The sequence below is a fragment of the Erwinia sp. TECH1 genome (assembly GCF_054057575.1).
In genome coordinates this window covers 1,883,595-1,941,265 of record NZ_JBSRZK010000001.1, presented here as the reverse complement: position 1 = coordinate 1,941,265, position 57,671 = coordinate 1,883,595, and the positions used below count along the sequence as shown (strand labels likewise).

49 protein-coding genes and 1 pseudogene (2 of these 50 cut by a window edge) are annotated in these 57,671 nt (G+C 55.7%); 7 read left to right on the top strand and 43 right to left on the bottom strand.

The annotated features are described in order from the left end of the window. The 11 genes and pseudogenes from ACVWZ0_RS09135 to ACVWZ0_RS09085 all read right to left on the bottom strand — a co-directional run. Positions 1–335: the 5' portion of a VENN motif pre-toxin domain-containing protein gene (locus tag ACVWZ0_RS09135; protein WP_301289718.1), read on the bottom strand. 16 nt of this gene lie to the left of the window's left edge; the window shows 335 of its 351 coding nt (coding positions 1–335); it begins with the start codon at positions 333–335; its stop codon lies beyond the left edge, outside the window. 63 nt (positions 336–398) lie between these two features. Then, entirely contained in the window at positions 399–662 is a 264-nt protein-coding gene (locus tag ACVWZ0_RS09130) for a hypothetical protein (RefSeq protein ID WP_253454566.1), read from the bottom strand. Next, positions 646–852 carry a hypothetical protein gene (locus tag ACVWZ0_RS09125; RefSeq protein WP_253454567.1) on the bottom strand — a complete coding sequence of 69 codons (207 nt, stop codon included), beginning with the start codon at positions 850–852 and terminating at the stop codon, positions 646–648. The genes ACVWZ0_RS09130 and ACVWZ0_RS09125 overlap by 17 nt, the downstream gene beginning before the upstream one ends. An 84-nt stretch (positions 853–936) precedes the next feature. Beyond that, positions 937–1,383 (bottom strand): VENN motif pre-toxin domain-containing protein, encoded by a 447-nt coding sequence (locus ACVWZ0_RS09120; RefSeq protein ID WP_253454568.1) that lies wholly within the window; start codon positions 1,381–1,383, stop codon positions 937–939. Positions 1,384–1,414: 31 nt separating this feature from the next. Next, the gene (locus tag ACVWZ0_RS09115; RefSeq protein ID WP_253454569.1) at positions 1,415–1,852 is read right to left on the bottom strand and encodes a hypothetical protein; all 438 of its coding nucleotides are present in this window, start codon (positions 1,850–1,852) and stop codon (positions 1,415–1,417) included. A 150-nt stretch (positions 1,853–2,002) separates the two neighbouring features. Next, complete coding sequence (locus ACVWZ0_RS09110; RefSeq protein ID WP_253454570.1) at positions 2,003–2,296, bottom strand: hypothetical protein; 294 nt, start codon at positions 2,294–2,296, stop codon at positions 2,003–2,005. Continuing rightward, the gene (locus ACVWZ0_RS09105; protein WP_253454571.1) at positions 2,275–2,742 is read right to left on the bottom strand and encodes a VENN motif pre-toxin domain-containing protein; all 468 of its coding nucleotides are present in this window, start codon (positions 2,740–2,742) and stop codon (positions 2,275–2,277) included. The genes ACVWZ0_RS09110 and ACVWZ0_RS09105 overlap by 22 nt, the downstream gene beginning before the upstream one ends. Positions 2,743–2,964: 222 nt before the next feature. Further along, entirely contained in the window at positions 2,965–3,213 is a 249-nt protein-coding gene (locus ACVWZ0_RS09100; protein WP_125289627.1) for a hypothetical protein, read from the bottom strand. A gap of 663 nt (positions 3,214–3,876) precedes the next feature. Then, a pseudogene (locus ACVWZ0_RS09095) lies at positions 3,877–4,224 on the bottom strand (VENN motif pre-toxin domain-containing protein); the annotation flags it as partial. Between the two features lie 384 nt (positions 4,225–4,608). Continuing rightward, positions 4,609–5,046: a hypothetical protein gene (locus ACVWZ0_RS09090; protein ID WP_253454573.1), complete on the bottom strand. Its 438-nt coding sequence runs from the start codon at positions 5,044–5,046 to the stop codon at positions 4,609–4,611. A gap of 3 nt (positions 5,047–5,049) precedes the next feature. After that, on the bottom strand, positions 5,050–6,531 hold the full coding sequence (locus tag ACVWZ0_RS09085; protein WP_253454574.1) for a VENN motif pre-toxin domain-containing protein: 1,482 nt from the start codon (positions 6,529–6,531) through the stop codon (positions 5,050–5,052). An 861-nt stretch (positions 6,532–7,392) separates the two neighbouring features. Between ACVWZ0_RS09085 and ACVWZ0_RS09080 the strand changes: the two genes are divergently transcribed. Further along, positions 7,393–7,596: a SymE family type I addiction module toxin gene (locus ACVWZ0_RS09080; protein WP_253454575.1), complete on the top strand. Its 204-nt coding sequence runs from the start codon at positions 7,393–7,395 to the stop codon at positions 7,594–7,596. A 50-nt stretch (positions 7,597–7,646) separates the two neighbouring features. Here ACVWZ0_RS09080 and ACVWZ0_RS09075 read toward each other — a convergent pair whose 3' ends face one another. The 5 genes from ACVWZ0_RS09075 to ACVWZ0_RS09055 form a co-directional block, all read right to left on the bottom strand. Next, positions 7,647–7,985, bottom strand: a complete 339-nt coding sequence (locus ACVWZ0_RS09075) for a hypothetical protein (protein ID WP_253454576.1) — start codon at positions 7,983–7,985, stop codon at positions 7,647–7,649. Then, complete coding sequence (locus ACVWZ0_RS09070; protein ID WP_253454577.1) at positions 7,982–18,454, bottom strand: hemagglutinin repeat-containing protein; 10,473 nt, start codon at positions 18,452–18,454, stop codon at positions 7,982–7,984. Before ACVWZ0_RS09070 ends, ACVWZ0_RS09075 begins: the two co-directional genes overlap by 4 nt. A 36-nt stretch (positions 18,455–18,490) precedes the next feature. After that, the gene (locus tag ACVWZ0_RS09065; protein ID WP_456783940.1) at positions 18,491–20,194 is read right to left on the bottom strand and encodes a ShlB/FhaC/HecB family hemolysin secretion/activation protein; all 1,704 of its coding nucleotides are present in this window, start codon (positions 20,192–20,194) and stop codon (positions 18,491–18,493) included. A gap of 734 nt (positions 20,195–20,928) precedes the next feature. Continuing rightward, complete coding sequence (locus ACVWZ0_RS09060) at positions 20,929–21,474, bottom strand: glycine zipper 2TM domain-containing protein (protein WP_125290754.1); 546 nt, start codon at positions 21,472–21,474, stop codon at positions 20,929–20,931. A gap of 255 nt (positions 21,475–21,729) precedes the next feature. Then, entirely contained in the window at positions 21,730–23,034 is a 1,305-nt protein-coding gene (locus ACVWZ0_RS09055) for an NAD(P)/FAD-dependent oxidoreductase (protein ID WP_253454579.1), read from the bottom strand. Between the two features lie 532 nt (positions 23,035–23,566). On the opposite strand from ACVWZ0_RS09055, the gene ACVWZ0_RS09050 reads away from it, so the two are divergent. Further along, the gene (locus ACVWZ0_RS09050; protein WP_253454580.1) at positions 23,567–24,169 is read left to right on the top strand and encodes a carbonic anhydrase; all 603 of its coding nucleotides are present in this window, start codon (positions 23,567–23,569) and stop codon (positions 24,167–24,169) included. 259 nt (positions 24,170–24,428) lie between these two features. Here the strand turns inward: ACVWZ0_RS09050 and ycfP are convergent, their stop codons facing one another. The 6 genes from ycfP to hinT are packed head-to-tail and all read right to left on the bottom strand — an operon-like array spanning position 24,429 to position 28,194. Next, entirely contained in the window at positions 24,429–24,971 is a 543-nt protein-coding gene (ycfP, locus tag ACVWZ0_RS09045; RefSeq protein WP_253454581.1) for an alpha/beta hydrolase YcfP, read from the bottom strand. Between the two features lie 24 nt (positions 24,972–24,995). Continuing rightward, complete coding sequence (nagZ, locus tag ACVWZ0_RS09040) at positions 24,996–26,015, bottom strand: beta-N-acetylhexosaminidase (RefSeq protein WP_253454582.1); 1,020 nt, start codon at positions 26,013–26,015, stop codon at positions 24,996–24,998. A 10-nt stretch (positions 26,016–26,025) separates the two neighbouring features. Continuing rightward, positions 26,026–26,868: a thiamine kinase gene (thiK, locus tag ACVWZ0_RS09035; protein ID WP_253454583.1), complete on the bottom strand. Its 843-nt coding sequence runs from the start codon at positions 26,866–26,868 to the stop codon at positions 26,026–26,028. Then, on the bottom strand, positions 26,852–27,415 hold the full coding sequence (gene lpoB, locus ACVWZ0_RS09030) for a penicillin-binding protein activator LpoB (protein ID WP_301289722.1): 564 nt from the start codon (positions 27,413–27,415) through the stop codon (positions 26,852–26,854). The genes thiK and lpoB overlap by 17 nt, the downstream gene beginning before the upstream one ends. Before the next feature lie 44 nt (positions 27,416–27,459). Further along, positions 27,460–27,825 carry a YcfL family protein gene (locus ACVWZ0_RS09025; RefSeq protein ID WP_253461015.1) on the bottom strand — a complete coding sequence of 122 codons (366 nt, stop codon included), beginning with the start codon at positions 27,823–27,825 and terminating at the stop codon, positions 27,460–27,462. Between the two features lie 18 nt (positions 27,826–27,843). After that, positions 27,844–28,194 carry a purine nucleoside phosphoramidase gene (gene hinT / locus ACVWZ0_RS09020; protein WP_253454585.1) on the bottom strand — a complete coding sequence of 117 codons (351 nt, stop codon included), beginning with the start codon at positions 28,192–28,194 and terminating at the stop codon, positions 27,844–27,846. 628 nt (positions 28,195–28,822) lie between these two features. On the opposite strand from hinT, the gene ACVWZ0_RS09015 reads away from it, so the two are divergent. Together ACVWZ0_RS09015 and ACVWZ0_RS09010 are read left to right on the top strand one after the other, a co-directional pair. Then, a complete protein-coding gene (locus tag ACVWZ0_RS09015) occupies positions 28,823–30,445 on the top strand; it encodes an AI-2E family transporter (protein WP_253454586.1) in 1,623 nt (540 codons plus the stop codon). Between the two features lie 245 nt (positions 30,446–30,690). Continuing rightward, the gene (locus ACVWZ0_RS09010) at positions 30,691–31,356 is read left to right on the top strand and encodes a hypothetical protein (RefSeq protein WP_253454587.1); all 666 of its coding nucleotides are present in this window, start codon (positions 30,691–30,693) and stop codon (positions 31,354–31,356) included. 65 nt (positions 31,357–31,421) lie between these two features. Here the strand turns inward: ACVWZ0_RS09010 and ptsG are convergent, their stop codons facing one another. The 14 genes from ptsG to yceD all read right to left on the bottom strand — a co-directional run bounded on the left by ptsG (position 31,422) and on the right by yceD (position 43,659). Beyond that, on the bottom strand, positions 31,422–32,855 hold the full coding sequence (gene ptsG / locus ACVWZ0_RS09005) for a PTS glucose transporter subunit IIBC (protein WP_253454588.1): 1,434 nt from the start codon (positions 32,853–32,855) through the stop codon (positions 31,422–31,424). A gap of 291 nt (positions 32,856–33,146) precedes the next feature. Then, positions 33,147–33,938 (bottom strand): metal-dependent hydrolase, encoded by a 792-nt coding sequence (locus tag ACVWZ0_RS09000; RefSeq protein WP_253454589.1) that lies wholly within the window; start codon positions 33,936–33,938, stop codon positions 33,147–33,149. 17 nt (positions 33,939–33,955) lie between these two features. Further along, complete coding sequence (gene holB / locus ACVWZ0_RS08995; RefSeq protein WP_253454590.1) at positions 33,956–34,942, bottom strand: DNA polymerase III subunit delta'; 987 nt, start codon at positions 34,940–34,942, stop codon at positions 33,956–33,958. Then, positions 34,939–35,571 carry a dTMP kinase gene (gene tmk / locus ACVWZ0_RS08990; RefSeq protein ID WP_253454591.1) on the bottom strand — a complete coding sequence of 211 codons (633 nt, stop codon included), beginning with the start codon at positions 35,569–35,571 and terminating at the stop codon, positions 34,939–34,941. The genes holB and tmk overlap by 4 nt, the downstream gene beginning before the upstream one ends. Further along, positions 35,561–36,580: an endolytic transglycosylase MltG gene (mltG, locus tag ACVWZ0_RS08985; protein ID WP_253454592.1), complete on the bottom strand. Its 1,020-nt coding sequence runs from the start codon at positions 36,578–36,580 to the stop codon at positions 35,561–35,563. Before mltG ends, tmk begins: the two co-directional genes overlap by 11 nt. Continuing rightward, complete coding sequence (pabC, locus tag ACVWZ0_RS08980) at positions 36,577–37,389, bottom strand: aminodeoxychorismate lyase (protein WP_253454593.1); 813 nt, start codon at positions 37,387–37,389, stop codon at positions 36,577–36,579. The genes mltG and pabC overlap by 4 nt, the downstream gene beginning before the upstream one ends. 133 nt (positions 37,390–37,522) lie before the next feature. Next, positions 37,523–38,764: a beta-ketoacyl-ACP synthase II gene (fabF, locus tag ACVWZ0_RS08975; RefSeq protein ID WP_125290770.1), complete on the bottom strand. Its 1,242-nt coding sequence runs from the start codon at positions 38,762–38,764 to the stop codon at positions 37,523–37,525. Positions 38,765–38,852: 88 nt separating this feature from the next. Then, positions 38,853–39,089 (bottom strand): acyl carrier protein, encoded by a 237-nt coding sequence (acpP, locus tag ACVWZ0_RS08970; protein WP_004157115.1) that lies wholly within the window; start codon positions 39,087–39,089, stop codon positions 38,853–38,855. A 154-nt stretch (positions 39,090–39,243) separates the two neighbouring features. Beyond that, positions 39,244–39,978 (bottom strand): 3-oxoacyl-ACP reductase FabG, encoded by a 735-nt coding sequence (gene fabG, locus ACVWZ0_RS08965; RefSeq protein ID WP_125290771.1) that lies wholly within the window; start codon positions 39,976–39,978, stop codon positions 39,244–39,246. 13 nt (positions 39,979–39,991) lie between these two features. Further along, entirely contained in the window at positions 39,992–40,921 is a 930-nt protein-coding gene (gene fabD / locus ACVWZ0_RS08960) for an ACP S-malonyltransferase (RefSeq protein ID WP_253454594.1), read from the bottom strand. 16 nt (positions 40,922–40,937) lie between these two features. Next, positions 40,938–41,891, bottom strand: coding sequence for a beta-ketoacyl-ACP synthase III (locus ACVWZ0_RS08955; protein ID WP_125290773.1), 954 nt, complete (start codon positions 41,889–41,891; stop codon positions 40,938–40,940). 6 nt (positions 41,892–41,897) lie between these two features. Continuing rightward, on the bottom strand, positions 41,898–42,929 hold the full coding sequence (plsX, locus tag ACVWZ0_RS08950; RefSeq protein WP_253454595.1) for a phosphate acyltransferase PlsX: 1,032 nt from the start codon (positions 42,927–42,929) through the stop codon (positions 41,898–41,900). 23 nt (positions 42,930–42,952) lie between these two features. Beyond that, complete coding sequence (gene rpmF / locus ACVWZ0_RS08945) at positions 42,953–43,123, bottom strand: 50S ribosomal protein L32 (RefSeq protein ID WP_013025362.1); 171 nt, start codon at positions 43,121–43,123, stop codon at positions 42,953–42,955. A 14-nt stretch (positions 43,124–43,137) separates the two neighbouring features. Then, positions 43,138–43,659, bottom strand: coding sequence for a 23S rRNA accumulation protein YceD (yceD, locus tag ACVWZ0_RS08940; protein WP_253454596.1), 522 nt, complete (start codon positions 43,657–43,659; stop codon positions 43,138–43,140). Between the two features lie 142 nt (positions 43,660–43,801). On the opposite strand from yceD, the gene ACVWZ0_RS08935 reads away from it, so the two are divergent. Continuing rightward, positions 43,802–44,386 carry a Maf family protein gene (locus tag ACVWZ0_RS08935; protein WP_253454597.1) on the top strand — a complete coding sequence of 195 codons (585 nt, stop codon included), beginning with the start codon at positions 43,802–43,804 and terminating at the stop codon, positions 44,384–44,386. A 430-nt stretch (positions 44,387–44,816) separates the two neighbouring features. On the opposite strand, the gene rluC is transcribed toward ACVWZ0_RS08935, so the two are convergent. Continuing rightward, on the bottom strand, positions 44,817–45,779 hold the full coding sequence (gene rluC, locus ACVWZ0_RS08930; RefSeq protein WP_253461018.1) for a 23S rRNA pseudouridine(955/2504/2580) synthase RluC: 963 nt from the start codon (positions 45,777–45,779) through the stop codon (positions 44,817–44,819). A 569-nt stretch (positions 45,780–46,348) separates the two neighbouring features. Between rluC and rne the strand changes: the two genes are divergently transcribed. Both rne and ACVWZ0_RS08920 read left to right on the top strand, forming a co-directional pair. Next, positions 46,349–50,122 (top strand): ribonuclease E, encoded by a 3,774-nt coding sequence (rne, locus tag ACVWZ0_RS08925; RefSeq protein ID WP_253454598.1) that lies wholly within the window; start codon positions 46,349–46,351, stop codon positions 50,120–50,122. A 535-nt stretch (positions 50,123–50,657) separates the two neighbouring features. Further along, a complete protein-coding gene (locus ACVWZ0_RS08920; protein ID WP_253454599.1) occupies positions 50,658–51,230 on the top strand; it encodes a flavin reductase family protein in 573 nt (190 codons plus the stop codon). Between the two features lie 98 nt (positions 51,231–51,328). On the opposite strand, the gene flgL is transcribed toward ACVWZ0_RS08920, so the two are convergent. The 6 genes from flgL to flgG all read right to left on the bottom strand — a co-directional run. Beyond that, the gene (gene flgL / locus ACVWZ0_RS08915) at positions 51,329–52,294 is read right to left on the bottom strand and encodes a flagellar hook-associated protein FlgL (RefSeq protein WP_253454600.1); all 966 of its coding nucleotides are present in this window, start codon (positions 52,292–52,294) and stop codon (positions 51,329–51,331) included. Positions 52,295–52,314: 20 nt separating this feature from the next. Further along, entirely contained in the window at positions 52,315–53,967 is a 1,653-nt protein-coding gene (gene flgK, locus ACVWZ0_RS08910; protein WP_253454601.1) for a flagellar hook-associated protein FlgK, read from the bottom strand. Positions 53,968–54,083: 116 nt separating this feature from the next. Continuing rightward, positions 54,084–55,043 (bottom strand): flagellar assembly peptidoglycan hydrolase FlgJ, encoded by a 960-nt coding sequence (gene flgJ / locus ACVWZ0_RS08905; RefSeq protein ID WP_253454602.1) that lies wholly within the window; start codon positions 55,041–55,043, stop codon positions 54,084–54,086. Further along, positions 55,043–56,140, bottom strand: coding sequence for a flagellar basal body P-ring protein FlgI (locus ACVWZ0_RS08900; protein WP_301252711.1), 1,098 nt, complete (start codon positions 56,138–56,140; stop codon positions 55,043–55,045). The genes flgJ and ACVWZ0_RS08900 overlap by 1 nt, the downstream gene beginning before the upstream one ends. A 9-nt stretch (positions 56,141–56,149) precedes the next feature. Next, positions 56,150–56,851: a flagellar basal body L-ring protein FlgH gene (locus tag ACVWZ0_RS08895; protein ID WP_253454603.1), complete on the bottom strand. Its 702-nt coding sequence runs from the start codon at positions 56,849–56,851 to the stop codon at positions 56,150–56,152. A gap of 66 nt (positions 56,852–56,917) precedes the next feature. Further along, positions 56,918–57,671, bottom strand: partial view of a flagellar basal-body rod protein FlgG gene (gene flgG / locus ACVWZ0_RS08890; protein WP_125290784.1) — the 3' portion only. Its footprint extends 29 nt past the window's final position; 754 of the gene's 783 nt are visible here — the last part of the coding sequence; its start codon lies beyond the right edge, outside the window — the gene reads right to left on this strand; it ends in the stop codon at positions 56,918–56,920.

Here is a 57,671-nt window from a genome sequence, read left to right as displayed (position 1 = left end):
CCGGACAGGTTATTCAATGCTTGCGGGCAGTAGCCGTTACCCGTTGCACACGAAGCCAGCGCCATTGCCGCATCGGCAACATAATCCGCTGAACCTGTTGCCGTATCGCCGCTATCCGCAATAGCATTAATAATGCTGTTTGCTGTAGCTGATGTCGTGCCTTTACCCAGCTTGTCGCGTGCCTGTTTCTTCCACCATTCCGCACTTTCTTTGACTGGCTGACGGGCGTTATCTCCACTCAGCGAGTTATTCTCAACCGCATTCTTCCCGGCCTGCGCCCCGGTCACCGCGCTGTCCGCGCCTTCTTCCGCCAAGCCTCCGACCGGCGTGCCCAGCGTTGCTGCTCAGGAAAAGTTAAGCGGTAAAAAAGATCCCAACTTGGTGGTCGGGATCGCTAATTACTGAGGATAAGATGGAGGAGATTTTCGGGCCTTTTTCTCGTCTATCTTCGCGAAGATCCACGCTCTCAGAGCCGCAGCTGTTCCCGCAATGATACTTGCAGCCAAAACATGTTCAATATCTGATTGATCAATACTCAATTTATGGTCAATGAGTAGTTGTATAATTATCATAGCCAAAGCAAAGAAAATTAAACAGCAGAAAACCATGTATACGATGCTTAAAAATAGTAAAATTATAGTTGGCTTATTTTTTCTTTTCATTGATCCCGTCCTTTGTAGCATTACTAATAAATTCTCCTCCTACTGCACCTATAATATCACCGACAGGGGCAGAACCTGAGCCTAAAACAGGGTTAAATAACGGTGGTGCAATCAGGCCAACTGCTGTACCAAACGCCCATCCAGCGCTTGTGCCAGTTAAGGCACCCTCATCAGGCCCATCAGTAAACACAGTTCCTCCCAGTGAGATCCCTAAGTTGGCTCCTATCCCACGCCCTGGAGCCAGCGCCCCGGTAACAGCCGCAGAAGCACTTCCTCAGTAATCCCATGTTTTTCGCTGATATTCAGGCAGGCTCTGATTCTTCTTGCTATTGATATCAAACCATTGATAAGTACCATTAGCTATTTCAGCTATCGTTGCACTGGTCACGACTTTTCCGACACTTGCAGCAGGGCCTAAGTAAGCCGCTCCTGCAATCAGCACACCATCCTTATAACCATTCACGATAACTTTTGTAATATTCGCACTTTCTGGCAAGTCACCTTTTGCATTTTTACTCAGTGCTGCACTGACTTTTTCTGCTGGAGCTCCTGAATTCATCATTGCTTCTCCCAAGGTTACTGCTGCATTACCGTAGCTGTTGAATCCTGATGGCAAATTAAACAATTCATTATTCTCAACCGCATTCTTCCCGGCCTGCGCGCCCGTTACCGCACCGCCGGCACTGTTTCTGGCGATTCCGCCCGCAAGGCCAGCAGCCAAAGAGTATTCAGCTCGCTGATATATTGTATACTTACTTATTATTTAAAAGTGTAATCCTGCACAGAATGTTACTGCTATCGAACTGTAAATGTAACGCGTAACTGGCTCTTTCGTATTTTATCCAGCGATTAACGTAGCCAAGAAGCATATCTGTTGTACCACCACCTGATAAGGTAGGGCACCCTAAAATATCAATAATTTCAGCCTCTGTCTTGCTAGCTGGAACAGGCAGCTCGCCTCTATAGGCACTGAATCCTTCAGCAGACTTAATATAGAGCATAATTTGCTCTACTTTCTCATTTTCCAGCAAAAACAAAATACCTGATTTAAAATATGAGTAATAAGTTCTGTCGCCTAAGCCTCCTACTTCCAAACCGGGCAATTCTTTAAAAACACTGGAAAGGTTAATGAATCCTTCATCACTCTGATAGTGACCTAAAAATTGCGCAATCTCATCCCATGCTAACATTATCTTGTTACCCCTGTTTCCCGGTTTCTTGCTTTGAATTTTTCTATTGCCTGCTCAACCGCCTTCGAATCGTAGCCAGGTTCTATCAATTTTTTTTGTGCGCGTCAGTATCAAGACATTCTGTATTACAAAGATTCAATACATCCTGTTTTACCTGAGATGGCGTATTTTTACCACCATAAGTACGCCCTGCTTTATGCACATCTCTTGGTACTTCGATAGCTGTTGCATTGTTATATAAAGTTTTTCCTCTTCTGGCGTTAACTTCCTGCCAAGCTCATTTTCTTTAGCCTGCCGAATGGCAGCAAATGATGGTATATGGTCATGCTCTAATCCGTCCCCCACTACTTCACACGTTTTAAGTTCTTTGTATGAATCCCCCTCGAGCGCCTTGACTTTAAACTCATCACTGGCTTTATTAATCAGCCCGGATGCTTCGACCACATCGCCATTTTTAACGCTGCTTGTGCAGCTTTGACTGCCTTACCTGCGAACGGCCCGGCCCCAGGCACCAGACTTATTGCAACTGCAAGATAGTCTATTGCCGTTTCTGCTTCTTTGAAGCTTTTTATTGTTCCAACGATTGGCACAAAGTCCAGACCCGTGTTGGCAATGTTTTTTACTATATTATTATTCTCAACCGCATTCTTCCCGGCCTGCGCGCCCGTCACCGCACCGCCGGCGCTGTCCCCGGCAAGCCCGCCCGCCAGCCCCGCCGCGAGCGTCCCCAGCGCGCTGATGGTCTGACGCTGCTCCTCGCTCAGGTCTGCACGGTCAACCCCCGGATAGAGCTGCTGTGCGATATACTCGCCCCTCGCCCCGCCTGATGCTCCCGCCAGCGCCGCACCCGGTACCGCGTGCACTATCAGGTTGGTCTCCACTTTAACCATCTTTTGCCTTCCAGGCCTTTCGTGGGTGCCATATCGTGAATGACTTTCACCCGATAAGGTACAGCCGCCCCTCTGGCTGACGCTGGCCAATCTCTGCACTATTGCCTCTCAACCCGTTCTCTCTAAACGACTTGTCACAAAGGGCTGACAGGCCTGTAACTAACCAAGCATCAATCGTCAGTTAAAAAACATCCTGTATCGATTGGCCAGCATTAGCATATTTTACTTGTAGTCTGTTGGTGAGGCTGATTTCTCTTTCGACATGAGAAACTGCCCCACACCAATAATAACCCCGCATCCGATTGATATTTCCAACCCTCTAATCAAGTCATTTCTATCAAAATCAAAATCATCAACTAAACAATAGGATACTAAAGATATAAGTAATCGACCACCTACAAGAAAAGTAAAAAGGCCAACCACCCATAAAACCACTAACAATAATAAAATTTTAATTTTATTATTTTGCATTACTACTTTTCTCCAGTTTTCTTTGAACTTTTTCAGCAAGATTTCGTGTGGAACTCCCGAGATATTCAGAACCTGCAGATTCAGCGACTACCCCTGTTATTTTAGGTATTGTAAACTGAGGGATTGTGTCCTGCACCTTCTCCACTCTTTTACCTATCGCTGCGCCCCCCAGTATCCCTAAACCTGCTCCAATCATCGGTGCTAAAGTATTTTTACCCTGCAGCCTGGCTCCCGCATACGCACCGGCAACGCTCGCTGCTTCAGTGAACCAGAATCCTTTACCCTGCGTAAATAACTGACACCGGTTGCAATCAGTGCATCCGTTGCGCTGAACGGCTCTCCACTACTTAGTTGGTTAAACACGTTAGCTGTGCCGCCTATCGCACCTGCACCCATCACCGCCTCAGCTGTCGCAGTGGCTGGCAGTAACACCGGCGCCAAAAACGTCGTCATCCCTGCCCCCCCCAGGCCGTTAACAATCCTGACTGCCGGATTCTGACCGGCAGTCAGGTTGCCTTTAGCCATATCTGCCGAAAGAGCTGCTTTATCTTGTAATGTCATGCCCGGGAGTGCTTTCCCATTTTCATCGACCTGATTATCTGTATTTGTCATTAAGCTACCCTGTACAAGGCCGTAATTATTCAGGCCTGAGGGTAGATTAAACAATTCATTATTCTCAACCGCATTCTTCCCGGCCTGTGCACCCGTTATCGCACCGCCCGTGCTGTCTCCGGCAAGCCCGCCCGCAAGGTCCGCAGCCAGCGTGCCCAGCGCGCTGATGGTCTGCCGCTGCTCCTCACCCAGGTCTTCACGCTTAACTACCGGATACCTCTGCTGCACGATGTACTCGCCCATCGCCGCGCCAGAAGCACCCGCAAGTGCAGGATTACCCGACGCGTATGAGGTCACCGCGCCCACTACCGCGTGCGCAATCAGGTTCGCCTGAACGTTCACCACCTCTTTGCCGTCCGGGCCTTTCGTGGTCGTCAGCGTATGTATCTGCTCCGCCAGGCATTCAATAGCAAAGGCGAGATTTGTGCAGGAAACACTGATTTACGAGCGGGTGATAAAGGGCAGGCTGATAATCAGTCCACATGAGCCGCTGCAGGTATCTCAAGTAGAGCCTTAAGTGGTAAACATACAGAAACCAATCTGTAAGAAGTTATCTGACTGCATGCTGAAGATCTCAGAGTTTATCCAGGCGATTGCCATACCGCGGGAGCGTCACGCAAGGTCTAGGAATGAACTTTGGAATGGCGCATTTCGGAGTAAGCGGCTGTCAGAAATTCCCGGCTCAGCCCCCAAGAAAATCTTTAATTTCAAAAGGGTCTTAACAGATCGAAAAAGTAACTGATATGAGATTAATAAAATCCCGTCTCGATAGCCGGGGTTTTATTAGCGTTTCAGACTATGGTAGAAATCTAAAACACTTTTTAAATCAGTTTCCCATTCTGATATTTTCATACCTTCTTCATTATGCGTTGTTCGCGGCTCAATAAAATCATTTATAGTTTCAGGAGTAAAGCTGGGGCAGTCATCTAAAAACAAAATGATATTTTGAACGAAAACATTACTTTCCAAAAAATACAACACCCAAGTAAATATAAAGTTCGCATTGTTTGGCTCATACATTGAAACAGCTAAAGCTGCATGTTTTTTATTAGCCAGCCCCTCTTCAAGTGAACTTAGCCAGTTAACTTTGTAGTCATTAACACTCCAGTAAGATAGAGGTATATTCATCATTTCTGAAAATTCATCAATTATTATTGATGCTGGCAAGACGCACTCGCCATCGACATATACTGCTTCACTTTCAGGAAAAATACCAAACATATATCAGTCCTTAACTCGTTTTAGATCACTATCATAAGTCCCCATACGTTTTCCTTTACGGTCAAACATTTTCCAACCATTAGTAACATTATGGCTATCAACATCAGGCGTGATATACGTTTTACCGTCAAAGAATACTGGTTGCCCAGGAGAATTAAATGGCGCTTTAGGAGCGGTTATTTTTCGTTCAAAACCTAAATTACTGGCAGTTTCTTGAGCTTCTTTTCCTCTTAGGGCCAAATAAGCTAAATCATCTTTATTATACTCAGGAATCGGCGTGACCGTTGTATTGCCTCCCGTATCCGGCAGACCATCACTATTCCCGGTATTGCCTGGTCCCTGCTCACCAGACCGATCCGGCGTAACCAGTGACGTTCCTTTATTTTCATCATGAAAAGGATTAACCAGTTTTCCGCCGGTCAGATCATCATTCACCGGCGCAGTTTCCGTTTTGTTACTACTGCCATCCTGATGCTGCTGATTATGCGCCACTTTTGGATTGCGGGATTTTGCAGTATCATCACGCGCTTCAACGATTGCACGACCATCAGTGATCGGCGGAGTATCCGCCTCAGTTCCTGACCTTTTCAGAGTCTTATCCAGCTCGGATGCAATTATGTTATTCGCATTCTGAACTACCTTGTCACCCGGACTCAATGGTAATCCCGGAACGGGTACAGGCGTAGCCCTTGGTGGCTGGAGAAGATTATTATTTTCCAACGCATTCTTCCCGGCCTGCGCGCCCGTCACCGCAGCACCCGCACTGTCCCCGGCAAGCCCGCCCGCCAGCCCTGCCGCCAGCGTCCCCAGCGCGCTGGTGGTCTGACGCTGCTCCTCGCTTAGGTCTGCACGGTCAACGTCCGGATAGAGCTGCTGCGCAATATACTCGCCCGCCGCGCCGCCTGACGCCCCCGCCAGGTACGGCGCCGCACCGCCCGCAACGGCTCCCGCCACGTTGCCGCCCGCCAGCGCCGAGGCCGCCGCCGTCGCCGCGCTGATGCCCTGCTGAAGGGCGCTGCCCGTTCCCCACGGCGCCATGGCATTAGTGTAAGCCTGCTTCGCTATATCGTCGTAGCCGGGCGCCGTTTTCACCCCGTTCTGCCGCGCTTTTTCTTCCAGCTGCGTCTTCGCTGCCGCCAGCAGTTTCGGGTCCAGCTTCGCCTTCTCGCCGGCTATCTGGCCCTGCGTCCTCACGATATCGCTGGCCTGCAGGCCGATATCCACCACCGCCTGCACCGTCTCCACCCGGCGCTGCTCTTTCTCCCTGTCGAAGATTTTATCCAGCCCCGGGTTCGCGTTCGCCACGTCGCGGCTCAGGTCGTTCACGCTCTGCTGCTGCTTCTCACCGTTGCGAACGGTAATGGCGCCCTCGCTCACCGCCGACTTTGTCACTGACGAGGCGCTGCCGCCGCCGTTGATGCCCGCCAGCATCGTGCTGGCCAGGTTGCCGAGCATCTGGCTGCCAATAGGGCCGCCGCTGCTCATGCCCACGCTCTGGTGTTCAACCTTATAGTCCGCGTGGTTTTCAATACTGCTGAAGCCCAGCGTGCCCGTATCCAGCCGGTTTTTATCCGCCGCTGCCGTCGAGCCGATAACCGCGCCGTTCAGCTGCGTGTGGTCGCCCACCGTCACGTCAAAGCCGCCTTTCATTAATGCCGCTGCGCATTCGGTGGCTGAACACGTTTTTTCCCTGTGCTTTCCGTGGCTTACAACCAGTTTTTCCTGTTGCGTTTTGATGTTCGGGATTATTTTTCCCGACGCGCTTTTTTCGCCCGGACACGCTACCGCACTGGCGCACAGCACCAGGCACAGCAGCCATGCCGGCCATTTACTTACTGCTTTCATTACGCTTTCCCTGCGTTATCGTCCTGCGCATTTTAGCAGCGCTGTCGCGCCTGTCATTACCGGTTTCACATCGCGGTGCTGAGCCGGGCCGCAGCTTGCCTGTGGCCTGGTGAAGCGCCTGCCGGGCGTGGGCTGGCGAAGCCCGCAAGGGCCGGAACGGCGCTCCGGCGCGCTGATGGCTGAAGGATCTGAGGCTTTGCATGACCGCTGAACGGCCTCCGCTTTCGCTGCCGGGAGCACGATGACTGAAGGAACGCTGTATCTGCATGACCACGCTGCGGCACCTGCTTAGCCGCCGGAGCACCATAGCCTGAAGAGACGATGAGTTTGCATGACCACCACGGGCCGGGGCGGGTAGCGGAAGCTGGCTGTGACGGTAAGGAGTGACACGCGCTTTTGCGGGGCACGACCCGGCACAGACAGACGCAGCCGGGCGGGCATTAACTTCTTTCAGCGGAGGCCGCAGGCCGACCACCTTATTGTTGTTGGCTGAAGACGATGATGTTGCTGAGGTTACGTCAGCTGAAAGTGGGATATACCAGCATCCGTCACGCTGACCGTAACGATATGACCACCTATTACAGCCGCTGTCCCAGCATTAACCTCCGGGGCAACTGGCTGGAAGAGGCGGGGTTTGAAACCGGGCAGCCGGTGAAAGTGACGGTGGAGCGCGGACAGCTGATCATCCGGCTGGCTGAGGAGTAAGCGGCAGATAAAACGATCCCGGCTCAGTTCACTTCGTGGCCGGGATCTTTTTAATTATAGCGATAGTCTAAATTGATCTTCATCTTTTCAAGATCGACTGTAACAAGGCAACCGTACCATGCTGGTTTGTCATTGGTAAGATTATTTGCTACGTAGTATTTTCTTAGTTCAACTAGCTTTTCAAGAAGCAGCTTATCTGTGGCTGGCGTTCCCGGCAAAAACCAATTTTTTACGCCTTTCGTGTCAACATAATCATATAAGAATTTTGCATGATCATCTTCAGGTGATAACTCAGCATCAAGTAAGATTCTCTGCGCATTTTCAGGGGCTGATTCAAATAATATACGTCCGATCTCTGAACATAATTCATCATCGCGAGAAGCCATCATTTACCTCCAGGTGCATTATTAAAAATTTCCCTCACTGGACGCTCATTATCTATTTGATAAGTAATAGTAAAGCTATCAGGTCTTACATTGCTACCACTATAAGATGGTTCGATTTTAACATTGACCTGCTTGCCGTCTTTCAACGCATTGGCCCATGTGTTTTCCATCTTTTTCCAGGCACCTTTATTGAGGTTACCATCCATTGGTACCAGATTTAATTTCTCTCCAGGACCATTGAATATACTGGCTATCAGATGCCCACCTTCATCACCGTCAACACCACATTTACCCGCTTTGCATTGCTGATAGGTATTTCGGTCATTCGTCGACCAGGATAATGAACTTTCGACGCTCTCCGTTCTTCCCTGAGAGTCAGTCTTAAATATTTTATTATCATCAACCTTATAGATGGTATTCGGCTGAGGATTATTGAGATCCTTATTCCAGTTTCCTTTGCTGCCTGAGCTGGTCACCACGCTTTCCAGCGACTCCTTCGTGACCTTGTTTCCGGTCTGCTTCTCAACCGTCATTAACGCCTTCAGCTCTGACAGCTCTTTAGCCGACATCTTGCTGACTGTCGCTACCGTCAGACCAGCCGGTAGGGCATCTCCTGCGGCCATTTCAGCCACCCAGATGCTGACCTCATTGGCACACAGCACCGGATTCGAACCGCATCCGCTGATCGCCGCCTGTACCGTCGCTATAAGTTCCGGCGTAGCAGCAACTATCACACCACCTGCGGCACCGGCTCCCAAAGCTGCGGCTATCGCTTTATTCACCGTCTCACCACGCTGACAGCTGGCTGATGAAGGATCGTCTGCGCAGGACAGCACATCCTTACCGTGCTCCTGAACGAACTTCATCTGCCCGTCGTCGGTGCCACCCATCAGGTTATTCTCAACGGTCGTCTGACCGGCCTGAGCACCCGACATCGCATCGGCCGTACTGTCTCCGGCCAGTCCGCCAGCCAGACCGGCCGCCAGCGTTGCCAGTGCGCTTACCGTCTGCTTCTCGGTTTCAGTCAGCTGACCGGCGCTTTTACCGTAGACCTCCAGCGCGATCATTCCGGCCATTTCAGCCGTTGCAGCGCCTGCGGCACCTGCCAGCGCACCGTTGCCCTGTGCGGCGGCCAGTGCGGCATTCACCGCTGCGTGTGCCATCACTTTACCGGCGTCATCCAGCCCGCTGCTGCCGATAATATTCGCGATGTAAGGAGCGGCGCCGCCCGCTGCCGCCTTCGCCAGATCGCCTCCGGCCAGGCCCTGTATCGCCGCTGTCGCCGCCTGAATACCCTGTTGCAGTGCACTTCCCGTGCCGAACGGCGCCATCGCGTTGTTGTACGCCTGCTTTGCCACGTCCGCGTCCGTGAACGGCTTGCCGGAACCCGCAAGCTGTTCTCTGGCCGCCTGAAGCGCTGCCGGGTCACGCTTCGCTTTTTCCCCGGCTATCTGGCCTTCGGTTCTGGCGATATCGCCAACCTGAGACCCTATCTCCGCTATCAGCTGCGCCGCCTTCAGCCGGTTCTGCTCTTTCTCTTTATCAAAGATTTGCGCAAGCCCCGGATTCGCATTTTCCACGTCGCGGCTCAGCTCTGCAACAGCCTGTTGCTGATTTTCGCCGTCGCGGATAACGATTGTGCCTTCGCTGACGGCAGAGTGGGTGGTTGAACTGGCGCTGTCCGAGCCGTTCAGGCCAGCCAGGATATTGCTGGCCATGTTTCCTTCGAACTGGCTGCCGATACTGCCGCCGGTGCTGATACCGGCTCCCGCGTGCTCAACCTTATATTCCGCGTGATTGTTGATATCGCTCCAGCCCAGCGTGCCGGTGTCGAGCCTGTTCCTGTCTGCGGCGGCGGTTGAGCTGATAACCGCGCCTTCAAGCTGCGTATGCTCACCCACCGTAATATCAAAGCCGCCCTTGCCCGCAAAGATGCCGGTTTGTTCGGCCACGCTCTGCCAGTTGCTGTGCATCTTGTCCCGGCTCAGGTTCACGCTGGCCGAGCCACCGCCGCCGCCGAAGGTATAGCTGGCTCCGGCGCTGGCGCTCTGCTGCCTGCTGTCGTAGCGGTCGCTGTCCTGCTCCGAGGTCAGCGTCAGGTTGCGCCCGGTGTCCACCTTCACGCTGTTCCCGCTGACCTGCGCGCCCTGCAGCAGCGTGTCGCGTCCGGCGTTCAGGCTCAGGCCGTTGCCCGCGTTCAGCGTCGTCTCGCTGTGCGTCAGGCCGTTGCCGTTAGCGCGCCCTTTTGCCGCGTTGACGCTGGCCGAGACGTTGAGGCCGGTGCCGCCGGAACCGGCGGTCAGCCCCACGCCGACGCTGCCGCCCTTGCTGCTGTTGCTGCTGTCGGTTCGCTCGCTGTTCTGCGCGGAAAGCAGGCTGATATCGTTCTTCGCCGCCAGCGTCATGTCGCCGCCCGCCTGCAGCTGGCTGCCCTGCACGGTGATATCGCCCCGGCTGCCCGGCTGCGCGCCGGTGGCGGTTACCTGCACGTTGCCGCCCGCGCCCAGCGAGCTGCCCTGCGCCTGATGGCTCTCCGTGCGAGTTTCGCTTTTAGACGACTGGCTGCCGTAAGAGAGGTTAACGCCTACGGTGTTGGTCGCGCCTTCCTGATAGCCCTCATCGCCCGGCTTCAGGCCCAGCGCATCATTATGTGCGGTTGCCGCAGCGGTCTGCGCGCCATCCAGTTCATACGCCTGCTCCGCCTGGGCGACGCTCAGCGCCGCTTTGGTGTTCTGCAACGCTTTCAGGCGGCCGTCGCCGGTATCCTGCGCCGTCTGCGCCACGCTGACTGCCGTGTTCAGCGCAGCGCCCACGGTGCCGGAAAGCGCCAGCGTCAGGCCGCTCTGCTTCTGCTCGGTTCTGGTCAGTGCGGTATGGCTGTTCTCCGCTGCCGTAATCGCCACGTCGCTGCCGCTGAGCGTCAGATCTTTACCGGCAATGACGTCACTGCCGTGGATGTTAAGCTGGTTACCGGCGCTGAGCGTCACATTGCCGTCGCTGCTGCCAATCGTGCTGCCCTTATTGAGCGCGCCGTCCGCGTCAGTGGTGCTTTTCTGCATCGCCTGGCCGACGGTAAAGCCGATGCCGCCCGTGCCCATCAGGCCCGATTTTTTCTCTTCGCGCTGGTGATTTTCCTGGTGGGATTCAGCCGCGGTGGTGACTTTCAGATCCTGTCCTGCGCTCAGCGTCACATCCTGCGTGCCCGCCACGTTGCTGCCGGTGACGGTAAGATCGCGGCCTGCCTGAAGCTGTACGCTGTCGCCGCTGAACGTGGTGCTAATCCCCTGACGATCGTGTACCTCGTCGTGCGTTTCCAGGCTGCTGGCGGACAGCAGCCCTTTGCTGCTCTGCTTGCTGTGCTCGACCAGATCGGTGCTGCTGTTGCCGGTGCCTAAAGTGATATCGCGCCCGGCGCTGGCCGTTAGCGTACCGCCAGCCGTCACTTCTGCGGCGCGGGAATGAATATCCTGCCCCGCGCTGAGCTGCAAATCGCCTGCGGTAGTAATTCGTGTGCCGACATCGTTCTGCTGCGAAAGACGACGATAATTATCGCTGCCCCAGCTGTCGTTTTCACTGTGCTGCGTGGAGACGGTGCCCAGCGTCAGATCGTTGCCCGCGCGGATCTGTGTGGTGCCGTTTTCACCCGCATTAGCGATATCGCTACCCGCCAGCGTGATGTTATGCAGAGCGCTCAGCGACAGCTTGCCGTCGGAACCCTGCACGTAGATGCCCGCAGGCCGATCCACCCATCTGTCCGTGCCGTCGCCCCGCAGCGTCGCCTGGCTGGTAATATCGCGTCCCGCCAGCAGCGAAACAGATTTATCACCGCTGATGGTGCCGCCAAGGTTGGCGATATCCTGGCGAGCGCTGAGGCTGACCTGATTACCGTCGATATACCCGCTGTTGGTCAGCGTCTGCGCCGTCAGCTGCGTCACTTCACGCCCGTGGATAGTGCCGCTATTGGTAATATCCTTTTGAGCATTCAGCGCCACGCTACCGCCACCGAGCAACGCGCCGTCGCCGGTAAGATCGCCTTCTTTTACTTTCGCATAGACCTGCGGCACCAGTACCGTCTGCTGCGTCCCGTCCGGCAGCGTGACCGTCTGGTTAACCAGCCAGACGATATCGCTGGTCAACAGCGCCATCTGCGCGGGCGTCAGCGCCACGCCGAGCGTCAGTTGGTATGTTTTACCAAAAGCCACGCCGTTATTCATCAATCCGCGGAACTGATCTTCATCATTGCTGTAGCCCGCGGTATAGCGACTGCCGGTCAGTTGCGTAATCTGATCGCGTACCAGGCGCTGTTCATAATAGCCGTCGCCCAGTCGCTTCAGGGTCTGGCTGCCGTCCGTCGACAGCGCGTTTTGCATATAGTCGCTGCCCAGCCACTGCTTCTGATTAACGAAGCGCGGATCGGTTTCCACCAGATAGTGGCTGTCGCTGGCAGGCTGAAGCGAAAACAGGCTGTTGTCCGGCAGACGCGTATCCGCCGAAACGGCGCGGATAACGGGCGTAATGCTTTGTCCGTTAACCACCGTGGCGGGCAGCGTCAGTGAGAATTGCTGCCCGGCTGGCAACAGCAGCGGACGATCCTTCTGCCCGGCCAGCTTGTCCAGCGTCAGAGTGCTGTCGTAACGCGGTGCGATAACGGGTTGCGAAGCCGTATCGCCAGACGGCGTCAGCGCGACCGCCGTCGCCGCCTGCTGGCCGTTAATCGCGCCGACCGCCCCCGCCTGTATGCTTACCGATTGCTGCTGTCGGTTGCCGGTCTGATAGCCGCTGCCCTGTGGCGCCGCGTTCGCCTGCCAGGCAAAGGTTTTCAGGTCGATGGTTTCCGTTACGGCAGCCGGACGATAGTTGCTGCTGCTTTTACCTTGAGAAGTCTTGGTGCCGCCCAGTTTCTTTTTCTTTTTCTTGGCGTACCAGCGCACCACTTTGCCGTTATCCGTCGTGACGCGCGTTCCCTTCGTGGCCTGGTTATCCAGATCGCCAATCTGCCCACCCAGCGTGGCGCCAGCCACAATCTGGCTGTCATGATTGAACAGGCGATCGGCGGTAAAGGTCATGTTGCCGCCGGACAGGATTTTGCCCGGATCGCTCGATTTGATCTGCGTTTCCTTTACTACCCGCTGATAGGTGTACTCATAAAACTCGCTGCCGCTGGTACCGTCCGGCATGCGCGCGCTGTGCACCTTATATTTATTTTTATGGCTGGTATCCACCTCGCTCCAGTCGAAGCGATCGGTATGGCCTTTCAGCACCGCATCATGATGCTGAGCGTTTTCCGTGGTGACCGTTTTGGTGGTGAGGTTACGGTTGGTATTGTTGACCTCGGCCATGGCGATCGCCGCATCCCGTCCGGCTTCAATAGTCGCCCCGTCGTTATTGAGCTGCCGCCCCTGCTCGATGGCCTGATAGTTGCTGTCCAGCTGGCGGCCGATATGCATATCGCCAACGCTGTAGATCAGGGCATGGTCGCGGTTGTTCACCGTATCCGCAGCCAGATCGAGGCGATCCCGTGCGGCAATCACAGCCGCTTTGCCGCCGTCGCTGAGGTTATTCAGCACCGTAGCGGCAATGGCTATACGATCGCCAAAAATGCGGCCGGTGCCGGTATTATTCAGCACGTTGGCTACAAGGTGCGTCAGCGTGCCGTCTATCAGGCCGGTGTTATTTAGCGTATCCGCAGCGGTGACGTGCGTTTCCTGCGCGCTGATTTCCCCTTTTTTGCCGTTAGTGACGTTGCGGGCAGAGAGCCAGAGCGCCTGCTGCGCGCTGATGGTGCCGTCATTGGTGAGGCTGCCGCCCGTAGCCAGCCGCAGCGTGCCGTTGGCTTTAACCTGGGAAGCATTATGGAAGTCGCCCGCCAGCGTAATGCCCAAATCACCCTGTGACAGCACCTGCCCGTCGCCGCTCAGCGAGGCGGCACCGATCTGGGCCTGCTTATCGGCAATCAGCGTGCCCTTACGGTTATTAATACTCAGCGCCTGTCCCTGAGCGGCATCCTGAACAATCAGCGTACCGGCGGAGGAGATCAGCCCGTTGAGGTTTTCCAACGCCTGCCGCACGGTCAGCGAAAGCATGGCCGTTGCCTTCAGCGCGCCTTTGCTGTTGTCCAGCGTGTCTGCCTGTACCGTCAGCGTTCCGGCCTCAATGCCCTTACCACTCTTCTGTGTGTTTTGATTGAGCAGGCGTGGCGTGGTGATAGTCAACCCCTGCCCGCCCTGGAGCAGGCCGTCGCTATTATCAAGCTGCTGAGAAAGCGTTAACCGTCCGGCGTCCACACTTTGTAGCTGGCCGGACTGATTAGCAAGCTGCCCCGCGGTCAGCGTCAGCGTTCCGGCGGAAAACAGTTTGCCGCTCTGATTTTGTAGCGCATTCTGGCCCAGCGCCAGCGTCAGATCTTTTCCGCCCTGGATCTGTCCCTGCTGATTTTCCAGCGCGCCGCTGTCGATACGGGTCGCGCCAGAACCGGCAATCAGGCCGCGCTGATTGATCAGCGTCTGGCCTGTGGTATCAATCGCGATATCGCCCGCAGATTGCAGTTTGCCGTCTGTGTTATTCAAGGCTCCGCCGCTAAAGGTCAACCCGCCGTTGCCGGCCAGCTGCCCCTGAACGTTGTTCAAATCGGCGGCCTGCAGCGACGCCAGATTGCCCGCCGCGATAAAACCGGTCTGGTTGTTAACCCCGCCGCTGCGCAGATCCAGATTACCCAGGGCGACAATGCCGTGCTGGTTGCCGCTGTCGGTATTAATCAGCGCCTGCCCCTGGGTGTCCAGCGTCAGATCGCTGCCTGCCTGTAACAGGCCGCCCTGGTTCTGTATTTCTCCTGCGGTCAGAGTCAGCTCCCCCTTACCGCCGCTCAGCGTACCTGCGCGGTTGTTGAGGTTTCCGCCGGTAAGCCGGGTCGCGTTTTTGCCAACGATCGTGCCCTGCTGATTATTTATCTCTCCAGCGTGAAGCGTTAACGTGCCGCCGCCGATCAGCTGGCCATTTTCATTAATAAAGGGATTACCCTGGGTATCCAGCCGCAGATCCTGCCCTGATTCCAGCAATCCGGCGCGGTTGTTCAGCGTGCCGGTATCCAGCTGCAAAGCGCCCCGCGCGCCCAGCTCTCCCTGCTGATGGTCAAAGGTCTGCCGATGCGTGTCGACTGTGACATTCTGCCCAATCATCACGCCGTGGCTGCCGTTGATTTGCCCGGTGTTGAGCAGCAGATCGCCTGCGGAGACAATACCGCCTTTCTGGCCACTGTCGGTATTGGTCAGCGCTGCGCCCTGGGTATCGAGCGATAATGCCTGGCCCGCCTGGATCAGGCCACGCTGATTATCTACCGCGCCGCCAGTTAGCGTCAGCGATCCGTCTGAAGCCAGCGTGCCGTCAATATTGCTCAGCGCGCCACTGTGCAGCCGGATATTGCCCGCTGCCGCCAACATGCCAGCGTCGTTATTTATATCGCCGCTGTTGAGGCTCAGCTCGCCGCCCGCGATGACGCCGCCCGACGCTCCGCTCTGCTGATTGGTAAGCGTGCGGCCATGCGTATCAAGCTGCATATCACCGCCGGACTGAATACGTCCCGCGCGGTTGTTCAGTTCGCCGCTGTTCAGCCGCAGGCTTTCCTTCGCGCTGAGGCTGCCGTCCTGATGGTCAAACGCCTGCTCATGGCTGTCGATAACAACGTTCCGCCCCTGGATCGTACCCCGATCGCCCAGGATCCGCCCGGTTGCCAGATTGAGATCGCCACGAGAGACGATCCCGCCTCGTTCGCCGCTGTCGCGGTTATCAAGCGCTGCGCCCTGCGTATCAAGCAAGAGATCCTCACCCGCCTGCAACAGGCCCCGCTGATTATCCATCGCGCCGGTGGTAAGAGAAAGTGTGCGATCTGCCAGCACAGTACCGTCGGTATTCGTCAGCGCGCCGCTGGCGATACCAGCCGCCTGTGCGGCTATGATGCCGCCACGGTTATCAGTCTCGCCGCTGGTTAGGGTCAGCGTGCCGCCACTCAGGATGCCGCCTTTACCGCTGTCGCTGTTGATCAGCTTTTGTCCGTGCGTATCAATCGTCAGATCGTGACCGGACTGGATAAGGCCCGCGTAATTATCTGTCGCGCCGCCCGACAGGCTGAGCGTGTCCTGCGCGACTACATTGCCGCTGGCGTTGATAAAATCGCCCTGCTGCGTAGCCACTACGATGCGATCGCCCAGCAGCGTGCCGCCGTGGTTATTCACTCCCTGACTTTGCGCCGTCAGCTGCTGGCTGGCTTCAATCCGCCCCCGATCGTTGTCGATAAGCCGATCCGTTTTTAGCTGTGCTTCGCCGCCCGTCGCGGAAATGCGTCCTTGCTGATTATCCAGACTTGCTGCGGCAAGGCGCAGATCCCGGTTGGCCAGCAGTTCGCCCTGATTATTGTTCAGCGCTTCGCCCGCGGTCAGAAGCAGATCGCCCTGAGCCGCCAGCAGCGTGCCGCGGCTGTTATCCAGACTGCCGGAAGCAATGCGCAGACTGCCGCCGCTTTCCATGCGACCATCCTGATTGTCCGCCGCGCCAGAGAGCGACAGCGTCATTTCACCAGGGCCGCGCTGGGAAAGCAGGCCCTGGCGGTGATCGAGCGTTTCCGCCGACAGCGTTACCGCCTGCGCCTGAGTATGCCCCTGTGAGAGATCGAGCCGCCCGCCTTTCAGATCCAGCGCCCCGGCCGACAGCAGCGCGCCCTGGTTGCCATTAAGCTGCGAGGCGGTCAGCGTCAGTGCGCCATCGCCAGCCAGCTGTATAGTCCCCTGCTGGTTATCAAGTTGCTGAGCATCCAGCGAAAGCGCATGACCGTTACCGGCAATCAGCCCGCTGCGGTTTTCAATTTGTTGCGCTTTAAGATGGGTATCGCCTGCGTTAACAATCGTGCCCTGATTGTTGTGGATTTGCCCGCTGTCCAGACTCAGCGCCTCGCTGTTTTGCTGACGCAGCAGCCCGCGATTGTTACTGATGTCCCGGGCAGCAACGACCAGCTTTCCGGCTGATATTTGACCGTCATCGTTATTCAGTCGGGTAGCGGCCTGTATCTGCACCGTTTTGCCAGTCACCGTTGCGCCTGTGGTACTGATGTCGCCCTTGGTAGCGCTTAGCGCTATCCCATCCGCCGCAGTCTGGCTGCCACCCAAATCGACCCGGCTTCCGTGCGCCTGGATCCCATCGCGTGCCAGGTTTTTGCCCTGCGCTTTCAGCTCGCCCTGACTGGTTAAAACCAGGCTGCCGGGCTGCGTCAGCGCGCCGCTGTCATCAACCCCTGCTGCCAGCGCGCTTCCGCCATTGCTCTCGATCCCGTTGGCGGTCAGCGTCACGCTGCCTTTTGCGGCGATGGTGCCGTCATTATGCAGGGTGCCGTTAGAGGCCAGCGTGACCGCCTGCTGTGACAGGATCCTGCCGCTGTTGGTCTGGTCATCCTGAGTAGCGATTTGCAAAGCGGCCTGGCTTTGCAGCGTGCCGCTGTTTTCCAGCCGGCCATCTACGGTCAGGCGTAGTTCGCCCGCGCCGGCGCCCAGTTCGCCGGCATTGCGTACGCCAACCCCTTTTTCGGTGCCGGTCAGGGTGATTTTGTTGGCATACATGCCGCCAAGCGCGGCGACGTCGAGCGCATAGGCTGGGCGAGCGGTCGCGTCGCTGGTTTTCACCGTGGTTACGCTACCTTCCGTAGCTACCTGATTTCGTCCGGTAACAACGTTCAGTTCTCGGGCGTGCAGCCTGGCATTTACCGCTACCGACTGTGCGACGATCTGGGTGTAATCGGCATCGCTGTCGTTTAAGCCTTTGCCCTCGATATTGATCCGCCCGCCGTTCACGTCAAAGCCTTTCAGCTGGCCGTTTTCCATAATCGGCTGGCCCGTGGTCAGGGTATTACGGCTGGCATTGATAAAACCGCAGCCGTTGCAGGTTATCCCTGCGGGATTAGCAATAACCACCGCGGCCCGCTTTCCGGCCACTTCAATAAAGCCATTGAGCTGGCTGGGATTACGGCTGTTGACTTCATTGAGGATGACGCTGGCTTCCTGCTTTGACAGCCAGGGATTAGCCGCCACCATGCCGCCCAGCTGGGTGCGCGTGTTTTGATGACTGTTGTTCAGAATGGCACCGCGCTCGCCGACATCGAGCTGGCTGTATTGATTGCGCGAGACGCCCTGGCCGTTCGGCGTCTGGATATTAATTTGCGGCAGCCCGTTGGCGGTGGACATCACCGTCGGCTGCTGGTTGCCGGGCGCGCTGCTGTCGGCAACGATATTGGCCTGCGCAGGCAGGCTAACCGCCCCAGCCGCCAGCCAAAGCGCGAAACTAAGTGGACTGATACGGATCGGCTTTTCCGTACGCGAGTTGCGCTGACGGCGACGGGCAAGATGGCCGTAGCCGCTACGGGCAATGTCGGGCACCACCATCAGCATGCCGCGAACTTTATTGAAGATAATGCGATAGCAAAGCTTGTTCATAATGCGCACAGTCCCTTGTCAGGCAAAAGAAGCGGGTCAGTAGTTCCAGTTCAGGCTGAAGCCAAAGGTTGCCGGATCGGTTTTAAATCCCTCTGGTTTTGAGAGCGGGATCCCGGCAAAAAGGTCATAGCTAAGGTTGGCGGGCGTGATGGCGCCGCGTAACCCCGTTACGCCTCCGGCCAGATGGCGTCCGGGCAAACCGCCCTGGATTGCGCTGTTGCCGCTGACTTCGCCATAGTCGACCCCAAGATAGAACTCCTGGGCAGGCAGCGGCGTCTGCCAGGCCAGCGTATTCTGTAGCGTCCAGCCACGGCTGGCGCTCAGGGTGCGCTCGCCATCAAAGCCGCGCACCGTCCAGCGGTTGCCGATAGCAAACTCATCCTGCGGCGTCAGCGGCGTGTTACTCATCTGCCGACGATATTGCATGTTGTAATTAAAACGCTGAGTACGCAGTGAGAATGGCACCGTCAGCGCCGCCTGCCAGGTCAGTATTTTTGCCAGCGCGGTCGCATAGGTGCTGTCGTGATAAGACTCTTCCCAGGCCGGTAAGGCGCCAAACCAGCGCGTGCCGCGCTGATAGCTGACTCCGGCATCAAGCGTGGCCGGACCAATATAGTGGCGATGCGACAGCCCTAACCGCCAGGCGCTGGTACGGCGCTGCTGGCTGACGACCTCGGTATCGTTGATAAAATTGCGTGACTCTTTTACCAGCACATCGTAGGTGGCGAGAGTTTTAGAAGAAGCGTTGCGGTGCAGCACCCGGCTGGCCTGCACATCGAGCGAACGGCTTTTCCCGGCATAGAGAAAATCGCGGCTGTAGCCAGCCACCGTTTGGTGGTAGTCGTAATCGCTGGCGGTCAGCCCAAACTGCCACCACCCCACCGGCACCGAATAGTGTCCGGTCAGGCTTTTGCTGCTTTTTCTGCCGGCGAAACCCAAATCGCGGCTGGCGGTCAGGTAAAACAGATCGCTCAATGAAGTGGGATTATCCAGCGCCAGCATGATGCCGCTCTGATACCGTCCCGTGCTTTCCGTGCCGGAATCGTCCAGCCAGGCGCCAAGACGCCAGAAACGTCGCTGGGTGCGCTCGATAATAATATCGCTTTCGCCGGGTTTATCTGCCGGACGTAGCGCCATCTTCGCCTCGACGCCCGGCAGGCGCTGCAGATTTTCCAGTCCCTGTTCGATATCGCGCAGATCCAGCAGGTCGCCGGAATGCGCTGGCATGGTGGGATAGAGGCTGACGTAGCGCGAAGCGCCGGGAGCCAGCTCAACCCGACGGATTTTACCCGGCACAATCAGCAGCTTCAGCTCGCCCTGACGCAAATCCTGCGGCGGCGCGAGCACCCGGGTTGTCACCCAGCCATGATTAATAAGACGGTTTTGCAGCGTGCCCATTAGCTGATTGATGCCCTGCACGCCTACGCAATGACCGACAGCCTGGTTTGCCAGCCGCTGCAACGGCACCCAATGCGGCAGAGCCTGCTGGCCGGATAGCGAGACGCGCTGAAGCGTAAAACAGGGTTTTTCAGCCGGAAAAGTTATCCGCGAAGGTGCGGGGAGCGGTTCGGCAAGACGGATATCGGGTGCTTTTGGCGCTATCTGGGCCTGGCGAGCTTTTTGCTGCTCCTGCTGATGCTGAATTTGCTCATCGCCCGGCGCTGCGTAAACCGCACCGCAGCCGGTTAGCCCAATAACAGCCAGCGCCGACTTCAGGCGCTTTTCCATTTTTCCCTGCATAACTATTCTGCCCGTCAAATATGTAACAAAATGTGTATTACGTATTTTTATGCGCACATTATGCACCTGCCGGGCGAAAGCTCAAGGAAAAACAGAGAAAAACTTACAAAAAGCTTACATTAATAAGTGAGCGGGGTTAATGAAATCAGTTAAGCGTTCCACTATCAGAAAGGAATTTCAGGGAAATTAGGACACGATTATTGAGAGATTCAAAGGGGAAAATTAATCATTTAATTATAATTATTTCATTAAAAATCATACATTAACACAAGAAAACCTCGTATTACTTGCTTTAAAAGCCCCGGACATGATGGATGGTTACAACCGCATTTCTGACAATGATCGGAGGCTAATATTTATGTAAGCCCCTCAACCACATAAATTTAGCTTAAGTCATGCAGTTGATTATAAATTGCCTTAACCAACCACTATAAAAAGGTCAATGCTTCTACGGATCAATTCGGAAAGCACCTGGTCTTTTTGTATAAGAATACGGTTGACCGCTTGCAGGAGGGACTTATAAAGGAGGTTGCAGGTGAGCAAATTCAAGTATCGTGATGAAAGGCATTACAGGTGAGCAAATACGAGCATAGTGATAAAGGGCGCTGCAGGTAAGCAAATACGAGCATCGTGATAAAGGGCGCTGCAGGTAAGCAAATTCGAGCATAGTGCTAAAAAAAACCCCCTCCGTTAAGAGGGGGCCGAGCGTCATGCTTTAGCAGAGGCCGGGCAACTTATGCCTGGTTCTGGCTGTTCAGGATCAGCTGACCGTTGCTGTTTAAAGGGATGCGTGTCCCCGGGTCGTTATCCATGCGGATTTTGCCCTGCTGGTCGCCAATTTTATAGGTGACGTCATAGCCCAGCGTTTTTTCCTGCTTATCGTAAACGGTTTTGCAGCGCTGTTCGGTGGTCGTGTAGGTATCGCGATCCTGCAGAGCGCCCTGCACCTGATTACCGCCGTATCCGCCTGCCAGCGCGCCCGCTACGGTAGCCACATCGCGTCCGCGTCCGCCGCCAAACTGATGACCCAGCACGCCGCCCGCCACCGCGCCCAGTACGGAACCGGCGATACGGTTCTCATCCTGCACGGCACGCCGGTGAGTCAGCGTGACGTTACGGCACTCCTGACGCGGATTTTTCGTCGTCTCTTTAATTGGCGTGGCGGAGAGCACCTGAGCAAACTGCGGCTCACGCTCGAATACATTCATGCCTGCTACAGCGGCAACGCCCAGCGCGGCCGCTACGCCAATTCCGATACCTGCCAACATTGATTTATTCACAGGGCTGTCTCCTGAAACGGTTATTACGCATCGTCGCCAGCCACAGAGTCCGGGCCATACGCGACGCGCTTTGTCCGGTAAAGTGTGCTTATCAGGACCAGTTATGACAATAAGAATTCAGGACGAAATAAATGTTTAAAGTCAAATGCAAAAGCTTTTAAGAGAGTTCTTAGGAGGGATGCGGCAGAAGAAGGACTTATAACGACGGTATCGTTATAAGCCCTGTTACTATAGATCAGGCGGTCCTGATTTTACTTAGTGCAGCTTAAGGCGCGGACGGATAACCCGGTTAATGCTGCCCACCAGCATCATCAGGCCGGTTTTAAAGTAGCCGTGCAGAGCGACCTGGTGCATACGATAAAGCGAAATATAGACAAAGCGCGCGATGCGTCCTTCAACCATCATTGAACCGCGCATCAGGTTGCCCATCAGGCTGCCGACCGTGCTGAAACGCGAGAGCGAAACCAGCGAGCCGTGATCCTTATAAACATAGGCTTTCTGCTCGCGTCCTTTCATCTGTGCCAGAATGTTATCCAGCACGCGCGACGCCATCTGATGCGCTGACTGCGCGCGAGGAGGCACAAAGCCGCCAGACGGCAGCGCACACGAAGCGCAGTCGCCAATCGCGTAGATATCCGGATCGCGGGTCGTTTGCAGCGTTGGCTCTACCACCAGCTGGTTAATACGGTTGGTTTCCAGCCCGCCAATTTCTTTCATAAAGTCCGGCGCTTTGATACCCGCCGCCCAGACCATCAGATCGGCATTGATAAACTCGCCCGATTTGGTATGCAGGCCATTTTCATCGGCGCTGGTCACCATCGTCTGCGTCAGCACGCGTACGCCCAGCTTAGTCAGCTCCTGATGCGCAGCGGTGGAAATGCGCGGCGGCAGCGCAGGCAGAATACGCTCGCCCGCCTCTACCAGCGTGACGTTCAGCGCGCTGTTGTTCAGACCTTTATAGCCATAGCTGTGCAGCTGTTTCACCGCGTTATGCAGCTCGGCGGAAAGCTCTACGCCGGTCGCGCCGCCGCCGACGATAGCAATATTCACCTGCTCCTGGCGCCCTTCGCTGGCAGAGAATTTCAGGAACAGGTTCAGCATTTCATTATGGAAACGGCGCGCCTGGTGCGGGTTATCCAGGAAAATGCAGTGATCCTTAACGCCCGGCGTGCCGAAGTCATTGGAGGTGCTGCCCAGCGCCATGACCAGCGTGTCGTACGCCACTTCGCGTTCCGGCACCAGCAGCTCGCCCTGCTCGTTGCGGATTTCCGCCAGCTGTAATTTTTTATTGTCCCGATCGATTTCGGTCAGCGTGCCCAGCTGGAACTGGAAGTGATGATTGCGGGCGTGGGCCAGATAGCTCAGCGCGTCAATCCCTTCATCCAGCGATCCGGTCGCGACTTCGTGCAGCAGCGGCTTCCAGAGATGGCTGTGATTACGGTCCACCAGGGTTATTTCCGCCTTTTTTTTCCGTCCCAGTTTCTGACCAAGCTGTGTCGCCAGCTCAAGCCCGCCGGCTCCTCCGCCGACAATAACAATCTTCTTCATTGGTGTAGTCAAACGACCCCCTTAAATTGTGAACCAGTCGTTAATTAAAGGTTAAATAATATCCTTAATTAACATAGGGTTGGCGATTTATTCGCTATCTGCAGGCAGAATAGCACGCGGGAAATCGGCCGTCCTGTAAAAATTGATACAGGTCAATTTTTTTCAACCATTTCTTATTAGCACGCTGTTTTTGCTGAATAATTTTCCGTGTTTCGAGGAGGATAAGGTGCGTCCGCAAGGTGTTTATTTCACCACCTGAGTGATTTTTTATCTCTGATAATGCGACTCAACAGGAATAATTGGCCGATACCCTCCCCGATTGGGTGGAGTAAATATGACGTCCCCTTTTTCAGTTTATTTTATTATCCTGCAATCACCTGTGGCAATCGTATTTAAATATATACTAAAACAACCAAATCAGGCTCCAATAAAAAACCCGGCATATTTAATGATAATTACCCTGAAAAACTTGCAGCAGGCTTAGTTATTAATATCCTCTTAAGCTATTCCGGCTATTCTGCCGAAAAAGGAAGAGGGAAAAGGAATGAAAACACTGAACAGACTGCTGGCACAAAACCGCAGCTGGGCGCAGCAGCAGGCAAACCGCGATCCAAATTATTTTTTAAATCTGATGGCCGCCAAGCCGCCGCAGGCGCTATGGATAGGCTGCTCGGACAGCCGGGTACCCGCCGAGGTATTAACTAACGCTCATCCCGGCGAGCTTTTTGTGCACCGTAATATCGCCAATATGGTGCTGGAAGAGGATGAGAGCCTGATGAGCGTGCTGCAATACGCGCTCGGGCATTTGCAGATTGATACCCTGATCCTGTGCGGCCACTACGACTGCGACGGTATCCAGGCCGCGCTGGCGTTGCAGCAGGTCAACGCGCCGCTTTTTTCCGATCCGTTAACCCACTATCTGCAAAAACTGTACGACTCGCTTAACGACTGGATGGCTGTTTTCCAGCCTGAAATGAAAATAGCCACGACAGGGAAGGAAAAATTAACCGAATACCACCTTATGGCGCAGGCGGTGAATTTAATTAATGCCTGGCCTGTTAAATCAGCAATCAAAGCGGGAAGAGACATCGCTATTTACGGGTGCGTACATGAGCTACACAGCGGCTATTTAAAAAGGCTGGTTTGAAAGGATGCTGATATAAACAGTCAATTACGTGGTCATAGCCAGGCAGGCGCGGTAGCCTTTCTGCTGGCTGACATGCCGAATAACAGCGTGGTGATTGTGGAACATGAAAGCGCGGCGTATCCGGACAGGGATATCAGCGACGTTAGCAACATTCGGCCAGGCCGCCGCCACGAGTAATATTATGCCGGAGCAGTGACCGATGAAGAAAAGCTTGTGAACGTTTGCTGCCCGCCGGGATAAGGCGGGCGAGCGTTAGCGGTTAGCCCAGCGTTTTAAATGCTTTGATCCGCTGCAGGTGCGAGGAGATGTTTTTGAATTTATGCGGCTGGTGGTCATCCCAGACGATTTCATAATAGTCACCCAACGTTGACGCGCTACGCTGGCTGTCCAGCGCCTCGTCGCGTCGGGAGAGGATCACCAGGCAGCGATCGCGGTTTTTTTCCCGAAAGTTGCTGACGCACTTGGTGGCAATATCCACATACTCTTCAGGCCTGTCGATTTTGCCCGGCATGTTTTCTTCTGGCCACAGGTTGGGATTGAACATTACCTGACGGATATCGTTCAGAAAGCCGATGCGCTCGGCCCAATAACCGCCTAACCCTACGCCGCAGATCAGCACGCGTTCATCGTCGCTGCTGCTCAGAAGCTTGTGGGTTTCATTCAGCAAATATTGCATATCATGTTTAGGATGCAGCGTGCTGTAGCTCAACAGCCGTACATCGGGATCGATAAACTGCAGCTGCAGCACTTTTTCATGATTGCCGGGACTGGTTGAATCAAACCCGTGCAGATAGATGATCATCGCCCTTCTCCTGTGGTGTATGCGTCAGCCTCGCTGCTCCAGCCAGCGGGTTTGCAGCTTGCTTAACGCCTGGCTGCTCTCTTTCCAGCGCGGCGAAGCCAGCAGCTGCTGGCGGGTAAACGTGCCACGATGGTACAGCTGCGTAGCGCGTTCGGCATTGATCGGCGACAGATTATCCAGCACGCTGACGGCGCCCTGACGGTTGTTGCAGACCAGGATCATATCGCAGCCGGCGTCCAGCGAAGCCTGACCGCGTTCGGCATAGCTGCCCATAATCGCTGCGCCTTCCATCGACAGATCGTCGGAAAAAATCACGCCGTCGAAACCCAGCTCTTTGCGCAGCACTTTTTTCAACCAGTGCGAGGAACCGCTGGCCGGATGCGGGTCTACCTGAGTATAGATAACGTGCGCAGGCATCACCGCATCCAGCCTGTTTTCGTCAATCAGCTGCTTAAAGATCTGCATATCGTGCTGACGAATCATCGCTTCGGGACGATCGTCGCGCGGCGTTTCTTTATGCGAGTCCGCGCTTACCGCACCGTGACCGGGAAAATGCTTGCCGGTGGTTTTCATACCCGCTTCATGCATGCCATCAATAAAACGGCGCGCCATCGCCAGCGCCACGGCAGGATCGTCATGGAAACTGCGTTCGCCGATTGCCGCGCTGCCGTGTCCTATATCCAGTACGGGCGCGAAGCTGATATCAATATCCATCGCGATCATTTCGGCAGCCATCAGCCAGCCCGCTTCCTGCGCCAGCCTTGCCGCTTCGGCTTCGCTGTTCAGCGCGGCAAAAGATTGCATCGCAGGCAGGCGCGTAAAGCCTTCGCGGAAGCGCTGCACGCGCCCGCCCTCCTGATCGACCGCGATCGCCAGGCGATGACGCGAGGCCGCGCGGATCTGCCTGATCAGCTCCTGAAGCTGCTCAGGATCGTGGTAGTTGCGGGTAAACAGGATTAGCCCGCCCACCAGCGGATGCTGTAAAATTTCCCGCTCTTCCGCGTCCAGCTCGTAACCGAGCACATCTAACATTACCGGTCCCACAGATTACCTCTTATGATCGAACTCGCTGCCAGGCCTGTGCCGCCAGCGTATAAAACGTCTGTTCGCCGCTCTGCTGCCAGCGCAGCTCGTACCAGCTTGCCGCCAGCAGCGTCAGCCAGGGCTGCCAGCGCGCCATCTGCTGCCGTAGCCTTGCCGCATCCAGCCGTTGCAGCGCGGCATAGCGCTCGGTTAGCGCGCGCTGCTGCTCAGCATCCAGCGCGTTTCCTGCTACCAGCGCGGCCAGCTCCAGCGCGACATCGCCATCGCTGGCATACTCCCAGTCAATCAGCCGCAGGCTATTTTGCTGACGGATCAGATTGCCCGGATGCACATCCATATGCAGCAGCGCCCGCCGCAGCGGTTTTGGCTCGCCGCGCCGCTGTAGCCGCTGCAATGCCCGCAGCCAGCCGCAGTGCCGCCGTGCAGGCCGACTGAGCTGCCAGTAGCGCTCCAGCAGCTTTTGCAGCTGCAAAGGATAGCCGCTGAGCGGCTGTTGGTGCAGCCTTGCCAGCTCGCTGACAACCGCGTCCAGCGCGCCGGGAAAGGCCGCCTCGCTCAGCGCCTCGCCCGGCTGCCAGCCCAGCAGCAGCCAGTTATCAGCATAGCCGCAGGCGGCAGGCGCGAGATCGCAGCCGGAAAGCTTGCGTAAAATACGATACTCACGCTGGCGATCCACACCCGGCACGGGATTATCCTGTCGCTGATGGCGGGCCAGCAGCGTTGCCCTTTCCAGCTCCACCTTTGCCGTCAGCCCCGTCAGGCCGTGCAGCGGAAAAAAAGAACCGGCGGATCGCTCCGCCGGAAATCGTTGTTTAATCAGCCTGCTCAGTGCGGGATCAATGCTGTACGACACCGTTACCCGACCAGATGATTTCGCCAGTCTGCACCAGCATCAGCTGCATTTGCAGTTCCGGCGATTTTACGTCGCCCTTAGCGTTGGTATAGAGCACATACTGTGCGCCAACGTAGCGAGCCAGGCCGACGGCTTTACTGCGCGAGCTCAGGCTGTCTTCGGCTGACAGTCCCAGCGTCTGTTTAGCGGTAGCAAGCTGTTCAGGCGTCACCAGCTTGAACTGGGTGTTATTTTGCAGCGCGCTTTGCAGCGAAGCGGTGGCTTTGGCGCGTTGCAGGCTGCCGTTGGTGCTGTTTTTCACGCCGTCGATCAGCAATACGCTACCGGGCGTGATGCCGTCCGCTTTCAGCATTTGCGCCACCAGCGGCGTTACGCTGGCATCCCAGTTAATCGACTGCATTTTAGGCGGCTGCGGCACCGTTTCCGGCGGCGGCGGCTGGGTCGGCACGGGCTGCGGCTGTTCGGGAACCGGCTGCACCGGCTCGACGGGCGCGGGCTGTTGCTGCTGTTGCACCACACAGCCGCTAAGAATAAGCGCCAGCAACATGACGCCCGAGAGTTTAGCTATCTTCCTTTCCACGCAATAATCTCCTACAGATACAGGTAAAGGCGAACCTTACTGGCCGTCAGGTTACCCGTTTGCGACGATATTTCAACACTGCTATGCGGCGCGACCGTAATCTTGCGAGGCGCTTCGAAGGGCAGAATTTCCAGCCCTTTATCGTCATACCAGTAAAAGCGATAGTAGAGCGTAACGGGTTTTTCCTGCTGGTTATAGAGCTGCGAAGCGCCTCGCTGCTGCCCTTCATGCTCCGATATCACCGGCTCGCCGGTAAGGATCCCCGCCGACAGTACCGATGATTCCATAACCAGCGACTGCGAAGTATCAATGGTCGTGCGATCGCTGGCGCAGCCGCTCAGCAACGCCAGCATGGCGCCCAGGACGATAATCCGCATCATAGTGCCTCCGGCACGTTATTCAGCCAGCATCGGGCCCAGCGGACGACCGCCAACCAGATGCAAATGGATATGATAGACTTCCTGTCCGCCATGCTGATTGCAGTTCATGATCAGACGATAGCCGTCCTCGGCGATCCCTTCCTGTTTAGCGATTTTCGCGGCCACCACAATCATCCGGCCCAGCGCGGCTTCATGCCCCGCCACCGCATCGTTGGCGGTAGGGATCAGGATATTCGGCACGACCAGAATGTGCGTCGGCGCTTTTGGCGAGATATCGCGAAAGGCCGTGACCAGCTCGTCCTGATAAACAATATCGGCCGGGATTTCGCGGCGGATAATTTTACTGAAAATCGTTTCTTCAGCCATGATGCATGTCCTTAAGCTATGAGATGAGTTACGGCAGTATGAGCGAGATATTTGTTTTCTTTCAACCTTCCGCTGGCTTTTCTTTACTGTCTGCCGCTTTTCGCGGCGCTGACCGCAGATTTATCGCCTTACGTGACGCTTTGCGCGAGTAACGTTTGCCTGTTTGAGGTGTTACAGAGAGGGGGTTCACTTTTCCTGACGGACTACTGTTGATGAAAAGGTGCAGGACAGTGCTTTGTATCTGGCAATGACTACCGACTGTGACAGATATAAATCGGGTAACATAATCCGTCACCTTTATGGCTGACTGCTTTTGATCTACTGATTTATTTGCCACGAGAAGCAACGGCGCATCTCCTCTTTTTATTGCACACCAGGCTAAAGCTCAAACCGTCTTAAATTGGCCATAATATCGCTATACGTATTATCGGCAGCAGATAACTACCCTTTAAAAAATAAATAAGTTTTATTGATAAATTAAGTTAACAGCAGAGATAATACTTGTGGAATAAACACCTGAATCAAGTAAGAAGTTATGACTCTTTGTCATGCCATAGTTTCAGCAATACCCACCTGGCCTACGTTTATCCACTAAAAATGAACATGGCCTTGATAAAAGGATATTTACATGTCTACTTTTCCAGCTGCTGAGGCTGAGAGTAATCAGAGCGGTAACACAAGACCCGCTTTACGTGAACAGCGCCTGCAGGAGCTGTTGGAAAGCTGTCAAAGCCATATATTGCAGCAGCTAATTGGTCCATTTGGACTGAATAGTACGATGTTTACTGACAGCGATGGCGGCAACGTAACGACTACCCATAATTTCGAAAAAGGCGTGGTGGCGACGGACAGCGATAAAGCACGTTACGAGGCCTGGTCCGAGACAAACAGCGGTGGCTACAACCGCAAGCCTTACGACAAAGAGCTGTCTGGCAAACGCAAAGACATGTTCATGAAAGACGAACCCGTTATTTCTGCTTATACCGGCAATGAACTAAAAAGAGATGGTACAACTCATCTCGACCATGTCGTTTCCGCTAATCGCATTGAAACAGACAGCCGTAATAATCTATTTATGACGCAGGCGCAACGGGTAGCAATGGCTAACGATCCTAAAAACCTCGTTGCGGCAGAGAGTAATATCAATCAGTCCATGCAGGAAATGGAGAAAAATGAATGGGCTGATAAGGTGCGTAAAAATAATAAAGGGCAAGGCCTGAGCAATACAGAATATTTTGGCATAGACAGGGAAAAGCTCGCACAGACGGCCAGTACGGCAGAGGCACATGTCAAAAAAGATGTACTGATAGCTCAGGTAAAAAAACAGGGTGCGGAACTGGCGAAAACCGGGGCGCAACAGGCGATAAGATCTGCACTCCGTCAGGCGCTGGGCATAGCATTGCACACGCTTGTTAATCATACCTTTATCGAGCTTAAGCGGCTGTTTAACGACCCTGATAAAAGCAATCTGATCGACAGACTGACGGCGGCGCTCAAACGCGTGGTCAATCAAGTCTTATCTAAACTGCGTGCCATGTGGGATGCGGCTGTAAACGGCCTGCTGCAGGGATTTATCAGCAACCTGCTGACCTTTCTGATCAATAACTTTATTACCACAGCAGCAAAAGTTGTCTCTGTGATCCGTGAAGGGATGGCAGGCCTGTGGAAAGCGGTAAAAATGTTGATCAATCCGCCACCCGGCCAGACCGGTATTGAAACCGCGCGCGCCGTGACAAAAATTTTAGCCGGTGTAGTAACAACCTCTTTGGGGCTCATGTTTGAAGAGGCTATCAAAGGCTTTCTGTCCGGCATTCCGCTGCTGCTGCCAATGGTGGGGATCCTTTCTCCCGCCATCACCGCTATCCTCACAGGGATTGTTTCGTCGCTAGTTGTCTACGGCCTGGATCGTTTTTTCGACTGGCTTTCTCAAACCGGCACCGAACGCCTGAAGGCGATGGAAGTCGGTCTGGATGCGGGTAAAGAGAACATGGGGAAAATGGCACAGTGGCTGGAACTCCAGTTTCAGAATTCTGCAAGCTATCGCATGATCGGTGCAGACTACCAGCTTATCGAATCCCACCTGAAGAGCGCTCGCAACAGCCAAAGTGACGCCGCAGCCAGCCAACGCACACGAATACAGGCGAATCAGCAATTCAATCAACAACTGGACGCTAACATCGACTCGCTCGGCGCTGCAGAGGCTGATGTCATGCTGCTTCTGGAAAATTATCTGGCAAAGGATCCTTTGTAATGGATGTCATTAAAGATTTGGCGCAGGTTCGCGTATCAGAAGCCATGCTCCGACAGGTAGATGTGCCCGGTCTGTTGAAGAGTTTCAAGGAAGATTACGACAAGCTGGATAATCTTAAAAAAGACAGGGAAAAGCATGAGGCTCGTCATGCGGTCTCTCGCTGGTGGAATTCTGACGAGCTGGAAACGGCGCAGCTGAACGCCGCCGAACTGCAGGCCAGCTTCGCTAAAAAGCTGGGCCAGCTGATGATGATTTCCATCGCCCAGGCCCAGATGCTGAATGAGCAACAGCAGCAGCTGCAAAATCAACAAACCCGCATCAAAAAACAGACCAATGAGATAGCTGAAACAAATGAGGTCATTAAAGGACAGCAGGAGACGCTGGCAGTACAGCAGCAGTCGTTGGAAAAGTTGATTAATGACTATTTTGAATTAAAAGGCTTAACGGCCAAAGGCGCTAAACAGCTTATCCTTATTGCTCATGAAGTTAAGCAGACTAAAGAGCAATTGTTGGAAGCCTTTGACGAAAAGCTTTTGGAAGCACAAAGGCTTCATCAACAAACTGAACTAAGCCTGCAACATTACGACATCGCCTGGCAGCGCCAGCGTCAGCAGATACAGGATGAATCGCAGGCGCTGGCTCGTTGCGTGGAAGATCAGCTTGCCAATCAGCAAAAAGACGTGAGCGAGGCGCTTAAGGTAGCGCAACAGCAAACGGAAGCCTTTTGCCAGAAGCTCCACCAACAGTATGAGCAGCAAACTATAGCTTTAAAACAATGGAGCGAGGATGCATTAGCCATGCAGCAGAGCAGGCTGGCGCGCGTGCAAATGCTGGCTGTCGGCAGCCTTTCAGCTGCTGCTGGCGCGCTTGTCTGGATTGGATGGATGAATCGCGGCCTTTTTGGCGGCTGACATTTACGCCGGATAAAAAAAGCCCCACTCGAAGGTGGGGCTTTTTGTTTTATCTTACCGATTGATTACTGCTTGCGGATGTACTCATCCATCTCGGTTTTCAGGTTATCGGATTTGGTGCCGAAAATGGCCTGAACGCCGGAACCCGCCACGACCACGCCCGCTGCGCCAAGCTGTTTCAGACCGGACTGATCCACTTTGGATACGTCCGCCACGCTGACGCGTAAACGCGTGATGCAGGCATCAAGGTTAGTGATGTTCTCTTTACCACCGAAAGCGGCAACCAGGTTAGCAGCCATTTCACTGGAATTACCTGCCGTTTGCGTCGTTGAAGTTTCTTCACGGCCCGGCGTTTTCAGATTCAATTTAACAATCAGCACGCGGAACACGGTGTAGTAAACCAGACCGTACAGGATACCGATAATCGGGAACAGCCAGATACGGCTGCTGTTGCCGCTCAGCACCACAAAGTCAATCAGGCCGTGCGAGAAGCTGGTGCCGTCGCGCATCCCCAGCAGGATACAGATAGGGAAAGCCAGACCGGCCAGGATAGCGTGGATCGCATACAGGACTGGCGCCACGAACATAAAGGAGAATTCGATTGGCTCGGTGATGCCGGTCAGGAACGAGGTCAGCGCGGCGGAAATCATGATGCCGCCCACTTTCGCACGGTTTTCTGGTTTAGCGGAGTGCCAGATAGCAATCGCTGCCGCAGGCAGGCCGTACATTTTAAACAGGAAGCCGCCGGAGAGTTTGCCCGCGGTCGGGTCGCCTGCCATATAGCGCGGGATATCGCCGTGGAAAACCTGACCAGCCGCATTGGTGAACTCGCCGATCTGCATCTGGAAAGGCACGTTCCAGATATGGTGCAGACCAAACGGCACCAGAGAACGCTCAATTACGCCGTAGATACCGAAAGCGACTACCGGGTTCTGATAGGCGGCCCACTGTGAGAATTCCTGAATGGCGGTACCAACTGGCGGCCAGATAAAGGAAAGCAGGATACCGATAAAGATCGCCGTGAAACCGGAGATAATTGGAACAAAGCGCTTACCCGCAAAGAAGCCGAGATATTCCGGCAGCTTGATACGGTAGAAGCGGTTAAACATATAGGCTGCTATCGAACCGGCGATAATACCGCCCAATACGCCCGTATCGGCGAGATGCTTCGCTTCGATCTCCCCGGCTGGCATATGCAGCACCAGCGGTGCTACGACCGCCATCGTTTTTACCATGATGCCGTAGGCCACCACCGCCGCCAGCGCAGAAACGCCATCATTGTTGGTAAAGCCCAGCGCCACGCCGATGGCGAAAATCAGCGGCATATTGGCAAAGACGGATCCACCTGCTTCCGCCATAACGTGAGAGACAACGGCGGGCAGCCAGCTGAAGTTGGCGGAGCCTACGCCAAGCAGAATACCGGCAATCGGCAGCACCGATACCGGCAACATCAGCGATTTACCGACCTTTTGCAGGTTTGCAAATGCGTTTTTGAACATAGTGTGAAACTCCTGAGTATGGGTGCTTTACGCGCTTTTCAACGCGATATAACGGGGGGAGGACCCGCTATGGGTGGAGCGCTTTGCGCCCTCGTGATTTATTACGAACTGTAAAATAATTCCGAAAGCATTTGTTTGACGGTTATCACGTTTCACTGAACAACCGCCTGCTATGTAGTTTAATTCCCGGAAATTTGCCAGTTTTTGCCCATTGAAAAGCCGTATCGCCCACAAACAGGCGATACGAACTACTTTTTTTACAAATTTATTACGAGCAATAAAATAAAGCGCTTAGTCGGTAAGACGGCTCATCGGCACGTGGAAAAGGCGGGAGAAATTCGCGGTGGTGGCTTCGGCCAGCGTTTCAATACTGACGCCTTTCACTACGGCCATATAGTCCGCTACATCGCGCGTGTAGGCGGGCTGATTCTCTTTGCCGCGGTAAGGCACGGGCGCCAGATAAGGCGAATCGGTTTCCACCAGCATGCGATCGAGCGGAACATAGCGTGCCGCTTCGCGGATCGTTTCCGCATTGCGGAAAGTGGCAATGCCGGAAAACGAAATATAAAAGCCCATATCCAGCAGCTTTTCCGCCGTTTCCCGATCTTCCGTGAAGCAGTGCAGTACGCCGCCGCACCCTTCCACCTTCTCTTCTTTCAGGATCGCCAGCGTATCCTCGCGCGCATCGCGCGTATGCACAATAACCGGTTTATTCAGATCGCGGCCGATGCGAATATGCTCGCGGAAAGAGGCATGCTGCTGCGCCATGGTTTCTTTCTGATAGTAGTAGTCCAGCCCGGTTTCGCCCATGGCGATAACACGCTCGTCGGCGGCCAGCTGGCGCAGCTCGGCAAAATCATAAGGTTCATCCTGATTGAGCGGATGCACGCCGCAGGAGTACGCCACGTTGGGACGATCGCCAATCAGGTCGGTCATCGCTTTATAGCCGGGCAGCGTGGTCGCTACCGCCAGCATAAACTTCACGTCGCGTGCGGCGGCTTTCGCCAGCACGTCATCCACATCGCGGTGCAGGCTTTCATAATTCAGGCCGTCAAGATGACAGTGGGAATCTACTAAAAACATAATTATTCTCTGGTTCGTTAGCCGACCACGGAAGCATGGAGCATTTGCTCCCACGCCAGCAGCTGGTCGGTCAATAAGAGTTCACGGTTTACGGCCACCACGTTCAGCAGGCGATCGCGGCACAGGAACCATTGGCGAATGCTCTCATCCAGCGCGCTGGCCGGTAGCTGACGGGCAACCTCCGCCACCAGCGTCTGGCTGTCGGCATTGGCGATAAAGCGCCCGCCGCCCTGCTGCCATTTCAGCGCATCCACCAGCAGCGCGCAAAGCCAGCCGGTACGCGCCGCCGCGTCGTCGTGGTTCAGAACGGGCAGCAAGGATAGCATATCTTTTTGCAGCGCCCCCGGCAGCGCCTCGCACAGCGCCTGCCGCGCCGCCCAGCTTTTTTCCAGCAGCGTTTGCGCCGCTGCAGGCGCGCCGCCGCTTAGCCGCAGCGCGGTCAGGCAATCCTGCTGTGATGCGCCAGCCTGCTTTTGCAGCCAGCTCAGGCTTTGCGTCTCGTCCGGCGCGGCCAGGTGAACGCTTTGACAGCGGCTGCGCAGCGTGGCCAGCAGCTGTGACGGCTGCTGGCAGCAGAGCAAAAACCAGGTGTTCACCGGCGGCTCTTCCAGCGTTTTCAGCAGCGCGTTGGCGGCGGCCTCCGTCAGCTGAGCGGCATCGGGCAGCCAGACCACTTTCGCTCCGCCCTGCTGGGCATGATGGAAGAGCTTCTCCGTAACGCCGCGCACCGCATCAATACCCAGCGAGCTTTTGCCCTTTTCCGCCGACAGTTCGTACCAGTCCGGATGCGTATGGGCCTGCATCAAACAACAGGCGTGGCACTCTCCGCAGCTTTTCAGCCCGTCTCTGCGCTGGCACATCAGCCAGCGGCTGATCCCCCAGACCAGCGAGGCATCGCCCATGCCCGGCAGCGCCTGGAGCAGCAGCGCGTGGTGTCCGCGTCCGGCCTGATGCTGGCCGACGATCTGCCGGTAAGGCTGGTTAAGCCACGGATACCAGATCATGACCGTACCTGTAGCCACTGCGCCAGCGTCTGTCGGATAGCGGCGGAGACGCCCTCTATATCCTGCGTGGCGTCGATAGTTTTAATGCTTTCGTCCGCGGCGGCCAGCGTCAGATAGCGTTCACGCGTGCGGGTAAAGAAGTTCAGCGACTCCTGTTCGATCCGATCTAATGCGCCTCGCGAGCGGGCGCGTTGCAGACCGATTTCTGGCGTCACGTCCAGATAGAGGGTCAAATCAGGCGCGAAATCACCCAGTACGCTCTGTTTCAGCTGCGCCATCAGACGGATATCCATGCCTCGCCCGCCGCCCTGATAGGCCTGAGAAGAGAGATCGTGGCGATCGCCAACCACCCAGGCGCCGCGCGCCAACGCCGGTTTAATGACATTCTCCACCAGCTGCACTCGCGCCGCGTAAAGCATCAGCAGCTCCGCGCGGTCGGTGATCTGCTCGCCTTCAATCCCCTGCTTGATCAACTCGCGGAGTTTTTCCGCCAGCGGCGTGCCGCCCGGTTCGCGGGTAAAGACGATATCCTCAATGCCGTGCTGTTTAAGCGTCGCAACGATGGTATCCCGAGCGGTCGTTTTGCCCGCGCCTTCCAGCCCTTCGATAACGATAAAATTACTTTTCATTTTTTTCCTTGAGCAGCAGGCGCCACGCCTGGACCGCGCGATTGTGGCTCGCCAGGTTAGTGGTAAAAGTGTGTCCGCCTTTGCCGTCCGCAACAAAATAAAGGAAGTCCGTTTTTTCCGGATGCGCCGCGGCTTCCAGCGAGGCTTTGCCCGGCGTGGCGATAGGCCCCGGCGGCATGCCGGCAATCACATAGGTGTTATAGGCCGTCGGCGTTTCCAGATCCTTGCGCGTCAGCGTGCCTTTATAGCTGTCGCCCATACCGTAAATCACGGTCGGATCGGTCTGCAAACGCATTCCCAGCCGCAGACGATTGATAAATACCGAAGCGACCTTGCTGCGCTCTTCGCCCAACGCCGTCTCTTTTTCCACAATCGACGCCATGGTTAACAAATCATTTTTATCTTTATAGGGCAGCCCGTCCGCTTTGTTCTGCCACAGCGTATCGACGATTTTTACCATCTGGCCGTGAGCCCGCTCCAGGATCGCCACGTCCGTGGTATTGGCGGTGTAGGAATAGGTATCGGGATAGAACCAGCCTTCGACGTTTTGCTCCGACATTTTCAGCGTCTGACCCAGCGTGGTCAGTTTATCGTCAGCCAGCGTGTGTTTGATATAGGGCGCTGCGCGCAGCTGCGCCAGCCACTCCTGCATCCGCGACCCTTCGATAAACCGGATCGGGAACTGCGCCTCTTTACCGCTGGAGAGCAGCGCCAGCATCTGGCGTACCGTCATACCCTGCGTGAAGCGATAGGTACCGGCTTTAAAATTCGCCAGCTCCGGCTCCAGCTTGAGCAGCCAGCCAAACCAGATGGAATGCGGAATAATTTTTTGCCTGTTCAGCTCGGCTTCCAGCACCACGCGGCCCGATCCGGCCGGAAGCGTGAAAATCGTCTCATGGTTAATCGAGAGCGGCGAACCGGCCAGCTGCTTAATTTGCCAGTAGCTGAAAGCCAAACCGGCGATAACAAGCGCGACGATCCCGCCGACTAGTTTGCGTTTTACTGTCATAAATTTCCCTGAAAATCGTGCTCATTGATCCGATTAAACAACGTTCTTGAGCGATAAAACCGGTTGTCTATCTCCACTACCGGCAGCACTGGCATCAGCGCATTGGTGATAAAAATTTCGTCCGCTTGTTCGAGGATCTGTGGCGGTACGCTGACTTCCCTGACTCTGACACCCTGCGCGGCCAGCAGCCGCATCACCCGCTGACGCTGGATACCGTTTACGCCGGCCTGCGTCACGTCGGGGGTAAAAACTTCCTCGCCTTTACGCCAGAATAAATTTGCCGCACAGCATTCCACCAGCAGCCCCTGAGTGTCAAGGACCAGCGCTTCGTCAGCGCCGGTCTGCTCAAGCTCTGTGCGAATGAGTACCTGTTCCAGGCGATTAAGATGCTTGATACCGGCTAACTGCGGATTGCGGCCCAAACGGATGGTGCTTAGCGCCAGCCTTACGCCCGTCTGGCGCAGCTGATGATAATGCGTCGGATAGTCCGACAGCATAATGATGCGTGAAGCCTGCTGGCAGCCGCTGGCGCTGTAGCCCCGGCCGCCGACACCGCGAGAAACAATAACTTTAAGCACGCCGGTTGTACGCGTCGCGGCGGCTATCTTCATCTCTTGCCGCAGGGCTTGCCAGTCAACATCACGGATTAGCAGGCGCTCGCAGGCCTGCTGTAATCGTTCAAGATGCGCGCGCAGGTCAAAGACTTCACCCTGCTCTATACGGGCCGTAGTAAAACAGCCGTCACCAAACTGTACGGCGCGGTCCCTGACGGACAAATGCTCCTGAGGCTGACCGTTTATCCAGATCATCTGCTCTCCTTATTTGCTACGCGCAAGCTTACCTGCATCCTCGCGTAGATTCACGTCCGTTTAAACGGCTAAAGTAGCGTGGGGATAAAACAAAAAAGGCCCGCATTTGCGGGCCTTTTTTCACAACAGACAATCAGATTTTCCGGAAGATCAGCGAGCCATTAGTGCCGCCAAACCCGAAGGAGTTGCACAGAGCGTACTCCAGTCCTTTAACCTGACGCGCCGTATGCGGCACAAAATCCAGATCGCAACCTTCATCCGGGTTATCCAGATTGATGGTAGGCGGAATGACCTGATCGCGCAGTGCAAGGATAGAGTAGATGGATTCTACTGCTCCCGCCGCGCCTAACAGATGACCGGTCATGGATTTTGTGGAGCTGACCATTACGTCATACGCCGCAGCGCCAAATACGGATTTCACAGCCTGCGCTTCTGCCACATCGCCCGCAGACGTCGAGGTGCCGTGTGCGTTGATATAGCCGATTTTTTCCGGCGACAGCTGTGCATCGCGCAGGGCGTTTTCCATTGCCAGCGCCGCGCCCGCGCCGTTTTCCGGCGGCGAGGTCATGTGGTAAGCATCACTGCTCATGCCGAAGCCAACCAGCTCGGCGTAAATCTTCGCGCCGCGCTTTTTAGCATGTTCGTATTCTTCCAGCACGACGATACCTGCCCCGTCGCCCAGCACGAAGCCGTCACGGTCTTTATCCCACGGACGGCTTGCCGCCTGAGGATTGTCGTTACGGGTAGAAAGCGCACGTGCCGCGCCAAAGCCGCCAATGCCCAGTGGCGTACTGCCTTTCTCTGCGCCGCCGGCAATCATGACGTCGGCGTCGTTGTAGGCAATCATACGCGCAGCCTGACCAATGTTATGCACACCGGTTGTACAGGCGGTAGAAATGGCAATGCTCGGCCCTTTCATGCCGTACATGATAGTCAGATGACCGGCAATCATGTTCACAATAGTGGAAGGCACAAAGAAAGGACTGATTTTACGCGGACCGCCGTTCACCAGCGAGGTATGGTTTTCTTCTATCAGACCAAGACCGCCGATGCCGGAGCCGATAGCGGCGCCGATACGGTGCGCGTTCTCGTCAGTAATGACCAGACCGGCATCCTGCATAGCCTGCATACCAGCAACAACGCCGTATTGAATGAAGGCGTCCATCTTGCGCTGATCTTTACGCGAGATAAACTCCTCGCAGTTGAAATCCTTTACTAAGCCAGCAAAACGCGTTGCGTAGGCACTGGTTTCAAAATGGTCGATCGGGCTGATGCCACTCTGACCGGCAACAAGAGCATTCCAGGTAGACTCTACGGTATTGCCGACAGGAGACAACATGCCAAGACCGGTCACAACTACACGACGCTTAGACACGTTCGTCCTCCAGGGAGGGGATAAAAGAGAATCAGTGGGACCTACAGATAAAACTCAGGCGGTCGAGCGACCGCCTGGAGATGCTCACTTACGCCTGGTGACCATTGATGTAATCAATAGCAGCCTGAACGGTAGTGATTTTCTCAGCTTCTTCGTCCGGAATCTCGGTATCAAACTCTTCTTCCAGAGCCATTACCAGCTCAACGGTATCAAGAGAATCAGCGCCCAGATCTTCTACAAAAGAGGCAGTGTTAACAACTTCTTCCTGCTTAACGCCAAGCTGCTCGCCAATGATTTTCTTAACGCGTTCTTCGATAGTGCTCATACTATTAAATTTCCTATCAAAACTCGCTTTCGCGATGGTTTTCGTAGTGTATAAAATGTTGAAAAAGATGCAACTAAATCCCGGCTGGTCAAACCACGAATTTACGCTATTTTGCGGGCATTACCGCAAATAACGCAAATAGTTTTCGCGATTATCAGACCATATACATTCCGCCGTTGACGTGCAGCGTCTCACCAGTGATGTACGCCGCCTCGTCAGAGGCTAAAAATGCAACGGCACTGGCGATTTCCTGCGCGCCGCCTAAGCGACCCGCCGGCACTTCCGCCAGGATGCCCGCACGCTGCTCTTCAGTCAGCGCACGCGTCATGTCGGTTTCAATGAAACCGGGAGCCACAACGTTAACGGTAATACCACGTGACGCGACTTCACGCGCCAGTGACTTGCTGAAGCCGATCAAACCCGCTTTTGCTGCCGCGTAGTTTGCCTGACCCGCATTACCCATTGTTCCAACAACGGAGCCAATGGTAATAATTCGGCCCACGCGTTTTTTCATCATAGCGCGCATTACCGCTTTTGACAGGCGGAATACGGAAGTCAGATTAGTGTCCAGGATATCCTGCCACTCGTCGTCCTTCATACGCATCAGAAGATTATCACGCGTAATGCCAGCATTATTGACTAAAATGTCCACTTCGCCAAATTCTGCGCGAATATTTCCCAACACTTCGTCAATAGACGCGCTGTCGGTAACATTCAGCAGCAGGCCTTTGCCATTGCTGCCCAGATAAGCGCTGATTGCATCCGCACCGCTCTGGCTGGTGGCGGTACCAATTACCTTCGCGCCACGCGCGACCAGGGTTTCTGCAATCGCACGGCCAATGCCGCGGCTCGCGCCGGTCACCAGCGCAATTTTTCCTTCGAAGCTCATCTTCATCCTCTTTTTACTGCTCGATCGCCGCTGACAGGCTGGCCGCATCGCCGATCGCCGTTGCCGTCAGGGTGTCTACAATTCGTTTTGTCAGGCCGGTCAGCACTTTGCCAGGCCCTGCTTCCAGCAGCGACGTAACGCCCTGCTGCGCCATGAACTCTACGCATTCAGTCCAGCGAACCGGGCTGTAGAGCTGGCGAACCAGCGCGCTGCGGATCGCTTCAGGCGACGTTTCGCACTTAACATCCACGTTGTTGACGACCGGCACGGTTGGCGCGCTAAAGACAATCGCCTCCAGCGCGACGGCCAGCTTGTCCGCAGCGGGCTTCATCAGCGCGCAGTGCGACGGGACGCTAACCGGCAGCGGCAGCGCACGTTTTGCGCCAGCGGCTTTACAGGCTGCGCCAGCGCGTTCTACCGCCGCTTTGTTGCCCGCGATAACAACCTGACCCGGCGAGTTAAAGTTCACCGGAGAAACAACTTCGCCCTGCGCCGACTCTTCGCAGGCTTTAGCGATAGCCGCGTTGTCCAGACCGATAATCGCCTGCATGGCGCCCGTGCCTGCCGGCACCGCTTCCTGCATCAGTTTGCCGCGCAGTTCGACAAGTTTGATCGCTTCTTTGAAGTCGATCACGCCTGCGCAAACCAGCGCACTATACTCGCCCAGGCTGTGTCCTGCCAGCATTGCAGGCTGAGATCCGCCTTTTTCCTGCCAAACGCGGAAAATAGCAACAGATGCAGCCAGCAGAGCGGGCTGCGTCTGCCAGGTTTTGTTCAGTTCTTCAGCAGGGCCGTTTTGCACCAGCGCCCACAGATCGTAACCCAGCGCGTCGGAAGCTTCGCGAAACGTCTGTTCTACCAGCGGGTTTTCTGCCGCCAGTTCGGCCAGCATACCCACGGTCTGCGAACCCTGACCTGGAAAAACCATAGCAAATTGCGTCATTGTTATATCCTGTTAATCAAAAACGAACCAGCGCCGAGCCCCAGGTGAAACCGCCGCCAAAGGCTTCCAGCAGAATAAGCTGACCTGGCTTGATGCGGCCATCGCGCACCGCTTCATCCAGCGCGGTCGGCACAGAGGCGGCAGACGTGTTGCCGTGACGATCGAGCGTGACCACGACCTTATCCATTTCCATACCCAGCTTGCGCGCGGTAGCGCTGATAATACGCAGGTTGGCCTGATGCGGCACCAGCCAGTCAATCGCTTCGCGCTCAAGGTTATTGGCCTGCAGCGTTTCTTCAACGATATGCGCCAGCTCCGTCACGGCAACTTTGAAGACTTCGTTGCCGGCCATGGTGACGTAAGAAGGCTGTGCCTGATTCTCACGATCCTGGTTAGCCAGCGTCAGCAGCTGCCCGTAGCGGCCGTCGGCGTGCAGATGGGTGGAAATGATGCCCTGCTCTTCGCTGGCGCCAAGCACCACGGCGCCCGCGCCATCGCCGAACAGAATGATCGTGCCGCGATCCTCAGGATCGAGCATACGCGCCAGCACGTCGGAACCAATCACCAGCGCATTTTTTACCGCACCGTTTTTAATGTACTGATCGGCGACGCTCAGGCCGTAGGTGAAGCCCGCACAGGCCGCCGCCAGATCGAAAGACGCGGCGTCTTTAATATCCAGCATTTGCTGGATCATGCAGGCGGAGCTTGGGAAGGCGTGGCTGGAGGAGGTCGTTGCCACCACAATCAGGCCGATATCGTCTTTATCGATACCCGCCATTTCCAGCGCGCGCTCGGCGGCATGAAAGCCCATCGTCGCCACGGTCTCGTCGGGCGCAGCGATGCGACGTTCACGGATACCGGTACGGGTGACAATCCACTCGTCCGACGTATCCACCATTTTTTCCAGATCGGCGTTAGTCCGCACCTGTTCAGGCAAATAGCTGCCCGTACCGATAATCTTTGTATACATGTCCGCTCAGTCACTCTTAGGTAATACAGTTTCAAGGCGGGCGGCAATCCTATCCGGAAGTTGCCGCCGCACCGCCTGCTCTGCCTGTTCTATCGCCGCAACAAATGCGCGCTGGCTGGCGCCGCCGTGGCTTTTTACCACGGTTTTGCGTAGCCCTAACAGGCAGGCGCCATTGTACTGGTCGGGGTTAAGATGACCGAAGCGCTTAGCCAGGCGTTTTTTCAGCAAACGCCCCAGCAGCGACAGCCACCAGGCCCTTTTTTTACCTTCTGGCGATTGCAACAGCGAAAGAAACACTCTGACCACGCCTTCCATTGTCTTTAACGTGACGTTGCCGATGAAGCCATCGCACACAAGGACGTCCGTTTTCCCGGTAAGGAGTTCGTTGCCTTCGAGGTATCCAATATAGTTAATTTCCGGCGCGTCACGCAGAATACCTGCGGCGTCCCGAATCGTTTCCAGACCTTTGGTTTCTTCCTGCCCAATATTCAGCAGCGCAACGCGCGGTCGGCTGATGGCCAGCACTTCTTCCGCCATGACCGCACCCATTATCGCGAATTGCACCAGCATAGCGCTATCGGAATTCACGTTAGCGCCTAAATCCAGCAGCACCGTTTTGCCAGCCCGTACGTTGGGCAGCACGGTCATTAGCGCCGGACGCTCGATACCGTTTAACGATCCGAGCATGAGCTTGGCCAGCCCCATCAGCGCGCCGGTATTGCCTGCGCTGACGCAGGCGTCGGCCTGTCCTTCTTTTACCAGCTCAAGCGCCACGCGCATTGAGGAACCCCGGCTATGACGAATAGCCTGTGCCGGTCTGGCATCACTGGCAATAACCGACTCGGCAGGAATAATCTGTAGACGTTCCCGGAGCGCGGAATCAGCTTTTGCGAGTAATGACGTGAGTGTGTCGGGATCGCCGACCAGAAGAAGATGTAGCTGCGGATCGGACGCCAGTGCCTGCATTGCCGCAGGCACTGTCACGCAGGGACCGAAGTCCCCGCCCATGGCATCAATCGCCAGGGTCAAACGTGTCAAAGTATCGCCGGCTGGGCCGTGAGTTACTTAACGATGACCTTGCGACCGCGGTAGTAACCATCCGCAGTGATGTGGTGACGCAGATGCGTTTCGCCAGAAACTTTATCTACGGAAAGAGTGGCAGTGGTCAGCGCATCGTGTGAACGACGCATGCCACGTTTGGAACGGGTTGGTTTATTCTGTTGTACGGCCATGGACCTTACTCCTATTACTTACGCTTTAAACTGGCTAATACGGCAAATGGGTTTGGTTTTTCCGCCTCTGCAGGCAACTTGCCAAAGACCATGTCCGCCTCGGACACTTCACAGTGTTCAGAATCATGCACCGGAACGACCGGCAGGGCGAGGATAACTTCATCTTCCACCACCGCCAGCAGGTCGAGTTCGCCAAACTCGTTGACTTCGACCGGCTCGTACGCTTCCGGCAGTGCCTCCGCCTGCTCGTCATTGACGATCGGGCTGAAGCAATACGTTACGTGGACAGAATGCGGAAAGTTCTGGCCGCAGCGTTGACAACACAGCGTAACGGAGACCGCCGCAGTGCCTTTCAGCACCGCTAAACGCTGATTGTCGATTGCGAACGACATCGAACATTCTACATCGCTATCCACACTCACTACCGATTCGGCAAGACGCTCCACCTGTTCAGGGGTGTAAACGCCCTGGTAGTCCAGGCGTTTCTGAGCGGTGCGAACCGGATCGAGAGTCAGGGGTAATTTTACCTTTTGCATAGGGCGCGCATATTAACTTTGTAACGAGTTAGAGTCAAAGAAAAAGGCCGTTTAACAGCATCTTTCACCCATTATTCGCAACCAGTGCGGCGCATAGTTTAAAATGTCCTGCACTCCTGCGCTATCTATTCCGGAAAAAATTATGACACAGCTGGTTCTGGCTTCAACCTCCCCTTTCAGAAAAGCCTTGCTTGAGAAACTGGGCCTCGCTTTTATTACCGCAGCGCCGGAGGTGGATGAAACGCCGCAGACCGGCGAATCTGCGATAGATCTGGTGCAGCGCCTTGCCGGCCAGAAGGCCCGCGCGCTGGCGGCAAGCTATCCTGACCATCTGATTATAGGCTCCGACCAGGTTTGCGTAATAGACGGTAAAATAACCGGAAAACCGCATACGGAAGAGAAAGCCTGCGAGCAGTTACGCCAGGCCAGCGGCCATAGCGTGATTTTTTATACCGGCCTTGCGCTTTTTAATAGCCGGACGAAAAGCATAAAGGCGATCTGCGAACCTTTCAGCGTGGATTTCAGATTATTAACGGAGCAGGAGATTATTAATTATGTTCGCAAAGAGCAGCCTCTGGGCTGTGCAGGCAGCTTTAAGAGCGAAGGATTAGGTATTACGCTGTTCGACAGATTAACGGGCCGCGATCCTAATACGCTGGTCGGGCTGCCGCTAATCGCGCTTTGCGAAATGCTGCGCGAGGCGGGAATGGATCCGCTGGCAGGTTAGGATCCTGTCGGCTCGGCAGCTTCTGGCTGGTCAGAAATTTTGAGGCTGGCAGGTCGTTTCTGGCTTGTCAGGAGGTTCAAGGCTATACGTAAGTCCCCATGGGCTAAGTCGCTTTAGCCTGTAAGAAAGCGGGAGGGGCCATCCGGAACCGGGACACGCAAAAAACGTCATCCCTGACACGCTCGGTTCGCTTATCCGGACAGCGCCTCCCGCCATTAGCCTTAGCGTAGCGCCAGGGAGGAATCGCTTAAAAACAGGGCCTGCAATTTATCACTGATTTATTGAAGGCATATTATTTAAGACATACGATCGTCCGTTATCTCTCACTGGCGAACCGTCTTTACCGCTGACGATTGCCAGAACCGGTTATGACCTGCCTTTACTGACGCTGAGCATCCATGCCCAATGTCGAATAACGCTGCACTAAAGATCACTTCGCCGGAGAGGTTTTTCGCAATACGGCCAGGCAGTGCTTCAGCTCATCATCCAGCGGCGCTTCCACTCGCATCACTTCTCCGCTGTTCGGATGGGTGAACTTAAGCGCGGCGGCGTGCAGAAACAGCCTTTTCAGACCCGTTCCCGCCAGCTGAGCATCGAAATCTCTTTCGCCATAGCGATCGTCAAAGGCAATCGGATGCCCCGCATGCAGCGTGTGTACGCGGATCTGGTGCGTCCGCCCGGTAATGGGGCTGGCTTTGACCAGCGTCGCCTTTTCATAACGCTCTTCAACTTTGAAACGCGTTTCGGAAGGCTTGCCTTCGCTACTTACCCGCACCACGCGCTCGCCGCTTTGCAAAATGTTTTTCAGCAGCGGCGCCTGCACCGCTTTTACATGGGAAGGCCACGAGCCGCGCACCAGCGCCAGGTAGTCTTTCTGCATCCCCTTTTCACGCAGCTGTTCATGCAGCGAACGCAGCGCGGAGCGTTTTTTTGCTACCAGCAGGATGCCAGAGGTATCGCGATCCAGACGGTGCACCAGCTCCAGGAAACGCGCCTCCGGACGCAGCGCCCGCAGGCCCTCGATTACGCCGAAGCTTAGCCCGCTGCCGCCGTGAACGGCGGTGCCTGAGGGCTTATTCATCACCAGGATATAATCGTCTTCATAAACGATAGCGTTCGCCAGCGCGGCCACCTTATCCAGCTTTGGCGAAACGGCCGCTTCTTCGCGTTCTGCGACCCGAACCGGTGGAATACGCACTTCATCCCCGGCTTCCAGCTTGTATTCCGGCTTAATGCGTCCTTTATTTACCCGCACTTCGCCCTTGCGCAAAATGCGATAAATCATGCTTTTCGGCACGCCTTTTAGCTGCGTGCGTAAAAAATTATCGATGCGCTGCCCCGCGTCATCGGCGGCGATAGTCACAATTTGAACTGCTGGAGTATTGGTTTTCATGGTTGGCGATTCTAAATAGAGCGTCAGCATAGCGCCACTTCTTTTTCTGTGCTTAACTGACAGTGACCTCTGCCGCAGAAGGTTTATGCCTGTTTTTTCGGCAATTTGCTGAAAAGCGCTGCAAATCGTTTTAAAAGCTGGAATAAACTTCGCAGAGCGGGAAAAGTCACCTTGCTATCACAAGCTTAGCAGTGGAATAATGATTCCGTTTTACTGGCTCAACGCATGTGAAACAAGAGAATAGCGTTATAAGAATTTTGCCGGATCGTACATACACGCAGCAATGGCGTAAGACGTATTGTGCAATCAGGCATTTAGCGGGCTGCGGGTTGCAGCCTGGACGACAAGACGGGACAGGTTCACTCTGGTACCACTGGTGGTTATCCCTCTTTATAAACGCGCTGTTTTTCCAGTTGAAAAGCAGGCTACCGAGATTTGCGCCCCTTGAGCTGGCGACAACCGGGAGGTTGACGGCTTTGCGATGAGACACGGGGCCATCGGTTTAGACGCGTCCAGCGTTACTATGCCCGTAGCTTTGTCACTAATGTAAGAATAATGAGTAAGTTACGATGAAAAGAATGTTGATCAACGCAACTCAACAGGAGGAGTTGCGTGTCGCCCTTGTAGACGGACAGCGTCTGTACGATCTGGATATCGAAAGCCCAGGACACGAACAGAAGAAAGCCAATATCTATAAAGGTAAAATTACCCGCATCGAACCCAGCCTTGAAGCCGCCTTCGTTGATTACGGCGCTGAGAGACACGGTTTTCTCCCTCTGAAAGAAATCTCCCGCGAAAACTTTCCTGCCAACTATTCCTCTCATGGCCGTCCTAATATCAAAGACGTGCTGCGTGAAGGTCAGGAAGTTATTGTTCAGATTGATAAAGAAGAGCGCGGCAATAAAGGCGCGGCGCTGACTACCTTTATTAGTCTGGCCGGCAGCTACCTGGTGCTGATGCCGAACAATCCGCGCGCGGGCGGCATTTCCCGCCGTATCGAAGGCGATGACCGCACCGAGCTGAAAGAAGCGCTTTCCGCGCTGGATCTCCCGGAAGGCATGGGTCTGATCGTGCGTACCGCAGGCGTCGGCAAATCCGCCGAGGCGCTGCAGTGGGATTTAAGCTTCCGTATGAAGCACTGGGAAGCGATTAAAAAGGCTGCCGACAGCCGCCCTGCTCCCTTCCTGATCCATCAGGAAAGCAACGTTATCGTTCGCGCCTTCCGCGACTATCTGCGTCAGGATATCGGCGAAATCCTTATTGATAACCCGAAAGTGCTGGAGCTGGCTCGCCAGCATATCGCCGCGCTGGGCCGTCCCGATTTCAGCAGCAAAATCAAGCTGTACACCGGCGAAATCCCGCTGTTCAGCCATTACCAAATCGAATCGCAAATCGAGTCGGCCTTCCAGCGTGAAGTGCGTCTGCCTTCCGGCGGCTCTATCGTTATCGATTCCACCGAAGCGCTGACCGCTATCGACATCAACTCCGCGCGCGCTACCCGCGGCGGCGATATCGAAGAAACCGCCTTTAATACCAATCTGGAAGCGGCGGATGAAATTGCCCGCCAGCTGCGCCTGCGTGACCTGGGCGGCCTGATTGTTATCGACTTTATCGATATGACGCCGGTTCGCCACCAGCGCGCGGTAGAAAACCGCCTGCGTGAAGCCGTGCGCCAGGATCGTGCCCGTATCCAGATTAGCCATATATCGCGTTTCGGCCTGCTGGAGATGTCGCGTCAGCGCCTCAGCCCGTCGCTGGGCGAATCCAGTCATCACGTCTGCCCTCGCTGTAGCGGCACCGGCACCATCCGTGATAACGAATCGCTGTCGCTTTCTATTCTGCGTCTGATTGAAGAAGAAGCGCTGAAAGAGAACACCAAAGAAGTCCACGCTATTGTTCCGGTACAGATCGCATCCTATCTGCTGAATGAGAAACGTGAAGCGGTAAGCGCCATTGAAAAACGCCAGGGCGGCGTGCGCGCGATTATCGTGCCTAACGATCAGATGGAGACACCGCACTACTCCGTGCTGCGCGTGCGCAGCGGCGAAGAAACGCAGACCCTCAGCTATCATCTGCCAAAGCTGCATGAAGCCGAAATGGCGCTGCCTTCGGAAGAAGAGCACGCCGAGCGCAAACGTCCTGAGCAACCGGCTCTGGCCGCGTTTGTAATGCCGGATGCGCCGCCTGTGCCGCACGAGCCGGAACCAGAAGCGCCTGTCGAGCCTGCTGCTGTCGCTCAGCCTGCCGCCGCGCCTGCTGCTAACGAGCCGGGCCTGGTCGGCCGCTTCCTGCGTGGCCTGAAGAAGATGTTCGCTGCCGAAGAGAAGCCAGCCGAACAGCCTCAGCCTGCCGCCGTGGTGGAAGAAGAAGAGAAAGCGCCGGAAGCTACCCCGCCGCGCAGCGAGCGTCGTAACAACCGCCGTCAGAATAACCGTCGCGACCGCAACAATGGCGATCGTTACGGTGACCGTAGCGAGCGTAACGACCGCAACGGTGAACGCAACGACCGTAACGGCGAGCGTAACGATCGCAACGGCGAACGTAACGACCGCAACGGCGAGCGTAATGACCGCAATGGCGAGCGTAATGACCGCAACGGCGAGCGTAATGACCGCAACGGCGAGCGTAATGACCGCAATGGCGAACGTAACGACCGCAACGGCGAGCGTAACAACAATCGCAACAGCAATCGTAACGAGCGCATGGTGCGCGACAGCGATCCTCAGGCGGAAGCACGCGAAGAGAATCGTCGCAACAAACGCAACGTCACGCCGCAGGATGATGCGCCGGTCAGTGAAGAAGTTCGCAACCAGCAGCGTGAAGAGCAGCAGCAGCAACGCCGCGAACAGCGCGCCGAGCGCAAACGTCGTCAGGAAGAAAAACGCCTGGCCGCTCAGGAAGAAAAAGTTGAAAGCGCACTGCCAGAAGAAGAAGCGGCTGTCGCTGTTGAACAGGGTGAAGAGCAGGTTCAGGTAATGCCGCGTCGTAAGCCGCGCCAGCTGAGCCAGAAAGTGCGTATCGAGACGGCTGAGCAGACCGCAGCCCGCTCTTTCGCGCCGGAAGAAGCCGCGCCAGCTGAAGAACAGCAGCCAGCCCTGACCGAAGCGGTGGATATCGTGGAAGCTGACGAGGAAGAGCGCGACACCAACAGCATGCCGCGTCGTTCACGTCGTTCGCCACGTCATCTGCGCGTTAGCGGCCAGCGTCGTCGTCGCTATCGTGACGAGCGTTATCCGAACCAGTCGCCGATGCCGCTGACCTTTGCCGCCGCTTCCCCGGAAATGGCTTCAGGTAAAGTGTGGGTCTCCTATCCGGTAGCCCATATCTCTGATAACCATGAGATTGAGCAGTCGGTAGTGCCGGATTACGGTCACGAAGAGACGGCCGCAGCCGTTGCCGTGGCGGCCGCTGAAAGCCTGCCGCAGGACGTACAGGACGAAGCGCAGCCGGTACATATCGCTGAGCCAGACTCTGTCGAGCCAACAACATCGGCTGAAATCGCTGCTGCCGTAGCGCCAACAGCCGTAACCGACAACGCTGCGATTGCTGCGCCGGTGAATGAAGAACCTGCCGTTATCTCCGCCGCTGATGAAGAAGTCGCGCAAGAGGTTGCACAGGCCGCCTTCCCGGCTGCGGAACCCGCAGAAAGCGAAGCTGCCGATCGGGCTTTCGCCGCCGACGTCAGCGAGCAAACAGAGCAGCAGGTAGCCGAAGTGCTTAACGCGCCAGAAGTCAAAGCACCCGTAGTGGCTTCCGAGCCGCACGCGCCGGTTGCCGGTCGCGACGAGCCTGCTTCTGCGTCCGCACAGGCTGAAGCCGCAGCGCCAGCAGCGCAGACTGAGGCTCCGGCCCAGGCTGAAGCCGCAGCGCCAGCAGCGCAGGCTCCGGCTCAGGCTGAAACAGCAGCGCCAGCAGCACAGGCTCCGGCTCAGGCTGAAGCCGCAGCGCCAGTAGCTCAGGCTCAGGCTGAAGCAGCAGCACCAGCAGCGCAGACTGATGCTCCGGCTGAAGCAGCAGCGCCAGCAGCCCAGGCTGAAGCACCGCGTGTTGCTTCCGCTGCGCCAGCGCGTCCTCAGGCACCTGCTGAAGCCGCTCCACAGGCTCAGGCAGCACCGGCGTCAACAACAGCCGTTGCTGAAAAAGCGCAGCCTGAAGTTGCCGCGCCGGCCTTTAAACATCATGCCACGGCACCGATGACCAAAGCGCCAGCGCCTGAGTACCAGGCAGAACCTGCTCGCAACAGCGACTGGGTGCGTCCTTCCTTCAACTTTGAAGGCAAAGGTTCCGCAGGTGGTCATGCCGCCACTCATCAGGCGACGGCTCCGGCTACCCGCCCTGAGTAAGCAGCAAGGCTGATAAAAAGCCCCGGTCACTGACCGGGGTTTTTTTTTGCCTGAGCTGGCGCAATACTATGCTGGCTGCACGATATGCGCCGCTTCTCCGCTATTAATCATTATTTTTGATAGTAATTATCCGCGCCAAACGCTCGATTTCCGGCCTTGGTCGGGATCAGGCCGGCCAGGCGGCTACGCGATGGCGTTGCCGATTATTTTTCACGCTATGACGTGCTGATTACGTAAGTGCTGCCAGTTCCTGCTCATAAACATGGCGTTGAACAGTTTACTATTGCGGGGCAAAGCGTTGACGCAACCTGTCTGCAAGGGGCGACGGTGCCGCTTAACATAACCGGTTTACCCGGCGTGTCGCTTCCTTTTGGTACGGGCAGTGCAGATTGTCAGCAAATGACATGCAGAAGCGACTGTTTTACACGTGGTTTCGTTACCGGAAGCGGTTACTCCGGTGAAGGGATGCCATCCGGCATTGTCATATCCCGCCGCCACGCTTAGCTTTATTTATCCATTTCAAAGGAGGCTATTTATGGATGCTTTTTTTCAACCTGTTGAACTCGAAAAAGCTTATCGGCTGATCAATCACGGCCCAACAATCCTGGTGTCGGCAACACATGAAGGCGTCGAAAACGTGATGTCCGCCGCCTGGGCGTGCGGACTGGATTTCAAACCGGCAAAATTAACGGTGGTGCTTGATAAAAGCGCCTTTACCCGCCGCCTGATTGAAGCCAGCGGTCAGTTTGTTATCCAGGTTCCCACCGCCGCGCAGGCCGACCTTGTGCATTACCTGGGCACCCATTCACGTCATCAAGAGCAGGATAAGCTGTTGAAATCGGGCGTGGATCTTTTCTCCTTGCCGGAAGTTGCGCCGCCGCTGGTGGCAGGCTGTGCCGCCTGGCTTTTTTGTCATCTTATCCCGCTTGAACAAAATCAGCAGGATCATGATTTATTTATCGGGGAAATTAAAAGCGCGTGGGCTGACAGCCGGGTGTTCAGAGAAGGTCACTGGCACTTTGAAGAAGCGGGCGATGAGTGGCGCAGCCTGCACTATATTGCCGGCAAACATTTCTATACTACCGGCACGTCGCTGGTGGTGGAATAAGCAAACAACAGGCAAAAAAAACCCGTCGTCAGGAGGTTAATCTGAAGACGGGGAAAAAACGGACGCACCCGGTTTAAGCGCGTCCAAAATGGGTAAACCTAAGAATTCATTTTAAACAGCGACATCTGCGACATGGAGCTGAACACTTTATAAGACGCCTGTAGCGCAGCCTGCTTCATGGTGTAAGACGAAATCGTGCTGGTGTAATCGGCATCTACCAGATTACTCATCTGGGTCGCCTGGCTCAGCGCGGTATCGTCAGATTTCGCTTCAATGCTGTCCAGCTCGCTCAGCTGCGTACCCACTTCGGACTGAACTTTCAGCACGTTGTTCATGGAGTTACGCAGGCCACGGTTGGCCTTAGCCATATCCGCTGCCGCCGCATCTTTGGTCGCGCCGTCCGCATTCGCCAGCGGCTGCTTCAGCGAGTTAATCGCCGTGTTCAGCGTGGTAAAGATGTTGCTTTCACTGGCGCTGCCGTCCGGCTCCGCCACCGCATTGCTGGTCAGCGAGGTAAAGACCTGGCTGCCGGTATGGCTGGTGGTCATGGTGCGGCTGGCATCCACTTTCTGGCTGATGGCGGTATCGCCGCCGCTGTAGGCGACGTTGCCGCTGGCATCCTGAGTGAAAGGTGCCGTATCGGACTTGTAACCAGCAAAAATATAGCGGCCGTTACCGTCCGTAGAGTTCGCCAGGTTCATCAGCTGATCGCGCAGGCTGGTGAGCGTGGTTGCATAAGTCGAGCGGTCTTCGTCCGACAGCGTGCCGGTTGAAGCCGCCACTACCGCCGTTTGCGCTTGGGTGATCACGCTGGTCACCTGAGACAGATTGGTGGCTTCCTGCGACAGGCTGCTGGTGGCGAAGTTACGCGCCGTTTTGTACTGGCTGGTCTCGGCCTGAGCCTGAGACAGCACAACGGCCTGGGCCGCCGCGACCGGATCGTCCGAGGGCCTGACCACGCGTTTGCCGGTCGATAACTGTTCGCCTGACTTCAGCCAGCTGGCCTGCGAATCAGAAATGCCGCGCATTTGCTGGTCATAAATCATTGTGGTGCTTAAACGCATGATTTTATCCTTCTGAGGAATCAGCTTACGGCGCCAATCAGCGCGTTAAATATGGTCGTGGCGGTCTGCAAAATCTGCGCATTGGCCGTGTAATACTGCTGATAGCGCGTCAGGTTGCCGTATTCTTCATCCAGGTTCACACCGGAAACGGACTGCTGCTGATTGGTCAGCTGCGTCACCACGTTGCCCTGCGTGGTGCTGGTCGTTTGCAGGTTGCTGGTTTTGTTACCGATAGAGGCAACCATGCTGGCGTAGCCCTGCGTCACCGTGCTGCTGCCGCCGATCACTTTTTTGGTCTGCAAATCCAGCAGCGACTGAGCATTTTTGTTGTTGCTCACACCATTATCGGCATCGCCAGCGGCGACTTTAGCTTCGTCGGTGATATTGACGCTCATATTGGTGATAACGTTGGCAACCGGCTTCACCAGGAAGCTGTCCTTCGCCGTTGGCGTACCGGACACCGTCAGCTGCAGGCCATCAAAGTTCAGCGTGGTGTTGCCGCTGGCGTCCGTAGACGGGTTCGCGGACACGCTGGCATTGTCGGAAAGACGCTTTACGCTCCAGCCGTTGGTGTCGTAGCTCACCTTATAATCAGACGCTTTTACCGCGCTGGTATCGGTCCAGGCCGCCGAAAGCGAAGCCGTCTTGCTGTTATTGGTGTTGGACGTCACCGACGGGCCGCCGAGGTTAAAGAAGGCCTCGCCCGCGTCGCCGTTGCTGTCATAGCCCGCTTTGTGCTGGGTATTGAAGCTGTCGCCCAGCGCCATCGCCATCTGGCCAAGCTGGTTACGGGTATTATCCAGATCGGTGCGGAAAGCCAGCAGGCCGCCCAGCGAGCCGGTGGTCACCAGGCTTTCCGGGATTTCCGTCGCCTTACCGCTGGTATTATCCACCATAGCGATAGTTTTACGGCTCGGATCGCTGCTGGCAGAAACGGAGGCCAGCTTGCTGTAGCTGTCGCCCTGCACCAGCGAAATACCGTTGCCGATGCTGATGTTATAGCTGCCGCCGTCCTGCTGGCTGACGGTTACGCCGACAATTTTGTTTAGATCGCTGACCAGCTGATCGCGCTGATCCATCAGATCGTTAGGCTCGTTGCCCGCGCCCGCGCCTTTCAGCTTGGTGATCTGCTGGTTGATATTGGCGATCTGCTTAGCGTAGCCGTTGATCTGATCGACGCTGGAGGTGATCGAGGTGCTCAGGCTGCTGTCTACGTTACGTAAATAAGTATCCGTAACCCTGAACTGGTTAACCAGACCGTCGGCCTTACCCAATACCGCCTGACGCGAAGACGAGTCGGAGGCGTTGCTGACCAGCGTTTGCAGCGAAGAGAAGAAATCCTGCACGGTGGTCGACAGCGTATTGGTGGTGCTGGAAAACATATCGTCAATGTTGGACAGCTGGCTGTACTGCGTGGTCAGCGCGCTGGACTGGGTGCTGGCGCTGCGCAGCTGATTGGTAATAAAGGCATCGTATTCGCGGTTGACGCTGGCCACCGCCACGCCGTTGCCATAATACTGCGTGCCGTTCAGCGTGCTGCTTGCCTGGGCAAGAACCGTAGTCTGACGTGAATAGCCAGCAACGTTGTAATTGCTGATGTTGTTACTGGTGGTGCTCAGCGCGGCCGAAGCGGCGTTGATACCGGTCATAGCGGTGTTAATTAAGTTAGACATGTCGGTTCCTTATTGCTCCAGCACGGGCCGGCATTACAATCGGTTGCCGGCATGCGCTGATGCGGAACCGGCTTTTAAACGTTATCGGCAAAAATAAGGCAAACTTGAGCGGAAAATCAGAACAAATCGCCGATATCCTGGCTATAGGCTTTCACTACTTTCTCGCCCATGTTCTTGAATTGTTGGATCATTCCCACCAGCTTCTGCGCATACTTCGGATCGGTGGCGTAGCCTGCCGCCTGAAGCGCCTGCGCGCCCTGCTCCGGCGTTGCCGCCGTGGTCACCGCCTGGTAGCGCGGGTTGTTGGCAATCAGCTTCACATAGTCGCTCAGCGCATCGAAATAGGAGTCATAAACGCGGAATTTGGCTTTCACCTTTTTCGCTTCGCCGTGTTCATATTCGGTGGTGGTGATTTCGGTGGTTTTGCCCTGCCAGCTGCCCGTCGCCTTAATGCCGAAAAGGTTAAAGCTTGGCTTGCCTTCTGCGGTCATGATCTGCCGCTGGCCCCAGCCAGACTCCAGCGCGGCCTGCGCCAGGATCAGGTGATGAGGAATACCGGTACCGGCGCTGACTTCTTTCGCCGGCTGCGACAGTTTGGCAATAAAGTCAGCGCTGTCGCCGCTGAGCGGTCTGTCCGGCGAAGCAGGCAGGCGCGGTACGGCCTGACGAACGATCCGCTCCTGCTCTGTTTCCATCGCCATCGCCAGCGGCGGCAGCGTGTTGATAAAGTCTTTATCCAGCCTCATCGGCACGGTGCCCGCTTTCTCATCGGGCGCCTGCGCCTGCTCCATCTGCTTGACCATCATGTCGGCCAGGCCAAGCCCTTTCGAGGCGATTTCCTGCCCAATCTGCTGATCGTACATTGAGGTATAAAGACGCGTCTGTTCGGTGCTCAGCAGACCATCCTGCGGCAGCGCCTGGCGCATACTTTTCAACATCATTTGCACGAACATCCCTTCTACCTGTTTGGCGACTTCCCGTGCGTGCGCTTTCGGGTCGTTGCTGGCCTGGCGTTTCAGGTTGTTCAGTGAGCCGCTGTCGTAGGCGGCTCCCATCAGAGACTGGGCGTTGCTCATCAGATAATTTCCAGTTTGGCGTGCAGACAGCCCGCGCTCTGCATTGATTGCAGGATGGACATCAGGTCGATCGGCGTGGCGCCTAAGGCGTTCAGGGCACGAACAACGCTGTTCAGGTTAGCACTGGCGTTTACGCTTTGCAGCGCGCCGCCGCTCTGGCGCAGGTCGATCTGCGTTTGTGGCGTGACCGTGGTCTGGCCGCCTGCGAACGGCGTGTTCGGCTGGCTGACGTTCTGCTGCTGGTTAACCGTGACCGACAGGTTGCCCTGAGCGATAGCGCAGGAGCTGAGCATCACTTCGCGATTCATTACCACCGAGCCGGTGCGCGAGTTGATAATCACTTTTGCATCCTGAATCGGCACGGAAACATCGATGTTCTGGATATCAGCCAGCAGGCGAACCTGAGAGGTGCCGTTAGCGGAAACCTGTACCTGCACGGTACGGCCATCCAGCGCCTGAGCAGAGCCGTAGCGACCGTTAATCGCGTCAGCGATACGCTGCGCCATGCTGAAGTCTTCTTCGTTCAGGAACAGGTTGATCACGTTAGACGCGCCGAAGCTGTTCGGCAGTTCACGTTCGATAGTCGCACCGCCGGTGATGCGGCCGCCGTTTACCTGGTTAACCGTGACGCTGCTGCCGCCGGCAGAAGCGCCCGCACCGCCCACCAGAATGTTGCCCTGCGCCAGCGCATAAACCTGGTTATCCACGCCTTTCAGCGGGGTCATCAGCAGCGTGCCGCCGCGCAGGCTTTTGGCGTTACCCATAGAAGAAACCACCACGTCAATCACCTGGCCCTGACGGCCAAAGGCAGGCAGCTTGCCGGTGACCATCACCGCCGCGACGTTTTTCAGCTGCATGTTGGTGCCGCTGGGCACGGTAATGCCCAGCTGCGACAGCATGTTGTTCAGACTTTGCGTGGTAAACGGCGTCTGGGTAGTCTGGTCACCGGATCCATCCAGCCCGACAACCAGACCGTAACCGATCAGGGAGTTGTCGCGCACGCCGCCAACCGTGGTCAAATCGCGAATGCGATCGGCGTGGGCAAAAGCGCTGACCGCAGTCAGCAGCAGCAGGGTGAATCGAATAATCTTACGCATTTTAACCTCTTAGAATGGTGACAGGTTCAGGAAGAACCGTTGCAGCCAGCCCATCGTCTGTGCCTCATTGATATAGCCGTTGCCGACGTACTCAATGCGGGCATCCGCCACCTGGGTCGAAACTACGCTGTTGCTGCCGCTGATGGTGCGTGGGTTAACCACGCCCGAGAAGCGGATAAATTCCGTACCCTGGTTAATCTCAATCTGTTTCTCACCAACCACTTTCAGGTTGCCGTTCGGCAGCACCTGATTCACGGTCACGGTGATGACGCCGATAAAGGTGTTGTTCGCCGTTGCGCCGCCTTTACCTGCAAAGTCGCTCTTGCCGTTGGCGTCGATATTGGTTTTTTCGCCGCCCAGCAGGCCGGTCAGCGCGGAAGGCAGCGCCGTCAGACCAAGGGATGCGCTACCGTCACGTCCTGCGGAGGCCGTGGAGCTTTTGCTCGCACTGACGTTTTCCTGCAGGGTAATGGTCAGCGTATCGCCGATATTACGTGGACGACGATCCTCGAACAACGGCTGGTAGCCGTAGTTCATCGGCATCACGCCCTGAAAAATGGAGCCGTTAACCACAGGCGGCGAAGCGGCCAGCGGCTGGGCCGTTGTCGAACCTTCAACCAGGGGCTGACGTGGAACTAAAGCACAACCGTTAAGCGTCAGAAGCGCTAAGGCTACTAACAAGCGTCCAGGCACTGAAATTTGCTTCGCCATGGAATTAACCTTTAATCATTAGAGAAAGCTTTTATTAAGCGCCGGGCGAACCCGGCACGGTCTTACTTACAGCTGAGTCAGTTTGGCCAGCATCTGATCGGACGTGCTGATTGCCTTACTGTTGATCTCATAGGCGCGCTGAGTCTGGATCATGCTGACCAGCTCCTCGGCAACGTTTACGTTGGAGGTTTCAACGTAGCCCTGATAGAGCAGGCCCGCGCCGTTGTTGCCCGGCGTGCTGTCGGTCGGTGCGCCCGATGACTGCGTTTCCTGGTACAGGTTTTCACCTTTGCTTTCCAGGCCAGCATCGTTAATAAAGGTGCTCAGCGTCAGCTGGCCGACCTGCGTAGGCTGGGTCTGACCCTGCACCGTCACGCTGACCACGCCGTCACGGCCGATAGTCATGTTCAGGGCGTTGGCCGGGATAGTGATCGCCGGCTGCACCGGGAAACCGGCGTTGGTCACCAGCTGGCCGTTCTGGTCAGTCTGGAAAGAGCCGTCACGGGTATAGGCCAGCGTGCCGTCCGGCATCTGTACCTGGAAATAACCCTGCCCGCTGATCGCCACATCTTTCGATGAGTCGGTTTTGTTCAGGTTGCCCTGAGTGTGCAGACGCTCGGTCGCTACCGGACGAGTACCGGTACCCAGCTGCATCCCGGAAGGCAGAGAAGTCTGTTCAGAAGACTGCGCGCCAGGCTGACGAATGGTCTGATACATCAGATCTTCAAACACGGCACGCTGGCGTTTAAAGCCGTTGGTGCTGACGTTCGCCAGGTTGTTCGAGATAACATCCATATTGGTCTGCTGAGCATCAAGACCG

Excerpts from the sequence above, each read along its gene's own strand:
- flgK (WP_253454601.1), bottom strand. The coding sequence starts at position 53,967 with ATGTCTAACTTAATTAACACCGCTATGACCGGTATCAACGCCGCTTCG.
- fabD (WP_253454594.1), bottom strand. The coding sequence starts at position 40,921 with ATGACGCAATTTGCTATGGTTTTTCCAGGTCAGGGTTCGCAGACCGTG.
- ACVWZ0_RS08900 (WP_301252711.1), bottom strand. The coding sequence starts at position 56,140 with ATGCGTAAGATTATTCGATTCACCCTGCTGCTGCTGACTGCGGTCAGC.
- ACVWZ0_RS09015 (WP_253454586.1), top strand. The coding sequence starts at position 28,823 with ATGTCTACTTTTCCAGCTGCTGAGGCTGAGAGTAATCAGAGCGGTAAC.
- rluC (WP_253461018.1), bottom strand. The coding sequence starts at position 45,779 with ATGAAAACCAATACTCCAGCAGTTCAAATTGTGACTATCGCCGCCGAT.
- yceD (WP_253454596.1), bottom strand. The coding sequence starts at position 43,659 with ATGCAAAAGGTAAAATTACCCCTGACTCTCGATCCGGTTCGCACCGCT.
- hinT (WP_253454585.1), bottom strand. The coding sequence starts at position 28,194 with ATGGCTGAAGAAACGATTTTCAGTAAAATTATCCGCCGCGAAATCCCG.
- ACVWZ0_RS09010 (WP_253454587.1), top strand. The coding sequence starts at position 30,691 with ATGATGATTTCCATCGCCCAGGCCCAGATGCTGAATGAGCAACAGCAG.
- ACVWZ0_RS09080 (WP_253454575.1), top strand. The coding sequence starts at position 7,393 with ATGTTGCTGAGGTTACGTCAGCTGAAAGTGGGATATACCAGCATCCGT.
- ACVWZ0_RS09050 (WP_253454580.1), top strand. The coding sequence starts at position 23,567 with ATGAAAACACTGAACAGACTGCTGGCACAAAACCGCAGCTGGGCGCAG.
- mltG (WP_253454592.1), bottom strand. The coding sequence starts at position 36,580 with ATGACAGTAAAACGCAAACTAGTCGGCGGGATCGTCGCGCTTGTTATC.
- ACVWZ0_RS08920 (WP_253454599.1), top strand. The coding sequence starts at position 50,658 with ATGGATGCTTTTTTTCAACCTGTTGAACTCGAAAAAGCTTATCGGCTG.
- acpP (WP_004157115.1), bottom strand. The coding sequence starts at position 39,089 with ATGAGCACTATCGAAGAACGCGTTAAGAAAATCATTGGCGAGCAGCTT.
- lpoB (WP_301289722.1), bottom strand. The coding sequence starts at position 27,415 with ATGTTGCTGGCGCTTATTCTTAGCGGCTGTGTGGTGCAACAGCAGCAA.
- ACVWZ0_RS09075 (WP_253454576.1), bottom strand. The coding sequence starts at position 7,985 with ATGATGGCTTCTCGCGATGATGAATTATGTTCAGAGATCGGACGTATA.
- ACVWZ0_RS09100 (WP_125289627.1), bottom strand. The coding sequence starts at position 3,213 with ATGCAAAATAATAAAATTAAAATTTTATTATTGTTAGTGGTTTTATGG.
- ACVWZ0_RS08955 (WP_125290773.1), bottom strand. The coding sequence starts at position 41,891 with ATGTATACAAAGATTATCGGTACGGGCAGCTATTTGCCTGAACAGGTG.
- ACVWZ0_RS09070 (WP_253454577.1), bottom strand. The coding sequence starts at position 18,454 with ATGAACAAGCTTTGCTATCGCATTATCTTCAATAAAGTTCGCGGCATG.
- pabC (WP_253454593.1), bottom strand. The coding sequence starts at position 37,389 with ATGATCTGGATAAACGGTCAGCCTCAGGAGCATTTGTCCGTCAGGGAC.
- flgJ (WP_253454602.1), bottom strand. The coding sequence starts at position 55,043 with ATGAGCAACGCCCAGTCTCTGATGGGAGCCGCCTACGACAGCGGCTCA.
- ACVWZ0_RS09025 (WP_253461015.1), bottom strand. The coding sequence starts at position 27,825 with ATGCGGATTATCGTCCTGGGCGCCATGCTGGCGTTGCTGAGCGGCTGC.
- ACVWZ0_RS09090 (WP_253454573.1), bottom strand. The coding sequence starts at position 5,046 with ATGTTTGGTATTTTTCCTGAAAGTGAAGCAGTATATGTCGATGGCGAG.
- tmk (WP_253454591.1), bottom strand. The coding sequence starts at position 35,571 with ATGAAAAGTAATTTTATCGTTATCGAAGGGCTGGAAGGCGCGGGCAAA.
- ACVWZ0_RS09065 (WP_456783940.1), bottom strand. The coding sequence starts at position 20,194 with ATGCAGGGAAAAATGGAAAAGCGCCTGAAGTCGGCGCTGGCTGTTATT.
- rpmF (WP_013025362.1), bottom strand. The coding sequence starts at position 43,123 with ATGGCCGTACAACAGAATAAACCAACCCGTTCCAAACGTGGCATGCGT.
- fabG (WP_125290771.1), bottom strand. The coding sequence starts at position 39,978 with ATGAGCTTCGAAGGAAAAATTGCGCTGGTGACCGGCGCGAGCCGCGGC.
- holB (WP_253454590.1), bottom strand. The coding sequence starts at position 34,942 with ATGATCTGGTATCCGTGGCTTAACCAGCCTTACCGGCAGATCGTCGGC.
- ACVWZ0_RS09115 (WP_253454569.1), bottom strand. The coding sequence starts at position 1,852 with ATGTTAGCATGGGATGAGATTGCGCAATTTTTAGGTCACTATCAGAGT.
- flgL (WP_253454600.1), bottom strand. The coding sequence starts at position 52,294 with ATGCGTTTAAGCACCACAATGATTTATGACCAGCAAATGCGCGGCATT.
- ACVWZ0_RS08935 (WP_253454597.1), top strand. The coding sequence starts at position 43,802 with ATGACACAGCTGGTTCTGGCTTCAACCTCCCCTTTCAGAAAAGCCTTG.
- ptsG (WP_253454588.1), bottom strand. The coding sequence starts at position 32,855 with ATGTTCAAAAACGCATTTGCAAACCTGCAAAAGGTCGGTAAATCGCTG.
- ycfP (WP_253454581.1), bottom strand. The coding sequence starts at position 24,971 with ATGATCATCTATCTGCACGGGTTTGATTCAACCAGTCCCGGCAATCAT.
- ACVWZ0_RS09085 (WP_253454574.1), bottom strand. The coding sequence starts at position 6,531 with ATGAGCAGCGGCGGCCCTATTGGCAGCCAGATGCTCGGCAACCTGGCC.
- ACVWZ0_RS09000 (WP_253454589.1), bottom strand. The coding sequence starts at position 33,938 with ATGTTTTTAGTAGATTCCCACTGTCATCTTGACGGCCTGAATTATGAA.
- rne (WP_253454598.1), top strand. The coding sequence starts at position 46,349 with ATGAAAAGAATGTTGATCAACGCAACTCAACAGGAGGAGTTGCGTGTC.
- ACVWZ0_RS08895 (WP_253454603.1), bottom strand. The coding sequence starts at position 56,851 with ATGGCGAAGCAAATTTCAGTGCCTGGACGCTTGTTAGTAGCCTTAGCG.
- ACVWZ0_RS09105 (WP_253454571.1), bottom strand. The coding sequence starts at position 2,742 with ATGGTTAAAGTGGAGACCAACCTGATAGTGCACGCGGTACCGGGTGCG.
- ACVWZ0_RS09130 (WP_253454566.1), bottom strand. The coding sequence starts at position 662 with ATGAAAAGAAAAAATAAGCCAACTATAATTTTACTATTTTTAAGCATC.